Origin of the sequence: Neisseria sicca VK64, from assembly GCF_000260655.1 — a bacterium.
Taxonomy (GTDB): domain Bacteria; phylum Pseudomonadota; class Gammaproteobacteria; order Burkholderiales; family Neisseriaceae; genus Neisseria; species Neisseria sicca_B.
Genome location: NZ_AJMT01000008.1, coordinates 1 through 56,793 on the forward strand (window position 1 = coordinate 1; position 56,793 = coordinate 56,793).

Sequence of the window (56,793 nt, forward strand, 5' to 3'; positions counted from 1 at the left end):
CATTAGATCGGTTATTGCGGGTTCGATTCCCGCCGCCGGAAACGGCGTAAATCCTGCCAATCTAGCCGCCCACCTTTTTTACGGCAGCAGGCGGATGCCTGAAGGGATTACATTAACCTTCCACGTTAAAAAACCGTATCCCTTCAAATATTAGCCGCTGCGCTGCCATCCATTCGAGGTCGTCTGAACAGTTCAGACCACCCAAAACCAACAACACGAAAGGAAATGAAAATGGCTAACACCACCTTGTTCCAATCCATTAAAACCCGTTTGACCGCTGCCGACACCCGCAACGAAGCAGGCGGCATCGCCTACACACTGACACCCAAGCAACAGCTCGCCCAACTTGCCGCCACCGGCTGCCTGAACAGCACCTACTACACCGATGCGCAAGACCAGCTTGAGCAAGTATTGGAATTGGCAGAAAACCTGGATGCCGAGTTTATCGCCAAAACCGCCGTGTACGCCCGTCAAAAAGGTTTCATGAAAGATATGCCCGCGCTGTTACTTGCCGTGTTGGCGCAAAAAGACGTGAACATGCTTGCCCGCGTGTTCGACCAAGTGGCGGACAACGGTAAAATGTTGCGCAACTTCGCGCAAATCATCCGCAGCGGCGCAGTCGGCAGAAAATCCTTCGGCAACCGTCCGAAAAAACTGATGCAGACCTGGCTTTTGACCGCTACCGAAAAACAACTGTTGAACGCCGCTATCGGCAATGCTCCGTCGCTGGCGGATGTGGTCAAAATGGTGCATCCCAAACCGCGTGAAGCATGGCGTGCCGCCTGGTTTGCGTGGCTTATCGGCAAACCGTACGACCGCGAAGCATTGCCGCCCATCACCCGCGCCTTTGAAGACTACAAACAAAGCCGCCAAGGCGCATTGCCCGACGTTCCCTTCCAAATGCTCACTGCCTTGGAATTGAATAGCGGCGACTGGACGCAAATCGCCCGCAACGGCTCATGGCAGCAGGTTCGCCAAAACCTGAACACTTTCCTGCGCCACGATGTGTTTGTGAAAAGCAAAAACATCAAAATGGTGGCAGAAAAACTGCGCGACCAAACCGCCATCCGCCGCGCCCGCGTCCTGCCTTACCAATTGCTGACCGCGTATCAGGCAACATCCGAAAAGATGCCGTTTGAAATCCGCGAAGCCCTGCAAGATGCGATGGAAACCGCCGTACAAAACGTACCGGCCATCCGAGGCAAAGTCGTGGTTTGCCCGGACGTCTCCGGCTCCATGCACAGCTCGGCTACCGGCTATCGCGGCAGCGCAACCAGCAAAACCCGCTGCATCGACATCGCCGCACTCGTGTCCGCCGCCATGTTGCGCACCAACCCGAAAGCCCGCGTAATACCGTTTGAACGAATCACGGTAAACGTGCAGCTCAACCCGCGCGACAGCGTCATGACCAACGCCCAAAAACTCGCCAATATCGGCGGCGGCGGAACGGCATGTAGCGCACCGCTCGCCCTGTTGAACCGCGAAAAAGCCGATGTGGACTTGGTCGTCATCGTATCTGACAACGAAAGCTGGGCAGATTGCGGACCACATTGGAGCGGCAAAACCGGCCTGATGAAAGAATGGGACATCCTGAAACAACGCTGCCCCGAAGCCAAACTCGTCTGCTTGGACATCCAGCCCTACACCACCGCACAGGCGCAAAACCGCCATGACATCTTGAACATCGGGGGCTTCTCCGACCAAGTGTTCACGCTCATCGGCTCGTTCGCCGAGCAAGGTATGGGCGCGGATTTCTGGGTGGAAGAGATTGAGAAAACCGAGCTGGTGGCGGTAAATTAGCCAAGGGGTCGTCTGAAAATAAGGTGGACAACGTTTTCAGACGACCTTACCGGTAAAAGATTGAGTGGCAAACATGAATGCTGACGAACTTGCCCTGTGCGAAACCTTTCCCGCGATCTTGCGGCATGAAGCGGAATAACCGTATCCGCAGCTATTGGCATTGTTATCACAGCCGCCGTTATCCCGATTGGCAAAGTTATCCCGTCCGTTTGTTGGCGGAAAAAATCGATAAAGAAATCGCCCGTATTGTTTTCAGACGACCTCCTACGACAAACCTCGTCTGAAAATCCAAATAAGGAAACCAAACACCATGCAAAAATTCATCTTAATCCGTGGACACCAAGGTTCGGGAAAATCGACTTTCGCCGAACAAAAAGCCGCCGAATTTAAAGCGAAGTACCGTGATGCCGAAATCGTCCGTATTGAAAACGACTTGCTCATGACCGACGAAAACGGCGTGTACCGCTGGTCGGGCGAGGCGCTGGATAAGGCTCAGAAGCGCGGTAATGCTTTGATGACCGAGACCTTAAAAATCGGGCGTCAAAATCCGAACCGCAACATTTTAATCATCCATTCCAACACCAACCAAAAGGCTTCGCGTTGCCGCCATTTATTGGATCTGGCGAAAAAAAGCGGTTTTGAAACAGAAATCTACCGTATGCACAATTTCTATCCCAACCTGCACGGCGTGAAGGAGCATGATGTGTTGGCGGCGTATATCAAGCTGAACCAAAACCGTGTGGCAAACGAAATCCACGTCGAAGCCGTACAACCCGCCAGCGCGGAACAACTGGAAAAAATCAAGCAAATGCAGGCTTTCCAGCAGCAACCCCTACCGTTTGACGAAGCGCAGCAAACCTTTGTCACCGAAAATTATCTGCAACACGGCAGCCGCAACTTTACCGCCAAAGCGTCCAAACGTTACCCCGAATTGCGCGTGTTGAAATACGCCCGCAGCGTGTTCTACGACAACCGCTTCGACGATGCGCTGCTGGAAATGCGCGGTTTGATTATCGACGCGCACAACCGCATCATCGTGCGCCCGTTTAAAAAAGTGTTCAATTATTCGGAACGTATTGCCAAAGGCAGCCGTTATCCGATCCGAATCAGCGACGATAGATTGGTGGATGCGGTCGTAAAAGTAAACGGCTTCCTCGGCTGCTGCACTTTCGTCTCGCTTTCAGACGACCACCCGTCCCACGGCGCGGCGTTTGACGGAAAAGTGCTGTATTCGACCACCGGCTCGCTCGACAGCGCGTTTGCCGACATGACCGCCGTACACTGCGCGCAATACGAACCCCTGTTCCGCGCTTATCCGAACCACACTTTTTTGTTTGAAATCACAGACGCGAAAGACGTCCACATCATCCGCGAAGAATTGGGCGAAACCTTAATCGGCTGCATCGATGTAGCAACAGGCCGTCAGTTTAGCGAAGCCGAATTGGACGAAATCGGCAAACAATACGGCATCCGCCGCCCCGAAACGTTGAAAAACATCACGTTCGGCGAGCTGAAAGGTCGTCTGAAAAATGTGGAACACGAAGGCTTTATGGTATTTGATGCGCAAAACGGCGAAATGCTGTTCAAACTCAAATCGCCGTATTACTTGATTTCCAAGTTTCTGGGACGAAGCAACGAAGGCAATATCGGACGCAAGCTCGACAAACGCCATGTCGATGAAGAGTTTTACCCCTTAATCGACCATATCCACGACCATCGCGAAGCGTTCAACGCCATGCCGGAATTGGATAAGATCGCGTTTATCCAAGCATTCTTACGGCAACTGTAAGGTCGTCTGAAAAATGCCTAACGCTTGTGATAATATGACGGCGGCGGATACTTCGTCTCATCCGCCCCTCATTATTGCAAAAGGAAAAACGATGAAAAAAAAACATATTGTCAAAAAATTGATGCTTGCTGCCGTAATGTTCCCGTTGGCGGCACAGGCGGCGCAAGCTGCGGAGATGGCATCCTTCGGCGAACCGCCCAAAGACTTCAAAATCGACTATCAAACCGAACAAAACGGCATGATCATGGTCGAGCTCGTACCGCAAAAACAGACTGTCGACAACTGGACACAAATGATCACCCTGCAGTCCATGGCAGGCGCAAAACCGGGCGTAGAAAGATTTCGGGCAGATATGGCCTCCTTATGGCAGAATGCCTGTCCGAAAGGCAACTTTGACACTGTACGGGAAGGGGAAGAAAACGGTTATCCCTTCGTATTATGGCTGATGGCTTGCGAAAACAACCCACAAACCAACAAATCCGAATTTACTTGGGTAAAAGCAATACAAGGCAACGACGGCCTGTATGTGAAACAATACGCCTTCCGCTATGCACCCAACAAAGCCGAAGTCTTCGAGGCTATCAACCAGTTGCGTAATTTTACCGTCTGCGACAACAGCGCGAAGCATCCTTGCGGCAAAAGCGGAAAATAAGCGTTTAAACGTTTTCAGACGACCTTGATGGCAGGGTACGACAAGGTCGTCTGTTTATAGCGGATTAAAATTGCAATGATACAGCGTTGCCAACGCCCTTATGTACTATCCGTACACGGCACCCGTTGCCGCCTTGTCTCATTTTTATTTTAATCGGCTATAAAACCAAAACAATAATGCGCTTACGCCCCGCGTTCGAATGCCTCGATTTCGCCAACCTTAGGCGCATAACTACTGCTTGTGTCGTGGCGCAAATCCAGCCAAATATCCACCAACGCCCAAGCGGCAGGCGCGGCAATCACATTCTGCCCCATGCACAACACCTGCGCGTCGTAGTTTTCCACCGAGCCGCGGACGGTAAGCAAATCGTGTGCCGTCGCCGCCCGTATGCCGCGTACCTTATTGGCGGCAATCGCCGTACCCACGCCCGTACCGCAAATCAACAGTGCGCGGTCAGCACGTCCCGCCGCCACCTCCTGCGCTGCCGCAAACGAAAGCTGCGGATACGTTCCGTCCGGCGAGGATAAATCAACCAAGCTGCCGACACGCGGATCGTTTTGCAAATGCGCTTTGAGCGCGTCTTTTAATAGTGCGCCGTTGGCAGGCGCGGCAATAACCAAACGCATACATACTCCTTAACCACATAATAAACATAACCAGCATACGCCCGCTTGCAAGACGGTTCAAGCCGATAGCCGCACTACCGCACCATAAACCGCATCGAAAAATCACAGGAAACGCAACATGAGCAAAATCTTTTTCACATCCGACCTACATTTTTCGCACAAAAACATCGCCAAATTCTGCCCGCAGTTCCGCCCGTTCGACAACATCGCCGACATGGACGAATACCTGATCAGAACATGGAACGAAACCGTTTCCCCCGACGATGACGTATACAACTTGGGCGATTTGTCTTTCGCCCACGACATCAAAAAAATCGCAGCCGTCCTATCGCGCCTCAACGGCAAACACCACTTGATTTACGGCAACCACGACGACATCGTCCGCCGTCACAACAAATACCTGTTTGAAACCGTCAAACACGACGGACATCCGTTACTGTCATCCGCCCGAACCTACCGGAAACTGCAATTGGACGAAATAGACAATACGCTGATTTTGTTCCACTACCCGATTAACGAATGGGACGGCTGCCACAAAGGCTGGTATCACTTATACGGCCATTTGCACGACCGTCTGGCAGAAATCCCTGGCCGCGCCTTAAACGTCGGCTTCGACCTGCACGGCCGTTTCCTCACCCCGCAAGACATCGACAGCTTCCTCAGCCCGCTGCCGAAAATCTCATATTTTGGGGAAAACCCGACCGTTCCGTCCCAAGTGGAGGCTGCCAGGGATTTCGTAGCACACCAGTTGCGTTCACTCAACAATAAAGCCAATCAGAAGGCGCAAAAATAAAAATCAAACTGATGCGGGTGGTCATGTTCAAATACGGATAGCGTGACTCCATCCAATAACGAAAAGGTCGTCTGAAAAACATTTTCAGACGACCCCAAGCATCAAACAAACCATGCCGCCTTCTTTTCAATCTTGTATTGTCAAAAACAAATTTACAGTCAGAATGTTATACAGTATCATCTCAAAACTCATTTACTTTCTTTCAGACGACCTATCTCTTAGAGCAGGCCGATAATTCGGTAGCGCATTACTTTAGTTTCATAGCAAAATCAAAATTTGTTATATGCCGCCGATGTTCTTATCTGCTTGCGCCAATACATCACCTTAAGGTCGTCTGAATGCTTTACGACTTATGAATTCCATTCTCTTAACCGGCCTATTCCAACGGCTGCTGATTGCCCTTCTCGCAATTGCAGCATTATGGGCAATATATTTTTGGGCAGTCGCATCATGAGCATCAAGGTAGAAAATCTGACAGTCAGCTACCAACGCCGCCCTGCTATCCACCATATCGATATTACTTTTGAAGACCACAGCATGTGGGCAATTTTCGGTCCCAACGGTGCGGGAAAATCCACGCTGCTCAAAGCCATTATGGGACTTCAAAACATCGATACGGGCAAAGTTTCCCTTGAAGGATTGCAACGTAAAGATATCGCCTATCTGCCCCAGCAGTCGGACATTGACCGCAGCCAGCCCATGACTGTCTTTGAGCTTGCCGCGATGGGTTTATGGTACGAAATAGGCTTTTTTGGCCGCGTGAACGCCCAACAACACCAACGGGTGATGGCTGCATTGAAGCGCGTCGGCGTTCAGGATCTTGCCGACCGTCAAATCGCCCACCTTTCCAACGGGCAATTCCAACGTGTCCTATTTGCGCGGATGCTGGCTCAAAACGCCAACTTCTTGCTCTTGGACGAACCTTTTAACGCGGTAGATGCTCGGACAACTTACGCATTGCTAGACGTATTGAAACAATGTCATGAAGAAGGTCAAGCCATCATTGCCGTTTTGCATGATTACGAACAAGTCCGAACCTATTTCCCCCATACTGTATTGATTGCACGGGAAAAAGTTGCTGCAGGCGCAACCCATACAGTACTGACCGACGCCAATTTAAGCCAAGCCAACGCACTGATGCAAAGGCAAGAATCGGCAGATTGGTGCGAGGTATAGTGGATTAACTTTAAACCAGTACGGCGTTGCCTCGCCTTAGCTCAAAGAGAACGATTCTCTAAGGTGCTGAAGCACCAAGTGAATCGGTTCCGTACTATCTGTACTGTCTGCGGCTTCGTCGCCTTGTCCTGATTTAAAGTTAATCCACTATATAACAAAAAAGCATTGCAAATTTCCATTGCAATGCTTTTTTATTGAAGTCCTATCAAGCAATTAGCTTACGGCTACAAAATAAAAACTGCACTATTACTAGTGCAGTTTTTTCAAATCATCCTTGAAACGATGATTAGCGTTTTTTACCGGTAACGGTAGCAACTGCCAGATTTTCGTTACGTTTCAGAGAAACGCTTTCTACACCTTCAGGCAGTTGGATGTCAGACAGGTGAAGGATGTCGCCGGCAACGACTTTAGTACAGTCCAAATCCAAGTATGCAGGGATGTTGGCAGGCAAAGCGACCACTTCAACAGTAGTGTTCAACAGGGATACGCGACCGCCTTGCAGTTTAACGGCTTGAGAGTTTTCAGCGTTAACAATGTGCAGGGGAACGCGGATGCGTACAGGTTGATCGGCTTTAACAGCTTGGAAGTCGATATGTTGAACTTCGCGACGGAACGGGTGCATTTGGAAATCACGGACGATAACGTCTTTGGTTTCACCGTTCAGGGACAGTTTGATCAGTGCAGTGTGGAAAGATTCTTTTTCCAATGCGTAGAATACAGTTTTGTGATCCACAGCAATTGCAACGGGCTCTTGACCTTCACCGTACAAAATGCCGGGGATTTGGCCTTCGCGACGCAGGCGGCGGCTCGCACCAGTGCCTTGTGCTTCACGAACAGAGGCTTGAATTTCATAAGTCATGTTAAATACTCCAAATTAAATAAAACTACCGTCATCGGCCGCGACCAGCTTAAGACGGCTTCGGGGTTATGGCAGCAACATGCTGCCTGTCATCACTTCTTCATTGAAAAGATATGAGACGGATTCTTCATTGCTGATGCGGCGGACCGTTTCAGCCAAAAGGCCGGCAATCGTCACTTGACGGATACGGTCACATTGTTTGGCCGCTTCAGACAAAGGGATGGTGTCGGTAACGACAACTTGGTCGATTTCAGACGAGGCAATACGGCTGACTGCCTCTCCCGAGAATACGGCGTGGCTGGCATATGCCAAAACACGTTCTGCTCCGCGCTCTTTCAAAGCGACGGCAGCTTTACACAGCGTATTCGCGGTATCAATCATGTCATCCACAATCAGACAGGTACGGCCTTGAATGTCGCCGATAATATTCATGACTTCCGCCACATTGGCTTTCGGGCGGCGTTTGTCAATAATTGCCAAATCGGCATTTAATGATTTCGCCACAGCGCGGGCACGGACTACGCCGCCAATATCAGGGCTGACTACGGTCAGGTTTTCAATCCGTTGCTGTTTGATGTCATTCAACAGAATAGGAGTGGCATAGATGTTGTCGACAGGGATATCAAAGAAACCCTGAATCTGGTCGGCATGCAAATCGACAGTCAAAACACGGTCGATACCTGCGGAATACAACATATTGGCCACCAGTTTGGCGGAAATCGGAACGCGCACAGAACGCGGACGGCGATCTTGCCGTGCATAGCCGAAATAGGGAATTGCTGCGGTAATACGACCGGCTGAGGCGCGCTTCAGCGCATCAGCCATCGTCAGGATTTCCATCAGGTTATCATTGGTTGGGGCGCAGGTGGGCTGCAGGATAAATACATCACGACCACGGACGTTTTCCATCAATTCGATGGCAATTTCGCCGTCTGAGAATTTGGATACGGAGGCTTCGCCTAACGAAATATCCAAGTGTTTGACAACGCGTTGCGCCAACTCCGGATTTGCGTTGCCGGTAAATACCATCAAACTGTCGTATGCAGCCATATTTTCACCTGATTTTATGTTTAACTTCCGCTCAGAAAACGTCATGCTTCCCTCTGCCTATGTCCAAGACATTACGAGCGGTATTATACGCACAATGAACGGCATAGTGAATTAAATTTGCAGCGTTATATCACTGTCACGCCTCATTCCAATCCAAATTTATCACTATAAAACAAAGTTTTTCAGCGTTATCATTGATTTTCAACATAAAAGAGCGTGTAAGGAAACTTACACGCTCTTATTTGGCTGGGGAGGAAGGATTCGAACCTTCGCATGCTGGAATCAAAATCCAGTGTCTTAACCGCTTGACGACTCCCCAACTTTATCAAATCATTTGAAACAAAGGATGAACGTCTAAACCTTCAACACAATATGCTTCATATGATTGTGAAACTTGTTGGTATATATTGTTTGCTTCTTGCCGACTATCCGTAGAGAGAAATATACACGCTCCAGATCCTGTCATTAGCACAGAACCATATTCGGATAATTCACAATAAGCTTTCCAAACCTCAGGATATTCCTGAAAAACAACAGCCTGCATATCATTTCTAAACGGCTGCAAAGATTGGAAAGTCGGCATTATGCTTGGTTTGGAATTTCGTGTCAAGTTCTCATGCGAGAAAATTTTAGCAGTAGAAACATGTACCGACGGTTTGACTATCACATACCATTGTTTAGGAATTTCTATTTTGACTAATTGCTCACCGATTCCTCGCGCAAGAGCACCTTGCCCAAAAAGGAAAAACGGCACGTCCGCACCCAAACCAACCGCCAAATCAATAAGCTGTTGCCTTGTCAGCCGACATTGCCACCATTGATTCAACACGGTTAACACGGTTGCCGCATCGGAGCTGCCTCCGCCCAATCCTCCCCCTGTCGGAATCTTTTTCTCCAACCAGATTTCCACACCACGACAGGAACCGGTATGTTGCTGCAAAGAAAGTGCGGCACGATAAGCCAAATCTTGTTCGTAGGGAATACCTTCAGTAGGATTATGCAGAATAATCTTTTTATCGTCTCGTAGCTTCAGGCAGACGGTATCATACAGCCCGATAAGGCAGAAAATACTTTCTAAATTATGGTATCCGTCATCCCTTCTGCCCGTAATACGCAAATCGAGATTCAACTTAGCAGGCGCGGGAAAGGCTTGAGCGTCGGAAGGAATGTCCATATCAAGCTCTTTTTTTATTTTTTAAGGCGGGCTGCACATTGCGTCTGATCGCTGGCAGCAGGTTCGTGGTTGACTTCGTCAAATACCAGACGGACATTTAATTTGGCATTTTCCAATTGAAGGATTTTCGGCTTGCCTTCGCTATTGGTGCTGCGTGTAATAGTCCAATTAAATTGTTCCAAACGGCCATCGGGCAACAATCGATATGGCGCATTGGCAACGCGTTTGCCATCCGCCCAAATATGCAGATATTGAACAGGCAATTCATAGCCCAGAAGTTTGTTGCTGAGTTCTTCTGCTGTTTCTGCCTGATAGACTCGACCTTTACTGTCTACTGCCAATACACCTTGATTGTCTTTACATAACTGTCCGACCGTACTGCCCAAAGGCGTATTGACGCTAATCGTTTGGACTTGATTTTGATAGGACCAGTCAAAATTGGCGTAAGAGCCTTTTTCTTCGACTTTTACTGCCAATCTTCCGTCTGCAGTGAAATCATTGACATTCTCCGCCGGCTTCCAATCATTTTGCTGAGACAAATTAGGATGCACACAAGCGGCAAGCAATGTCAGTGTTGCAATAGATAATAAGGTTTGTAATTTCATAAATACTCCCAAAAGGTCGTCTGAAAACGGTCTATCATCCCGGCTTCTTCCAATGCCTTATTTTCAGACGACCCCTTTCATTATTTCGATTTTACGGAACGCCCCGATTGGGCTTTTTTCGTTGGTTTAGGAGCAGCCTCCACGCCGAAACGCTTCATGGTTTCCCGCAATATTTTCATATCGCCTTCACCCTTCAGGCTGTCCGTCCATATTTTTTTGGCTTTTTCCTGCTCTCCGGATGCCCACAATGCTTCGCCCAAGTGTGCGGCAACTTCTGCATCAGGATATTTTTCAAACGCATATTGCAAATAAGGCAATGCGGTTTGTACATCGTCTTTCAGGAAATACGCCCAACCCAAACTGTCATTGATGGCGGGGTTTTCCGGCTCGATTTGATAAGCAGCCTGAATCAGTTTAAAGGCCTCGTCTAAATTTTTCTTGGTTGGGGACAGCAAAATATAGCCCAACGCATTCAAACCGTTGGCGTTATCCGGTGCCAATTCGACTACGCGGCGCAAATCGGCAATTGCCTTGCCCTGATCGCCCATACGATCATAAATCATGGCTCGTTGGTACAAAACATCAGGCAACTGCTCCATGGCATCCGGCTGCCGGCTTATCTTGGGCAACATTTTATTCAGCTCGGACAATGCTTCTTTCAAATTATCGTGTTTGGACAAAGCAAACAGGGTAACCCGTTGCAATTCCTTACTGCCGAAATAACGCCCTTCCTGCTCGGGCAGGCTTTGCGCCCGACGTGCTTCTGCCAAAGCTGCCTTACCGTTTCCTTGCTCGGCCTCTAATGAAGCACCGAAAACTGCTTTATCAAAAACATAACTGGGGGAAACAACTTTGGCAAGCCATTGTTTGGCTTTGGGATAGTCTTTAACATCGGCATAAGCCATCGCACCGATCAGGGCGGCACGGCTTTGCTGTTCGCTTGTTCCGATGTTATACGCCTTATCCAAATAATTGATAATCGTCGAAATATCGTCTTTACGATTGCTTGCCAACAACGCTGCCTGAATATACAGGTCTGGATTCGGGTTATTCTCCAACAGCGTACGCAGGCGCGCATAGGCTTTGTCGTTTTGTTTATTGGAAATCAGGTTGACGATTTCCAACTCCTGCCATACGGGCGAAAGATTGCGCGTATCGGTTTGCTCGAAGAAGCCGTTTAATATCTCGGGACTGCGTTGCGCCATCAGCCGCAAAGTCAGTAAAGTCGGTGGCAGCATCTCTGCATCCAGCCCTGCCAAACGCTGCAATGCCGCAATGGCATGTTTCTTTTTGCCGCCTTGTGCACTGAAAATCACATCGGCAATCGCAGCTTCCGGCAAATCTTTATATTTCAAAGCTTCCTTATGGACTTGTGACGAAGCTTTCTCTGCCAACCCCGGCTGCTGGATTGCCGCTTGAGCCAACAGCAGGAAAATACGCTGATTCTGTTCTTCGCTGGCATTGGCCAAAATATCATCCAAACCATTCAAGGTCTTATCGCCCTGCCCCAGCAAGATATTGCGCAGCCAAGTCATACGTTTTTGCGCATTACCCGGAACAGGTTCGATTTCACGCCATTTTTGATAAATCATTTCCGCCTGTTGGAACGCATTGAGCGAAACCGCCATTTCTAAAGCGCGTTCCGCCACCTCCGGCGATTTGGTATTGTTCAACATCATCATGTATGTTGCCAACGCCGTACCGGCATCACCTTTCTGCAACAGTATTTCGCCGCTCAATAAGGTAAATATCTGATTTGCACGGTTTTGTATATTCACACGGCGAGCCTGCTCGACCTTGAATTCATCAGGCGTAAAGCGGTTTCTCTTTTGAATAATCTGTTTCACGTCTTTCGGTGTTTTCACCTCGACGGCATTATCCTGCCTGGCGGCAGAAACTTGCACCGCAAACAACATCATGACCGCAGCGGCAATCGTGCGGGCGCGGGTTGGGGACAGCAACATAACAATCCTTTGTGTACAAAAAAGCCGCATCAGAATTCATACGGCCATAATCAAACGTAACTTTATCACAAGCGGCCAACTTTGTAGATTTAAGCAACCGTAAACCTATTGTAATATTCCTCCTTTTCAGACGACCCTATACCCTGAATTTGAACAGGTTCCCGGCTATCTCTTCGCGCTTAACCACCGTAATCAAATATAAGCAGACTACGACCATCAACAATTCGACTCAAAATCAAAAAAGCTGAGTTCTGTCATTTACAGAACCCAGCTTACATCAACCGCCTGAACAAGCTTTATCAATACTGAAATATAAGGCAGTTTAAAGTTTTCAGACGACCTTACGCACCATTACAACAAATTACTGACGAAAATCAGCAAAATCACCAACGGCACGAGGTATTTCACATAGGCAAACCAAATATTGACCGTCGTATGGTTGCCTTTATAAAGTAATTCGTCCTTCGCTTCGTCCTTCATCACAAAACCGACAAACAACGCAGAACCGAGTGCAGTCAGCATAAACAAGATGTTGCCGCTGATGTAGTCAAAGGCATCGAAAATATTTTTGCCGAACACGGAAACGTCTTTCCACGGACCATAGCTCAGAATGGACGGAATATTGCCGAAGATGAAGATAGCAGCCAACACAATCGTAATCGCTGCGGTACGGCGGATTTTGGTTTTCTCCTGAATTGTTGTAATCAACACTTCATAAATGGTCAGCGAAGTCGTCAGCGCGGCAATCAGGAGCAACGAGAAGAAAATCACGGCGAACACAGGCCCTGCCCACATATTCGAGAACACAATCGGCAAACTTTGGAATACCAAAGTCGGACCGGAATTAGGGGCGACGCCGAAGCTGAAGAGCGACGGGAAAATCATAAAGCCCGCCAGTACGGCGATAATGGTATTGGTAATTGCCGTAATGACTGCGGTTTGCACCAAATTTTCGTTTTTATCCAGATAGCTGGACAAGGTAATCATCACGCCGAAACCCAAGCTCAGTGCGAAAAATACTTGCCCCAAAACGAAGACGAACAGTTCGGCGGTAATCTTGCTGAAATCAGGCTTCAGATAGAAAGTAATCCCTTCCATCGCGCCCGACAGGGTAACGTTGCGCACGACCATGGCAATCAAGAACAAAAACAGCAGCGGCATCAGGTATTTCGCCGCTTTTTCAATGCCGCCGATGACACCTTTGACCAAAATCCATTGGTTCACAACGACAAACAAGAAAGTGTAGAACGCAATTTCCCAAGGGCTGTTTTCGATGTGTTCGGTAAAGAAGCTTTTCGTTATTTCGCCGCTGACAGGGCTGGAAATATTCAGGTTTCCGCTAATAATATTAACGATATAGCTGATCACCCAGCCGCCGAGCACCATGTAATAAGCCATGATGCCGAACGCACCGAGCAAGCCCATCCAGCCGACCAGTTTCCAAATTTTGGCGACGGGTTTGCCGTTCATCGAGCCGCCGAACGCGTCCAGCGCGTTCACACCTTTGCGCCGTCCGATGACGTTTTCCACCAAAATCATCGGAATACCGATAACAAACATGGCGATACAGAATAAAAACACATATGCGCCGCCGCCGTTTTCACCGACCAAATACGGGAAACGCCACGTCGCGCCGAAACCGACAGTCGCGCCGGCAACGGTAAGGATATAAGTCAAACGGTTGGACCAAGTTTGACGGGGTTGGTTGGAAGACATAAAACACCATCTGCCTTGTTGGGAAAACTTGAAATTATACGCGAACGGATTAACGGTTCTTAACTGAATATCAAAAAGCAGTATAGTGAAAATATCTGGGAATTTTGCATTTTTCAGGGAAAAACTATAAAGACAAAGGTCGTCTTAAAACAAAACAGGGGATATAGCTGGATACACTAGGAAACCATTGTCATTTTCCACCCTATTAAAATGTCAGGATTCAGACTTGAAACCACGATATGAAAAAACCTGCTTTGATCATGCAATCAAAGCAGGTTTTTATATTTGGTCGGAATGAGAGGATTCGAACCTCCGACCCCTTCGTCCCGAACGAAGTGCGCTACCGGGCTGCGCTACATTCCGAATGAGTGGCTATTATAGAGGAATTTTCGGCAGGATGCACGGATTTTGTTCACAATCTAAAATAAAAATAGATGAATTGCCTTCAATCTGCCCCTGTTTTCAATTAACATAACCTATCTTTAAAATTTATTTTATAAATAATCCTCAGACTTGATTTGAATCAAAGCTCCAAATTGAGTTTCATTTATAATCGCCGACATTGGAGCTGAGACGACAATTTCTCAAAGTCCTCAAGATTTTCTGATCAGTAGATGACGCATCTGCTTTGATTTAATACTCTCTATCTCTTTCCTCTTGATGTGTGTGTGTTTGGGTGTGGCTGTTGCCACCCCTTTTTTTTGGCTTTTATGTGAAGTAAAATCCGTAACAGCAAATTCTTAATCTCAACCATTTATCCGGAAACAAAATCATGAGCAATAAATTGACTCCGCCTGCCGAACTGCCTGACGAGCAGGATTTACGGGCAGTCTTGGCGTACAACATGCGGCTTTTCCGCGTGAATAAAGGCTGGTCTCAGGAAGAGCTGGCGCGGCAATGCGGTTTGGACAGGACTTATGTATCGGCTGTGGAGCGCAAACGCTGGAACATTGCGTTGTCGAATATTGAAAAAATGGCGACGGCTTTGGGTGTGGCGGCATATCAGTTGCTGCTGCCGCCGCAGGAGCTGCTAAACCTGATGACCAATCCCTCTGATGCCCAACAGAGGTCGTCTGAAAACGATATTTGACCGCCAAATCATCCACCTCCCCTCTCCCCATAACTCGAAAGAATAAAAAATGTCTGCAAACCTGTCTTCAGCATTGGAAACCTTCAAACAGCAGCGCGCTGCCGCCGAAGCGCATTATTTGAAAGCCAACCGTGTGTCGGTATTTTTCAGGGAATACACGGCGGCAGTCGAAACCTTGCTGGCGGCATTGTGGGCAGAGCATTTTCAAAACAGCGCGTTATGCCTGATGGCGACCGGCGGCTTCGGGCGCGGCGAGCTGTATCCTTATTCTGATTTAGATTTGGCAGTCGTGTCGTCTGAAACCGTTTCAGACGACCTTCAGGAAAAAATTGCGGCTTTCGTGCAGGCTTTGTGGGATATGAAACTTTCACCGTCAGTCAAAAGCGGCAGCGTTGACGAACTGTACGAAAGCGTGCGCGATGATATTACGGGGGACACGGCGTTTTTAGAGGCCCGTTTTTTGTTCGGCAACCGCCAAACAGCGGACGAGTTGACGGAAAAAATGAATGCGCAACGCAATGTAGCCGCGTTTATCGAAGCAAAACTGGTGGAGATGGAACACCGCCATGCCAAATCGCAAGGTTCGGGAGCGGTATTGGAGCCGAACATCAAAAGCTGTCCCGGCGGTCTGCGCGACATCCACACCCTGCTTTGGATAGCGAAGGCGCAAGGCTTAGCGGCCAACCTGCCTGCGCTGGTCAAACAAGGCATTCTGACGCGCACCGAAGCCGGCATGCTTTCACACGGCTACCGCCGCCTCGCCCACATCCGCATCCATCTGCATTTAAACGCAAAGCGCGCCGAAGACCGCCTGTTGTTCGATTTGCAGCCGCAAGTCGCCGAAAGCATGGGCTATAAAGGCTTGAATCTCCGCCGTCAAAGCGAAGAACTGATGCGCGTGTTTTACCGCGCGATTAAAACCGTCAAACAATTAAGCGGCATCCTCACGCCCATGCTGCAAAGCCGCGTTTCCTCCACACCGATGCGCGTTACCCTGCGGATTGACGACGACTACATCCAAGTGAACAACCAAATCGCCGCGCGGCACACCGATATTTTTTTCAGACGACCCGAACACATTTTCAAAATCGTTGAAATCATGCAGCAGCGCAACGACATTACCGCGCTCGAACCGCAAACCCTGCGCGCTTGGTGGGGCGCGACGCGCAAAATCAACCGCAGCTTCTACCAAAATCCCGAAAACCGCCGCCGCTTCGCCGGCTTTTTCCGCCGCGGCAACGGACTGACCCAAACCCTGCGCTTTCTCAACCTCTACGGCGTGTTGGGCCGCTACCTGCCCGCGTGGGAAAAAATCGTCGGTCTGCTCCAACATGACCTGTTCCACATCTATCCTGTGGACGACCACATCCTCGCCGTCGTCCGCAACGTCCGCCGCCTTGCCCTAGACATGCACAGCCACGAGCTGCCCTACGCCTCCGCACTGATGCAGTCCTTTGAAAAACAAGACATCCTCTATCTCGCCGCCTTCTTCCACGACATCGCCAAAGGACGCGGCGGCGACCATGCCATACAAGGCATCGCAGACGCACGCCAATTTGCCGCCGACCACTTCCTCACCGAAGAAGAAAGCGACCTGCTTGCCTGGTTGGTCGAAAACCACCTGCTCATGTCCACCGTCGCCCAAAAAGAAGACATCCAAGACCCCGACGTACTCGATGCCTTCTGCAAACGCGTACAAACCCACGAACGCCTCAGCGCACTCTACCTCCTGACCATTTCCGACATACGCGGCACCAATCCCAAACTGTGGAACGCATGGCGCGCCAGCCTGCTGGAAAGCCTGTTCCACGCCGCCGGACGCTACCTCGCAGGCAACGGCGGCAATCCGCACGCCCTCTTCGGCCGCCGCCAACAAGAAGCCGCCGATTTGCTCACCCGCGCCGCCGTCCCCGAAAAACAGCAGAAAAAACTATGGAACGCGCTCGGTTCCGCCTACTTCGCCCGCCATCAGTCCCGCGAAATCCTGTGGCACGCCGCCAACCTCGTACACGACTTTGAAACCCCCATCGTCCGCAGCCGCATCCTGCCCAAAAGCGACAGCTTCCAAGTCATGGTCTTCATGCCCAACGGCCCGCGCCTGTTCGCCCGCCTCTGCCGCATCTTCAGCCGCCACGGCTTCGACATTCTGGCTGCCCGCGCCTTTATCACCGAACACGACTACATCCTCGACACCTTCATCGTGCAAATCCCCTCGCAGCACGCCCCCGAAGACTACCCCGACATCCAAAGCGCGCTCGAAGCCGAACTCAACAGCTTTATCCACGGACACACCGTTGCCGAAACCCAAAGCCGCAGCCGCCGCATCAGCCGCCGCAGCCGCTACATGCCGATTGCGCCGAGCATCACCATCACCCCCGAAGAAGACTACCCCGACTGGTACTCCGTCGAAATCACCGCCGTCAACCGCCCCTTCCTGCTCGCCGACATGGCGGAAGTCTTCTTCGCCCACAACGTCAGCCTACGCTACGCCAAAATCTCCACGCTGGACGAACGCGTCGAAGACAGCTTCATCGTCTTCAGCCCCGATTTGAAAAACCCAAAAACACAGTCGTCGTTGAAACAGGCTTTGTTGGAACAATTGTCGGTGTGACGGTTTGATTTAAAGGAAAAGCAAGAGGTCGTCTGAAAACTTGTTTTCGATTTTCAGACGACCTCTGTTTCTGATTTAAGATGGTTTTAAATAAAAAATTCTGCTTGTCGATGTGAATCCAGCTTAGACAACCGGCAAAGGTTGATACAGTTTCCACCTGTATTTTGAATCTAATATAAATGGTTTCCCTATATATTAAAGGTCGTCTGAAACCCTGTTCCCCGTTTTCAGACGACCTTCTGCTTACTTCATTTTCTTTAAGCCAACAATTTCCGCCAGCGTTTCACTTGGAAGCGTACTTGCTCCGGCGCGGTGCCGCCCAAGTGGTTACGCGCGTTCAGGCTGCCTTCGGGTGTCAGCACGCCGTACACGTCGTCTGAAATCAGGTTGCTGAAGCCTTGCAGGACTTCGAGCGGCAGTTCGCTCAAATCGACGCCCGCTTGGTCGGCATGGCGCACGGCTTGGGCGACGACTTCGTGGCTGTCGCGGAAAGGCATGCCTTTTTTCACCAAGTAATCCGCCAAATCGGTGGCAGTGGCGAAGCCCTGCATCACGGCGGCGCGCATATTGTCGGGTTTGACGGTCACGCCGCGCATCATGTCAGCATAAATCCGCAGCGTGTCGATGAGAGTATCGGCGGTGTCAAACAGCGGCTCTTTGTCTTCCTGATTGTCTTTGTTGTACGCCAAGGGCTGAGATTTCATCAGGGTAATCAAGCCGATAAGGTGTCCGATGACACGGCCGGATTTACCTCGCACGAGTTCGGGCACATCGGGATTTTTCTTCTGCGGCATGATGGACGAACCCGTACAGAAGCGGTCGGCGATGTCGATAAAGCCGAAACGCGGACTCATCCACAAAATCAATTCTTCGGATAAGCGGCTCAGGTGAACCATAATCAGCGAGGCGGCGGCGGTGAACTCGACGGCAAAATCGCGGTCGGATACGGCATCGAGCGAGTTTTGGCAGATTTGTTCAAAGCCCAGCAATTCGGCGGTGATTTCGCGCTGAATCGGATAGGTCGTACCGGCAAGGGCGGCGGCGCCGAGCGGCATACGGTTGACGCGTTTGCGACAGTCGGTCATGCGCTCGAAATCGCGTCCGAGCATTTCGACGTAGGCGAGCATGTGGTGTCCGAAACTGACGGGCTGGGCGACTTGCAGATGGGTGAAACCGGGCATGACGGTTTCAGCATTTTGTTCCGCCAAATCGACCAAAGCCGTTTGCAGGCTTCGAATCAGGTCTTGAATGACGGTAATCTGGTCGCGCAGCCACAGGCGGATGTCGGTGGCAACTTGGTCGTTGCGGCTGCGGCCGGTATGCAGGCGTTTGCCGGCATCGCCGATTTTTTCGGTCAGGCGGCGTTCGATGTTCATGTGGACGTCTTCCAAATCCAGCGACCAAGAAATAGTACCGTCCTTGATTTCTGCTATAATCTCCGCCATTCCCTGACGAATCGCCGCCAAATCTTCTTCACTCAAAACACCTGATTGAACAAGCATTTGCGCGTGAGCCAGCGAACCCTGAATGTCCCACTCGGCAAGCCGTTTGTCGAAATCGATCGAACCGGTGTATTTTTTCACCAGTTCGGAAACAGGCTCGTTAAAACGGCCCGACCAGGTTTTGTCCTTACTCATGGTTTCGTCCTTCAGATAAAATAACAGAGCCAATAAGGCTCGTATAAACGCATTAAAAGAAAACGGTTGGAAATTTTATGTCTATTATACGTCAAATCAACAATACATTCGCCGTCCCGGACCTGCGCAATTCGGCAACAGTCGTGCGCCTTTTGATTATTGTCTTGGGCAGTCTGTTCTTTCTACCCTTGATCAGCGATTCTTCGCTCTCCTATTCCGCAGAGATTTACCATCATTCCCAATGGGTGTTTCCCGTATTGCTGGGGATTTTGGTTAAAGCCTATTTCGTCAATATCTTCACCCCTGCCATCAAAACATCGCCCTACGGCGTCATTATTACCTATTTTTTGAATTTATCGATATTTGCAATCGTCGATTTCTTCATTCTGAAAACACACGGCAGAACACTCTCGCAACATTTCTTCCTGTTCAACCTTTTCCTGCTCGGGCTGATGTATTACGAAGCTTCGCGCCGGAACGGCCTTGCGCCTTCGATTTCCGAAGCCCGCCTCAGCGCGCTGACTGCCCGCATCCGCCCGCATTTCCTGTTCAACAGCCTCAACGCCGCCATCAGCCTCATCCGCCTGCGCCCGTATGATGCGGAAACCCTGCTGGAGAACCTCGCCAACCTCTTCCGCGCCCAACTGCGCGACGGCAGTCAAAGCAGCACTTTAGGACAGGAAATCGAATGGGCGCAGGAATACATCGCCATCGAACAAATCCGCATGGGCCATATGCGCGTGCAAGTGATGTGGCAGCACCAGGCGCCCGATGACGCAGAAACGCCGCACCTCCTGCTCCAACCCCTATTGGAAAACGCGGTCTTCCACGGCGTCGAATCGACCCACCGCCCCGGCATGATTACTGTGTTTACCAAGCTCAACAAATCATCCATCTACATCCGCATCGAAAACCCGTACACCCCGCCCGAAAGCAGCGAAAACGCCAAACCGCACAAAGGCAACTCAATGGCATTGCACAACCTCAAAGAACGCCTGACGCTGATGTACGACAACGATGCCAAAATCCAAAGCCGCCAACTCGACGGCATCTTCCGCGTCGATATCCGCCTGCCTTACCGCAAAAAAGCCTCTGATGTGAACAGACTGTTCGGTTAATACAACCATCCCCCAAAGGTCAAAGGTCGTCTGAAAAGTTTCAGACGACCTCAAACAAACCACCGTCAACCTTATGAAAACCAAAACAATCTTAAAATGGCTTCCCGTGGTTTTGTCCGTCTTGGGCGCATTGGGTTACAGCTCGCGCGATACCGAAATCATCCGCTCCGGCATGCAATTCGCTTCTGCGCTCACAGGCAGCAGCCATCTCGGTATGGAAGCCTTCGGCGCATTATTATCGGAAACCGTCAAATCAGGGTCGTCTGAAAATAATGCACACCAAAGCCGTCCGCACACTCAAAAACGCAATTCCACCACTCCCCATACCTATCGCGGCAAAATCTCCAAAATCCACGACGGCGACACCCTCCACGTTATCGACGAAGACGGCGCGAAACACAAAATCCGCATGGCGTATATCGATGCGCCCGAAATCAATCAGGCATACGGCACACGTTCGCGGGACAACTTGATTGATGCCGCCGACAGCAAAAAGGTGAAGGTACGCGTATTTGAAACAGACCGCTACCAACGCGAAGTCGCGCAAGTTTCCGTCGGGACGACCGATTTGAACCTCATGCAACTCCGCGACGGAGCGGCATGGCATTACGACAGCTACGCCAAAAAACAACAAAGCAAAACCGCCTACACCGACTACGCCGCTGCCCAAAAACAGGCGAAACAAAAACGCAAAGGTTTGTGGAGCGGTAAAAATCCCCAAGCCCCGTGGGACTTCCGTCGCGAAGAGCGCGAAATGCAAAACGGCGGGCACAACGAACGCCGTCAAGAATCAAGCGGACAATGGTTTGGCATTTGGTAACCGGTGGCTCTCAACATTTAATTTTCCAAGTGGAATTTGTTCATAAAGCGGAAGATTCAAGGCGGAAACCGCAACAAGGTTGGATACCTTGCGAGGATTTCCAACGCAACGGAAACTATTGAATCTCGACAGCTCCCAGTATAAAAAAGGTCGTCTGAAAAATATTTTCAGACGACCTTTTCATGTATTCGACAAATTAACGGCATTGCAGCCAAGTCCGTTTGAGATGATCGACATCCGTCACTTTGCAGACATTTCCGGAGCAGCTGACCGAATAATCTACTTTGGTCGGATGCCCCCATTGTTTGAAGCCGGCACGAATTTTGCCGTTGGGCAAGGCAGACACGTTGACCTTGACTTCGGTTTCGGGGTCCTGACTGTTCCATATCGGATCAGTCTCTATACACAAATCCGCCGACCGAGAAGCGGTACGGATGGCTTTTTTCAAAGAAGCATCGGCATATCGGTTCAAAATCTTCACGCCCGATTCATCATCGCGGCTTGCTTCTTGATAAATCTTCTTCACCAAACTGACCTTGGCGGCATTGTCTCCGCTTGCAAAAGAGACAGACGGCACCAGTAACGCAGCGAAAAGTATTGTCGCTATTTTGTTCATATTATGTTTTCCTAAAATCGAATTCTGCCCGACCTACCGTCCAATACCCTATTGAAACCATACTCAGTATTGACTTGGCAGGGTTCTGCCGTAAAAATACAAAAAGAATTATATCCATTGGATATGCTTTTTCAAACCGATTTAAACGTCATCGCCCCATTATCCATCCTATAAAGAGGTCGTCTGAAATGCCTGTCATGCTGATTGTCCGTCCGTCCGCGCGCGCGGGAGATGATGTGCGCACCTGTTCGCAGGCAGGCTGGCGCGCGCGGGTGTTGAGTCCGGTTGAAATCGAGCCGGACGAAGCAGCATTGCGCGGCTTGAAAGAACAGTTTTCCCGTTCGGACGCGGTGTTTTGGGTCAGTCCGACGGCGGTTGAAACCGCTGCGCCGTATGTGGATTTTTCAGACGACCTGAAGGTTCAGGTTGCGGTCGGGCAGGCAAGCGGTCGGGCGTTGGTACGCTGCGGCGCAAAAAATGTTTCTGTGCCGCAAGAAGGCAACGACAGCGAGGCGGTGTTGCGGCTGCCGGTTTGGGATACGCTGCCGCAAGGCGCACGCGTATTGATTGTGCGCGGACGCGGCGGGCGCGATTTTTTGGCGGAGTCGTTAAAGAAAAAAGGCTTTGCAGTGGAAATCGCGGAAGTGTATCTCAGACGACCTAATGAATTGAATTGGCAGGATTTTGATGCCGAATCCATTGATGCCGCCTTTATCGCTTCGGGCGAACTGGTGCGCGGGCTGTTTGCTCAGGTTCCGCCGCAATTTTCCCGATTCTTCGAATCCTTGTTATACTTCACCCATCATCCGCGCATAGCCGACGCGCTTCGCGAGGCGGGTGCGCGCCACATACGGGTCGTCGCTTCTCTGAAAGCGGCACTTTCATCATTTCCTAAGGAGCAAACCGATGAGCCGGTCTGAAGACAATCCATCCGAAGCAAACGAAGCCGGTCGGCCGATTATCGTCGACAGTCAGGGTAACGCGGGGTCGTCTGAAACAGTGGCTCCGAAAAAGGCCAAGCAGCCTAAAACCTCCGAATACGCAGGAACACACATGTCTGAATCTAAAAATCTTCCTCAAAACCAACCCGCCCCCGTCATCATCAAACAATCCGGCGGCAGAGGGCTGGCGGTAGGCGCGCTGGTGCTGGCGCTGCTGGGTTTGGGCGCAAGTGGCTTTTTGTTTGTGCAAGGACAAAACGTCTTGAAAAACCAAGAGCTTTCGTTTAACCAAAAGCTCGATAAAGCCGCCTTGGGCGAATCTGAAAACGCTTTACTCCTGAAAGACCATTTAAACCGCCAAACCGCCATCCAAGCCGAATTGGAGCGCTTGAGCAAAGCCCAAATGGCAAACAGCGAACAAATCCTGTTGACGCAAAAAGCGTATCAGGAGCTGACCAAAGGGCGCGTCAACTGGCTGGTTGACGAAGCGGAAACCATGTTGAACCTCGCCTCGCAGCAACTGCTGCTGTCGGGCAACGTACAAGGCGCGGCGGCGGTGTTGGAACATATCGACGGCCGCCTGAGCCGTTTCGACCAGCCCGAGCTGCTGCCCATCAAACAAGCCGTCAGCCATGATTTGGCGGCATTGAAAAACCGTCCGTATGTCGATATTTCCGGCACGGCGCTGCGCCTTGATCGTTTGGAAACCGCCGTTTCCGGCCTGCCGCTGGTGTTGGACGGCGTATTGCAGCCGGGCGAACAGGCGCAAAGCAACGGCGCATCTTCAGGCTCTTGGTGGCAAAATACTTGGGATAAATCTTTGGTTGCACTGAAAGGGCTGGTGGAAGTCCGCCGACTCGACAATAAAGACGCGATGCTGCTGTCGCCCGAACAGGCGTATTTCGTCCGCGAAAACCTGCGCCTGCGCCTTTTGGATGCGCGTACCGCGCTGATGCAGCACAACGGCGAGGTTTATCAAAGCGATTTGAACTACGTCGAAGCGGCAGTCAAGCAATACTTTGACGACAAATCGCCCGCAACACAGGCATGGCTGAAAGAGTTGTCCGAATTGAAAGCGCTGGATGTACGTATGATTTCAGACGACAGTTTGAAAGCCAGCCTCAGCGCAATCCGCGCCTATCAAGACGGTACGCGCACTCCGGTCGCGCTGCCCGAACCCGTAACAACCGCCGCGTCCGCGCCCCTGCCCTCCGCCGCGTCCGAAGCTGCCGCTCCTCAAACCGCCTCGCAGGTGAATGAAACTGCTTCCGCACCGAAAACCGCACCGGCTCCGAAGGCTGCCCATCCTGCCAAAGCAAGACCCGCTCCTGCGCAGAAACCCACCCCTTCCACCCAAACAGACGCGAAGCCTTTAGAAGCTCCGGCGCTGCCTTCCGAGGCCAAACCGCAAAACATTTCCGAGCCGGAAAAGAAAGCGGCTCCTGAGAAACAAAGCCGCCCTGCCGCCGATGCTGAGACCAAAGGAGGCCGTGCATGAAAGCCGTCGTCTGGATTGTCGTTTTATTCGCCGCAGCAGTCGGTATCGTCCTAACTTCCGGTATTTACACGGGTAATGTCTATATCGTCGTCGGACAAGTCATGATGCGGGTCAACCTGCACGCCTTTATCTTAGGGCTGGTTCTGTTTGTCGTTACCCTGTATTTCCTGATCAAATTCATCGTCGGCCTGATGAACATCCCCGCCCGTATGCAGCGTTTCGGTACGGCGCGCAAAGGCCGTCAGGCAGCCGTTGCTTTGAACAGCGCAGGTTTGGCGTTTTTTGAAGGCCGCTTTGAAAAAGCGGAGCAGGAAGCCGCCAAAGTATTGGAAAACAAAGAAGCCGGCGACAACCGCAATCTCGCGTTGATGCTGGGCGCGCACGCCGCCGACCAAATGGAAAACTTCGAACTGCGCGACCACTACCTGAAAGACATCGAAAAACTGCCGAACAAACAGCAGCTTTCCCGCTATCTGTTGTTGGCAGAGTCCGCACTCGGCCGCCGCGATTATCCGACCGCCCTGCAAAATCTCAACGCCGCCGCGCGCATCCATCCCAACCTGTCCCGCCTCGCCCGCCTGCAACTGCGTTATGCCTTTGACCACGGCGATGCGGAAGACGTGTTGGCGAAATCCGAAAAATTGATGAAAGTCGGCGCGATTAACGATTTTGAAGCGGAACAATACCAAAGCTGGGCATACCGCCGCCTGTTGGCGGAAGCATCAGACGCAGCCGGTCTGAAAACCTGTCTGAAGCGCATTCCCGAAGCACTCAAAGCGGACGAATTGTGTGTCGCCATTGCCGAAAAATACGAGCGTCTCGGACTCTATACCGAAGCCGTCAAATGGGTGCGCCAATACTACCCGCAAAACCGCCGCCCCGAACTTTTGGAAGCCTTCGTCGAAAGCGTCCGCTTCTTCAACGAACGCGGTCAGCAGAAAGCCATCGACCTTGCCGATTCTTGGCTGAAAGACAAACCCGACGACGCGCCGCTCTTGATGTACCTCGGACAGCTTGCCTACGGCCGCAGCCTGTGGGGCAAGGCGCAAAGTTACCTCGAAGCCAGCATCGCCCTGCAACCGAGCATCGCCGCCCGCCTCATGCTGGCACGCGTACTCGACGAAACCGGACAACCGCAAAAAGCTCAGGAACAGCGGAAATTGGTTTTGGAAGCCGTCTCCGATGACGAACGCCACGCGGCGTTGGAGCAGCATAGCTGAGTTTGGGAAACATCTTTATCTATCCCCCTTTTCAGACGACCTTTCATTGCGGAAACCGCCGCAAAGGTCGTCTGAAAACCGTTTTCCTTCCCCGTTTTACAAACAAACCGAAAGCCCCCCACATGACCTCTTTGAAAAACGACACCTTCCTCCGCGCCCTGCTCAAACAGCCCGTCGAATACACGCCGATTTGGATGATGCGTCAGGCGGGGCGTTATCTGCCCGAATACAAAGCCACGCGCGCGAAAGCGGGCAGCTTTCTCGATTTGTGTAAAAACACCGAATTGGCGACCGAAGTCACCATCCAACCTTTAGACCGCTTCGATTTGGACGCGGCGATTCTGTTCTCCGACATCCTGACCGTCCCCGACGCAATGGGCTTGGGACTGTATTTTGCAGAAGGCGAAGGTCCGAAATTCGAACGCGCCTTGCAACACGAAGCCGACATTGCCAAGCTGCAAGTTCCCGATATGGAAAAACTGCAATACGTCTTTGACGCCGTCGGCTCCATCCGCAAAGCATTGGACGGCCGCGTACCGCTTATCGGTTTCTCCGGCAGCCCGTTCACGCTCGCCTGCTATATGGTCGAAGGCGGCAGCAGCAAAGAATTCCGCACCATCAAAACCATGATGTACTCGCGCCCCGATTTGCTGCACAAAATCCTCGACACCAACGCCCAAGCCGTTACCGCCTACCTCAACGCCCAAATCGACGCAGGTGCGCAGGCCGTGCAGATTTTCGACACTTGGGGCGGCGTCCTGAGCGATGCGGCGTTTAAAGAGTTCAGCCTCAAATACATCCGCCAAATCATTGCCGGATTGAAACGCGAAAGCGAAGGCAGGCGCGTTCCCGTTATCGTGTTTGCCAAAGGCGGCGGGCTGTGGCTGGAGGGCATGGCGGAAATCGGTGCAGACGCATTGGGTTTGGACTGGACGTGCAACATCGGCGAAGCACGCCGCCGCGTCGGCAACCAAGTCGCCCTGCAAGGCAACTTCGACCCGTTTGCCCTCTTTGGCACGCCCCAATCCATCCGCTCCGAAGTCGCGCGCATCCTAGCCGACTACGGAAACGGCAGCGGCCATGTCTTCAACCTCGGACACGGCATCAACCAACACGCCGACCCCGAACACGCCAAAATCTTAGTCGATACCGTACACGAACTGTCGCGCCAATATCACGCCTGATTGGGCGTAACGTAAAAGGTCGTCTGAAAACCCAAACTGCCTACCGGTTTGGTTTTCAGACGACCTTTTATATTGGATGAAAAGTAAAAATCAGACATTTTCTATTTAACTGACTGCATATTTACCCAAATCAAATCAGATTGATTTCACATATTTCAAAAGACATGTATGATGATGTTCTTTAAAACAACCTTTCCAATTTCAATAAAATCCATCTTTTTAGGGGCTGTCAACATTTAATTTTCCCAGTGGATTTTTGTTCACAAAGCGGAAGATTCAAGGCGGAAACTGCAACAAGGTTGGACACCTTGAATCTTCCGCTTTGAGGATAAAAAGACACGGAAACTATTGAATGTTGACAACTCCTCTAGGAACACACATATGAACTTTCAAGACTATTTCGTCAATCTGATATTGAGCGGCGTGATGATTATCGGCGCTTATCAGTTTTACTTTTATACCCAGCGCCACCCTTTGCGCAAAGAGATCGTTTGGAATTCCCCGATAGACGAAAAAATCCCTTTCCGCCCGCGTTGGTCGTGGATATACAGCTTCCTTTACTACCCCGCCATCCTCTACCTCAACATCATCGCCACCGACCACCGCCATTTCAACATGATGGCGTTCAGCTTCCTGATGTTGCTGTTTATGCAAATGCTGTTCTTCTGGCTGTTTCCCGTTTCCACCCCGCCGCATTGGCGCAGCATCAATACCGGTAAAACACCGTCCGAATGGTTTTTACAGTTTGTTCAAAAATTCGACCAAGCCAGCAACTGCTTCCCCAGTATGCACGTTTCCGTCGCCATGCTGACCGCCCTGCACGCGCTGCCGACTTTGGGCGCCGCCGCGTTCCTCTTTCCCGTATTGATTGCCCTGTCCTGCATCTTTACCAAACAGCACTACCTGATTGACCTGCCCGCAGGCGCAGCATTGGGCGGCTTTGCCTACTGGCTGTATCTTTTAGTGCTTTGACGCACCCAATCCTAATAAAAAAACCTAAAAGGTCGTCTGAAAACGAGCGAAGCGAGTTTCGTTAAAACGAGCGCAGCGAGTTTCGCTAAAACAAAACTCAAAAGGTCGTCTGAAAACGAAAAACACCCGCTTATCAGTGTCAACTCGTTTTTCAGACGACCTTTGTATATACTCACCATCTGAACCTTACCGCCTCAAACCAGTCAGACTCAAAAATATAGTGGATTAACTTTAAACCAGTACGGCGTTGCCTCGCCTTAGCTCAAAGAGAACGATTCTCTAAGGTGCTGAAGCACCAAGTGAATCGGTTCCGTACTATCTGTACTGTCTGCGGCTTCGTCGCCTTGTCCTGATTTAGTTAATCTACTATACATCCGCTCCCGCCATTCCTCCACCGCCTATCGAACATGACTTTTCTAAAAGACATCACCTGGACAGAAATCTTCATTTTCGCCCACACCTGCGCCGCGCTCGGCTGCGTCTTGCGCGTGTTGTACAAACAAAAAAACATCGGCTCCACGTTTGCCTGGCTGATTATCCTCTTCCTTTTCCCCGTCTTCGGCACCATCGCCTACCTGCTTATCGGCGAGCCGCGGCTCGGCACGGCGCGGGCAAAGCGTACGGACGAGATGAACCGTTTTTATCAAGGTTTCGTCGAAACTTACCTGTCTAACCTTTACCTTGATATCGGCGACAAAGTCAAATCCCGTTATCACGGCATCAGCAAAGTCGCTGCGAGCGGAACGGGACTCGGCGCGACGCGTAACAACGCCATGACGCTGCTGTCCACCACCGATGAAATCATCGACACCATGCTTGCCGACATCCGCTCCGCCCGCCATTCCTGCATGCTCGCCTTCTACATCATCGAACCCGAAGGCAGGATAGAAGAACTGTTAAACGAACTCCTTGCCGCCGCCGACAGAGGTTTGGATTGCGCCATCCTCGCCGACGCCGTCGGCAGCAGCCGCTTTTTCGACAGCGGCTGGGTAGAAACCCTGCGCGAAGCCGGCATAGAAGTCCACGCCTCCTTGCCCGTCGGCGTCTGGCGCACCTTCTTCACCCGCACCGACCTGCGCAACCACCGCAAAATCCTCGTCATTGACAGCAAAATCGGCTACACCGGCAGCTTCAACCTCGCCGATCCCCGCTTCTTCAAAAAAGATTCAGGCGTCGGCGAATGGGTGGACGTCATGATGCGCTGCACCGGCCCGCTGGTACTCGAACTCTCCGCCGTCTTCTTTGCCGACCTCGCCGTCGAAACCGACGAAAACCTCGAAAGCGTGCAGCAATATCTGACGCAGGCGCAAGAGCGCATTCCCGAAATCCTTCCCGAAAAAATGCAGCAGGGCGACATCGTCGCCCAAGTCATCCCCTCCGCGCCAGAACAGGGCAGCCACGTCATTTACGAAACCATCATCAGCGCGATTTACGCCGCTACCAAACAAATTACCATCACCACCCCCTATTTCGTCCCCGACGAACCCCTCCTGATGGCATTGACCATCGCTGCCAAACGCGGCGTCAAAGTTACCCTGATCCTGCCTGCCAAAGTCGATTCCTTCATGGTTCGCTACGCCTCCCGCGCTTACTACCCCATGCTGCTCGACGCAGGCGTCAAAATCGCCATGTTCGAAGGCGGACTGCTGCACGCCAAAACCATGACCATAGACGAAGACTACGCCCTCTTCGGCACGGTCAACATGGACATGCGCAGCTTCTTCCTCAACCTCGAAATCAGCCTCGCCATCTACGACCGCGACATCACCAAACAAATCTGCAACCTCCAACGCGACTACCTCAAAAACAGCAGCTACATCACCGTCAAAGCATGGCAGCAACGCTCCAAATTCCGCGGGCTGATAGAAAACACCGTCCGCCTGATGAGTCCGCTGTTATAGACAGGCTTACCGTTCATACAAGACCAAAGGTCGTCTGAAAAGCTTGGAAACCTTTTCAGACGACCTTTTTTGTTTGGATAACAGTTGTCATCCCGAAGACAGATAGATAATATAAACCGAATATTTTTCATCTCGCCCGCGCCCCGTAAACCAATATTCCCGGACTTGGTGCTTGTAAAATTTGATTCAAAAGGCAAACAACAATGAAAAAGACTTGGAACCATATACTTGAATCGGCGCAACCTGTGGTTGATTTTTTGTCATCAGACAGTTTCTTTTCCCGTCCTTATGACGGCCATCGTGAAAAATTTATCGTTACCGCCTCTCCGGAGGAAGCCAAATATCTTTTAGGTCGCGAATGGGACGAGTGGGAGGAGATTATAGATACTCAGCAATTCTCGGGTCTGGAGGATTTCGATTGGCACTACATTATTGATCGTAAAGTAAGTAATACCAATTGCCTGGGGGCCCTAGATAAGAATTTTCATGGGGCAGATAAAAAGCTCACGATAGAGGGTGTAGTAAACTTTCTCGAAAAAACAATGCCTTATTATATGGAAATTTTATTGGATTGTTACGCCAATAATTATATGCCGGAAATTTGGAAAGATATTTTATATGTTTTCCAGCATAACGGTTTCCCTTGCGGCTGGAAAGGAGATTATCCGGAAGGGAAAATGATCGTTTTTTCCAACGAATAAAGGATGAGAAAACCGTAATCCGTTTGAAATCTTAATTCATGTGTATGGGTGGGTTTGAAAAGGTCGTCTGAAAAAAATTTGAAACCTGTTTCAGACGACCTTTATCATTCGTAACTAGATAAGAGATAAACAACAATGAAAAAGACTTGGAACCAAATACTTGAATCAGCGCAACCCGTGGTTGATTTTTTGTCATCAGACAGTTTCTTTTCCCGTCCTTATGACGGAGATCGTGAAAGATTTATCGTTACAGCCTCTCCGGAGGAAGCCAGATATCTGTTAGGCGACGAATGGGATGAGTGGGAGGAGATTATGGCTACTCAGCAATTCCCAGATTCGGATGATTTCGATTGGCACTACTTGGTTGGTCGTAAATTAATTAATACCAATTGCTTGGGGGCACTAGATAAGGATTTACATGGGGCAGATAAAAAGCTCACGATAGAGGGAGTAGTAAACTTCCTCGAGGAAACAATGCCTTATTATATGGACATTTTATTGAATTGTTACGCCAATAATTATATGCCGGAAATTTGGAAAGATATCTTATATGTTTTCCAGCATAACGGTTTCCCTTGCGGCTGGAAAGGAAATTATCCGGAAGGGAAAATGATCGTTTTTTCTAATGAATATCCAACGAATAAAGGATGAGAGAATTATTTAGAACTTGGGTGATTAAAGCTTAATTCGGGGGCAGTTCCTTCGGCATCATTTCGTTTAATTAATTAGAAATATCAAAATGAATTTTAATAATTTTGAAGAGTTTGAATCTAAGTTAGATAACCTATATGCTAATGAACAATACGACATAGCCGATAGAATCATGGAAAATCAAATAGATAATATTTGCAAACTATCTTCCTTGGAAGAAATTGATCAGTATCTATGGTTTTATGCTTCTGTCGCCGGAGATTGCGAATCTTTCGGTAGATTTCAGCAATTATGTAGACAATTAGTGTCTTTAAACAAGATAAAATCGAGTGATTTAGCCAAATATGAAGAAAAATGTCCTGCTAATAGATGGTTTTAGTTAAGGATAGATTGGCTCAAAACCCAACATTTAAAAAGGTCGTCTGAAAAGCTTGAAATCCGTTTCAGACGACCTCTTAAAACAAACCCTGCTTACAAAGGAAATAACCGCATGAACCCCATCCGCCCCTTCTTAGACCATACTCCGCAAGTCCACGAGTCCTGCCTTATCGATGAAACTTCGGTCATCATCGGCGAAGTGTCGCTTGCCGAAGACGTATCCGTCTGGCCCTATGCCGTTTTGCGCGGCGACGTGAACAGCATCAGCATCGGCGCGCGCAGCAATGTACAGGACGGCAGCGTCTTGCACGTTTCGCACAAAAATGCGGAAAAGCCTGAAGGCTCGCCCCTTGTCATCGGCGAAGACGTTACCGTCGGACACAAAGTCATGCTGCACGGCTGCCGTATCGGCGACCGCGTTTTAATCGGTATGGGAACAATTATTCTGGACGATACCGTCGTCGAAAGCGACGTGATGATAGGCGCAGGCAGCTTGGTGCCGCCGCGCAAACGTTTGGAAAGCGGCTATCTTTATGTCGGCTCGCCCGTCAAGCAAGTCCGCCCGCTGACGGACAAGGAAAAAGAGTTTTTGAAATATTCGGCCGCGCATTATGTGCGGCTGGCAGGACAACACAAGCAATCAAAATAAGCCCTCTGCGACGCCTTATCGCTATAATTGATAGGGCTTTGCTGCCTGCCCCTGATTTTCAGACGCCCCGTCCCGATACCGACCATGAACCCCGAAACCCTGCAAGATTTCCTACATACCCACATCCCTGCGACCGCCCTGCTCGACCTGAGCGTCTTGGAAACCACAGCGGATCAGACCGTACTTTTCTCACCCCACGCCCCCAACCGCAATCATAAAAATACCGCCTTCGGCGGCAGTATCGCATTGGCGGCAACCGTCGGCGGCTGGGCAACGGTCTATCTCCATTGCCCCGAATCGGATGGCAATATCGTCATTCAAGAAGGTACTACCCGCTACCTGCGCCCTGCACGAGGCGACCTGACCATCATCACGCGCAGTCCGCCGGCTGAAGAGTGGCAAAAACTCAAAACCATGTTCGAGCGCCATAAAAAAGGAAAAATCGCCCTGCAAACCGAAATCTATTCGGAAAACGAATTGGCTGCCGTCTTTGACGGACGGTTTGTCGTATTGGGATAAGGTATCGGCTGTTTCATAGACAAAGGTCGTCTGAAATTTTCAGACGACCTTTTTATATCCAGCGGATGCCTGTTCACACCCACAACCACGCCCAAACGCTGCGCCCTTCGCCTTGCAGCAACACCAGCGTGCGGCAGGCGGAGGCTGTGTTCATACATTCCAACCCGATGCCGTGTGCGGCAAGTTCGGCGGCGATTTTCGGATGGAGGAACTGCTGCTTCTCCCCCGTGCCAATAATGATGACTTCGGGCAAATCATCTAAATCTGAGGTCGTCTGAAACAGGTCGGCGGCAGTCAGTTCGGACGGCGTTTGCACGTTCATTGCTTCGATTTTGCCGTTGCGCCAGATGATGGGTGTGGTGTAGGTTTTGCCGCCCGCTTCGATTGCGCCCGCCCGATAAGCGGTCAGGCTTAGGGTTTCATCGGTTTTGTTTTCTTCAATCAGCATTTTCTTCCGTTTCCTTCTCGGCTTCATCCATCTATTGCAAACAGGCTTGCCGCCCTTTCGCCGCGTTCCGTAAAAAAGGTGCAAAATCAGGCAATTTCAGGTAGGATGGGCGACTTTAGCCTGCGTCTTCCGCCATTGCAAAATCAGCATTATAGTGGATTAACTTTAAACCAGTACGGCGTTGCCTCGCCTTGCCGTACTATCTGTACTGTCTGCGGCTTCGTCGCCTTGTCCTGATTTAAATTTAATCCACTATATCAATCCCCTGCGGCGGCGTCACGTTTCGGGCTTTCTGAATTTCTGTTTTTACTTTTTGATTTAAGAAAATCGGCTCACAAGGAGGCACAATGAAGCCAGTAAACATCGGTCTTTTAGGTTTAGGTACGGTCGGCGGCGGTACGGCTGCCGTGTTGCAGGACAATGCGGCGGAAATCAGCCGCCGTTTGGGACGCGAAGTGCGCATCAGTGCCGTATGCGACTTGAGCGAAGAAAAAGCCCGCCAAACCTGTCCGTCCGCAGCCTTTGTCAAAGACCCGTTCGAACTGGTCGCGCGCGAAGACGTCGATGTCGTCGTCGAATTGTTCGGCGGTACCGGCATCGCCAAAGATGCGGTATTGAAAGCCATTGAAAACGGCAAACACATCGTTACCGCCAACAAAAAACTGCTCGCCGAATACGGCAACGAAATCTTCCCGCTGGCGGAAGAAAAAAACGTCATGGTGCAATTTGAAGCAGCAGTAGCGGGCGGCATCCCGATTATCAAAGCCCTGCGCGAAGGCCTCGCCGCCAACCGCATCCGCAGCATCGCCGGCATCATCAACGGCACCAGCAACTTCATCCTCTCCGAAATGCGCGAAAAAGGCAGCGCGTTTGCCGACGTATTGAAAGAAGCGCAGGCATTGGGCTATGCCGAAGCCGATCCGACCTTCGACATCGAAGGCAACGACGCGGGCCACAAAATTACCATCATGAGCGCGCTGGCATTTGGCACGCCGATGAACTTCCCCGCCTGCTACCTCGAAGGCATCAGCAAACTCGACAGCCGCGACATCAAATACGCCGAAGAACTCGGCTACCGCATCAAACTTTTGGGCATTACCCGCAAAACCGACAAAGGCATCGAATTGCGCGTCCATCCGACCCTGATTCCCGAAAGCCGCCTCTTGGCAAACGTCAACGGCGTGATGAACGCCGTGCGCGTCAACGCCGATATGGTCGGCGAAACCTTATATTACGGCGCGGGCGCGGGCGCATTGCCGACCGCTTCCGCCGTGGTTGCCGACATCATCGACATCGCCCGCCTGATTGAAGCCGATACCGACCACCGCGTACCGCATCTGGCGTTCCAACCCGCCCAAGTCCAAGCGCAAACCATCCTGCCTATGGACGAAATCACCAGCAGCTACTACCTGCGCGTCCAAGCCAAAGACGAACCGGGTACGCTGGGGCAAATCGCCGCGCTTTTGGCAAAAGAAAACGTGTCCATCGAAGCCTTAATCCAAAAAGGCGTGATCGACCAAACCACCGCCGAAATCGTGATTCTGACCCACAGCACGGTCGAGAAAAACATCAAGCGCGCCATTGCCGCCATCGAAGCATTAAGCTGCGTGGAAAAACCGATCACCATGATCCGCATGGAAAGCCTGCATGACTGAGCCGAAAAACGAAATGTCCGCCGAAGAGCAAGCCGCGGCGCGTAAAAAAGCGAAAGCCAAAATCCGCACCATCCGCATTTGGGCGTGGGTCATTTTGGCGCTGCTCGCCGCCACCGCCCTGCTCTCCCAATGCGCCATGTCCAAACCGCAGGCTAAGCAGAACATCTTTGAATCTTGCGTGAAAAACATCCCCTTTGCCGAAAAATGGCAAAACGATTTGAAAGAAAGTGGCTTGGATTCAAACAACAGCAAACTCGCCGCCGATTACTGCACCTGTATGTGGGACAAGCCTTTGGACAAGCTCTCCGAAGAGCAAATCCGCTCCTTAGGAAAACTCAGCCCGCAAGAGCAGCTCGATCTGCTCGGCGGCGCGCAAGCATTTGAAGATCGCGACAAGCAGTGTGTGGCAGGTTTGAAGGCGGAATAATCCGGTTTTAACATAGCAAAAAGGTCGTTTGAAAAAACTCCGTTTGTTTTTTTCAGACGACCTTTTTATTGATAAGGGATTCACTGTACATCAGGATGGAACAACAAACTATGCTCGGGCGATCGGTTTCTTCCCTTCCAACCATGCCTTCAGTTTTTCCTCATCCAAAAACCAATGGCAGATTTCTTCGTCACCATCCAATAACACGGGGACAAGCTCGTTATACTTTTCTTCTAAAACAGGGTCTTCATCGACATCGAAGATTTCCAACTCAAAACCGAATGCCTCTTGATACGGCTTGAGCTGTTCACGCATTTTGTGACAGAGACTGCAATATTCTCGAAACATCAGGGTCAGCTTCATGGCGGATGCTTTGCGGTGTGGTAAACGAAAAACGGATTGTAAGATAAAGGCTGCCGTCAATGCAAAGGTCGTCTGAAACCTTGATTTCGGTTTCAGACGACCTTTGATAATGCTTTAGACAAGATTAGGATTGCACATTGATACCGGCGGTAACTGTCGTTTGCGCACTGTTGGCATTCAGGAAGGAAGCCGCCAACTCGCCGCAGCAGCCGCAGCAGGTCGCAACGCCCAATTGAGCCTGTAAATCGCTCATGGTACTCGCGCCTGCAGCGATGGTTTCTTTGATGTCGTGGTCGGTAATGGCGTTGCAAATGCAAACAAACATGATGTGCTCCGTGTTTTCTTTCGCTCAGTATTGATAGTGTGTTTTATTCTTAAACGTAAATATAAATAAAAACAGTTTGCATTGCAAGACCGGTTCGAACGGTTTTATTTGGTAATTTTCTATTGATTTCCTTGTTTCGATTGATTCAATAGATTGGAACCACATTCTAAAAACAACAAAGCCGCGCACGTCATAACATTTCACAACAAATAAAAAAATACAGGCTGCGCAACGGCAAGCCTGTATTTTTTATCTTTTCATTTTGCAATACCGCTATTTCCCCTTCACATCAATCACCCACACTTCCGACTGCGAACCCAAGCGCAACGGAATCCCCCAGAAACCGTAGCCGGACGTAACAAAAAAGTGTCTTCCGCCGATTTCCTCGTAGCCGTAGGCAAGACGGTAGAGGGTACGCACAATCAGGTTTGCCGGCGCGATTTGGCCGTTGTGGACATGGCCGGAAACTTGAACGTCAATAGGCAGCTTGGCGTGCACCTCGACTTCGGTCGGGCGGTGATCCATCAGCAAAACGGGCTGGTCGGTATTGTGGTTTTCCAGCAACTGCGCAACAGACGGACGGTCTTGGTCTACATCGTCGTTGCGGCCGACGAGCAGGAACGCATCGTGTTGCAACACTTGGTTGCCGAGCACGGTAATGCCTGCCGCTTCGAGGTCATGGCGGATGCGCGCGCTGTCGCCGAACATATCGTGATTGCCCAAAGTCGCGTAAACACCCAGCGGTGCTTTCAGGCGACCCAGATGCGGCTGCATATTTTCTTTGCGGTAGGCATCGACGTTGTCGTCCATCAAATCGCCCGGCAATAGGATTAAATCGACTTTTTCGCGGTTCATGATGTCCACCAGCTTATCCAGTTGCCACGCGCCGAACAAAATTCCCAAGTGCAGGTCGCTTGCCATGCCGATACGCAGCGGCTTATCCATTTTCTTATCGATCACGACGGTCTGATGACGGACAACGGGCGTATAGGCGTTGTACATCCCCAAGCCGACCAAACCTAATACGAACAGCGGCGCAAACAAGCGCAGGCTGCGCGACAGCGACCGACTGGCCACGAATTTGCGCAGCAGCAGGAACAGGACAAACGTCGCCAGTGCCGCATACATCACAAACAGCAGCAACACCATCCAAAACGCCATGATGCGGAACATAAAATGTCCCAATTCCAACAAAAGCCCCGCCAGCAGGCCGTTGGTCACGAAATACGACACCCCCATCAGCCAACGCCTGCCCGCCTTGCCGACCACCGGCGCGAACAGCCATTGCAACGAACGCCCCAGTCCGAACGTGAAAAGCTGGAGCAATACAATCATAATCAAAAACATCGTACCGAACATAAAGCGAACCTGTTGAAAATCAAAAAACAAACGGCGGATTCTATCATATCCGCCCTTTCAGACGAGGTTGTCTGAAAACCTTAAGTGCTATAATACCGCCTGAAAAATCCAATAAACTGAAAAGGAAACACAATGCCCCGCCCGCAAACCGCCATCATCCCCGATCACGCCCAAGCCGGCATATTTATCGAAGCCGACATCCGCGACGGTCGCTACGATGACATCAAAACCGCCTGCCGAAGCTCGCTTGAAGCTTTGGCGAAGCTGAAAACCCGCTTTCCCGAAGATATTTTAGGCATGACCATCGCCTTCGGCAGCGACGCATGGAAAGCATTCGGACACGCAGAAGAAGGCAGCGAAATCAAACCCTTCCCCGTCATGGGCAACGGTCTTGCCCCCTCAACCCAACACGATATTTACATCCACATCCAAGCCTGCCGCCAAAAAGCCGCCTTCGCACTCGCACAATCCGTCTTTGCCGCGTTCGGCGACAGCATCAGCATCGCCACCGAAGAACACGGTCTGCGCCTGTATGAAGACCGCGGACTGGACGGCTTCGTCGATGGTACTGAAAACCCGCAAGGCGATGAAAACGTCCGCAATGTCGCCATTATTCCCGAAGGCCGACCCGATGCCGGCGGCAGCTACGTCCTGCTGCAAAAATACCTGCACGACCTGAAAAAATGGGATGCCGTCCCCGTTGCCGAACAAGAAGCCAGCGTCGGCCGCAGCAAAGAAGCCAACGAAGAATTCAGCAAAGACGTGCGCCTGCCCGATTCGCATTTGGGCCGCGTCAACCTGAAAGAAAACGGCGTGGGTCTGAAAATCGTCCGCCGCAGCCTGCCCTTCGGCAAAATCAGCGGCGAACACGGTCTGATGTTCACCGCCTACTGCCACACCCTACACAACATCGAAGTACAGCTTTTACATATGTTCGGCGATGCCGACGGCAAAACCGACCTGCTGCTCAATTATCTTTCCACCGCAGTGTCCGGCGCATATTACTACGCCCCTTCGGTCGAGCGTTTGCAGGATTTGTAAAACCGCATTGCCGATGTGAAATATTGAAGCCCTAAGACGAAAGGTCGTCTGAAAACTTGAGATTCAGGTTTTCAGACGACCTTTTTCATGACGTTTGTAGGAAATTCAATTATTATCCCCACCTGATTTCAAAACTAATAATAAAAAGGGAAACAGTTTTGCTGAAATATTATGGATTGCCGTTTTGGGTAGTCGGCGTCATCGCCTCGTTCGCTTTGCCGTCCATACCGCATTGGGGTGTGTGGCTGGCGGCGGCATTGGTTTTGCTGGCGGCTTCTCGGCGGTTTGCGGTGGCGGGAATGATGCTGTGCGTCCTGCTCGGCGCGGCTTACGGCGTGTTTCGGACGGAAGCGGCTTTGTCGGCGCAATGGCCGCTGAACGGGGCTTCGGAGTCGGTGTTGACGGTTGAAGTCGCGGATATGCCGCGCGGCGACGGGCGGCGGGTGCAGTTTGCGGCGAAGGCGTGGACGGAGGACGGGCGGCAGTTTGATTTATTGCTGTCGGATTATCAGAAACGCGATTGGGCGGTAGGCAGCCGCTGGAAGGTGTCGGCACGGCTCAAGCCGGTTATCGGCGAAGTGAACCTGCGCGGGCTGAACCGCGAGGCTTGGGCGTTGGCAAACGGTTTGGATGGCGCGGGTACGCTGGGCAAGGGCAGGAGCTTGGTTCGCGAGGGCGGCGGTGTCGGCTTGGCGGTGTGGCGCGATGCAGTCAGCCGCCGTTGGCAGGCTGTCGGGGCGAGAAGTCCGGATTTTTCGGACGGTATCGGTCTGATGCGGGCTTTGAGCATAGGCGAACAATCGGCGTTGAGGCCCGAACTGTGGCAGACGTTCCGACCTTTGGGCTTGACGCACTTGGTCAGTATTTCGGGGCTGCACGTTACGATGGTGGCAGTTTTGGCGGGTTGGCTGGTCAAACTGATTTTCAGACGACTGCCTTGGATACCGGCAAAACCGCGCGTGTGGATTTTGGCGGGCGGCGCGGCAGGGGCTTTGTTTTATGCGCTGCTGGCAGGTTTTTCTGTGCCGACGCAGCGAAGCGTCTTGATGTTGGCAGCGTTTGCCTGGGCTTGGTGGCGCGGCAGTCTGTCTTCGGGCTGGACGGCGTGGTGGCAGGCTTTGGCGGTGGTGGTGTTGATTGATCCGTTGGCGGTTTTGGGCGTCGGCACTTGGCTGTCGTTCGGCTTGGTTGCCGCCTTGATTTGGGCTTCGGCAGGTCGTCTGAAAGAACGCGGCTGGCGTTTGGCTGTACGCGGACAATGGGCGGCGACGGTGTTGTCGGTGGTATTGTTGGGCTATATTTTTGCGTCGTTGCCCATCATCAGCCCTTTGGTCAATGCGGCGATGATTCCTTGGTTTTCTTGGGTACTGACGCCTTTGGCGCTACTGGGGTCGGTATTATCGTTTGCGCCTTTGCAATGGACGGCGGCAGGTTTGGCGGAATACACTTTGCGCGGCTTGGTTTGGCTGGCGGAGGTATCGCCTGAATTTGCCGTAGCCGCCGCGTCTGTGCCGCTGTTGGTTTTGGCTTTTACGGCGGCTTTGCTGTGGCTGTTGCCGTGCGGTCTGGGTTTGCGGCCTTGGGCGTGTTTGGTGTTGGCTGGATTTGTGTTTTACCGCCCCGACCGTTTGGACGACGGGTTGACACGGATTACGGTGATGGATGCGGGACAGGGTTTGTCGGTGTTGGTACAGACGCGCAACCGCAACCTGTTGTTTGACACGGGTACGGCGCAGGCGGCGCAAACGGGTATCGTGCCAAGCCTGAACGCCATAGGCGTGCGCCGTTTGGACAAGCTGATTCTGTCGCATCACGACAGCGACCACGACGGCGGGTTGGACGCCGTTTCCGATATTGAAATCGGCGAAACGCTGGCGGGACAGCCTGAGTTTTATCCGAACGCAAAATTTTGCGCCGAAGCGCAATGGCAATGGGACGGCGTGGATTTCGAGTTATTGAGGTCGTCTGAAAACCCGGTCGGCGAAGACAATGACCGAAGCTGCGTCCTGCGCGTCGTTTCCGACGGACAGGCATTGTTGGTTACGGGCGATTTGGGCGTCAAAGGCGAAGCAGGGCTGGTAGAGCGCTACGGCAGCTCGCTGTACAGCCAGGTTTTGATATTGGGACACCACGGCAGCAATACGGCTTCATCAGGCGGCTTCCTCAACACGGTCGCCCCCAAATACGCCGTCGCTTCCAGCGGCTACGCCAATGCCTACAAACACCCTACCCCCGCCGTCCAAACCCGCGTCCGCGCACACGGCGCGACTTTGTTGCGGACGGATTTGTCGGGTGCATTGGTATTTGAACTGGGTGGCGATGAAGTGTTTAAAGGTCGTCTGAAAAAGGATAAGTTTTATTGGCAGAAAAAGCCGTTTGAATAAATGCGTTCGCTGTATGGAAGAATTGGCTTTTCAGACGACCCTAAAGCCTCTATGCCGCAAAAATATAGTTATCCTTGCTTTATGTGAATCCAGTTGTGGATATATCGGATTAACAGTTGATACTAAAAGGAAAAATAAGACTGCCCAAAAAACAGGCAGGGGCGAAATAGAGATTTCAGACGACCTTCATCACGCGTTTGTGCATTATCCGTCTTCATTTACCGTCGCCCAAATGGCGGCGGTAAAACCGGTCGATATCCGCTATCGCCTTTTCATCATTCGGCCTCAAATCGATTTTTAAATCGGCAAGCCGTATCAGCATCAAGTCTTCTTGTTCCGCCACCGCGCAGCTGACTTCCCCGCTGCTGCGCAGATGCGCGATGAGTTCGTCCAACTGCCGCAGGGCGTTTTCGTAGGCGGCGTTTTGTTTGTCTTCTGCCATGTGGATTCCGTTTCTCATAGACAATAAAAAATGGCGGGGAATCAATCCCGCCATTATTCTACGGCATAAGCCGCACGTTTAATTAAGCAGCCTGAATGTTAGCAGCTTGTTTGCCTTTAGGGCCGGTGGTTACGTCGAAAGACACGCGTTGGCCTTCTTTCAGGGTTTTGAAACCTTCCATGTTGATCGCTGAGAAGTGAGCGAACAGATCTTCGCCGCCTTCGTCAGGAGTGATGAAACCAAAACCTTTAGCGTCGTTAAACCATTTTACGATACCGGTTGCCATTAGAAACTTCCTATACTTAAAAATTAACAAAATCAGCAAAATAAGGCATACAGCAAACTTAAACGTTCAGCGTTTCTCCCTAGCTTTATATACTTGGTCGAGTGCCAGCTTCTGCTTAACCGTCTTTTTACATTTGTTAAGCCAAAACGTCAAGCCATACAAGGGAAAAAGTGCGAAAATGGCGGAAACCGACCAAAATACAACAGAAATCGAAATAAACCTTATAATCACTATATTTATAGATTCATTTGGTATCAAACCTTCCACAAGGTCGTCTGAAAACAAACCCTCTTCCACAAAGCCAAAAAATTATGAACAACCCAAACACACATCACGAATCCGATACACTTTTAAGCGACCAAAAAACCGCCCCGCCGAAACGTTACGGCGTATTTTTGCTGAACGACGATTACACCACGATGGAATTTGTCGTAGAAATCCTGACCGAAATCTTCATGCTCGGACAGGAGCAGGCGGTGGCGGTAATGCTGTTGGTTCATCACGAAGGCAAAGGCTTGTGCGGCACTTACACACGGGACATCGCCCAAACCAAGCAGCAGCAGGTCATGCAGCGGGCAAAAGCCGAAGGGCATCCGCTGCAATGTATTGTCGAGGAGATTTAATATGCTTTCACCCGAATTGGAACAGATTTTGCAGCAGCTTTACCGCGAGGCGCGTAAGGCTCATTATGAATTCATCAGTCTCGAGCATCTGCTTTTGGTGTTAATCGAAGAAGATGCCTCCGTCCCCAACGTCCTCAAGCTCTGCGGCGCGGATTTGAAAGTATTGTCCGAACAGCTCGCCGCCAGCGTTGCCGAAAATACCCCGCAGATTCCCGACCACCTTTTGGACACGGTTGAAACCCAGCCCACGCTCGGCTTCCAACGCGTCATCCAGCGGGCGATGGTGCATACCCAATCCGCAGGCAAAGGCTTGGTCGAGCCTTTGGACGTTTTGGTGGCGCTGATGAGCGAAACCGACAGCCACGCCGTCTATTTCCTCAAGCTGCAATCGGTTACGCGTTTTGAAGTTTTGCGCTGTATTGCCCACGGCGCAACCGAAGACGACGAACACAAAGGCTTTTCAGACGACCCCGACAATGATTCAGACGACCCCGTCGAATCAAAAAGCGGCTCGTTGTCAGACTACACCGTCAACCTCAACGCCGAAGTCAAAGCCGGCCGCATCGACCCCTTAATCGGCAGAAAACACGAAATGGAACGGCTGGTGCAAATCCTGTGCCGCCGCCGCAAAAACAATCCGCTTTTGGTCGGCGAAGCAGGCGTGGGCAAAACCGCGCTGGCAGAAGGCTTGGCGCATCAAATCGTCAATGGCGACATCCCCGACGCGCTCAAAGATGCCGAAGTGTACGCACTGGATATGGGTTCGCTTTTGGCGGGTACGAAATACCGCGGCGACTTTGAAGCGCGGGTCAAATCCGTCTTGAAACAGCTCGAAAAAATCCCGCACGCCATTTTGTTCATCGACGAAATCCACACCATCATCGGCGCGGGCAGCACCAGCGGCGGCACGATGGACGCGTCCAACCTGCTCAAACCCGCGCTGGCGAAAGGTTCGCTGCGCTGCATCGGCGCGACCACTTACGACGAATACCGCACTATTTTCGACAAAGACCACGCCCTAAGCCGCCGCTTCCAAAAAATCGACGTGGTCGAACCCACCGTCGCCGAAACCGTGCAAATCCTGCGCGGCTTGAAACCGATGTTTGAAGGTTTCCACCAAGTCCGTTACACGCAAGGCGCACTCGAAGCCGCCGCCGAACTCTCCGCCCGCTACATCAACGAGCGTTTCCTGCCCGACAAAGCCATTGATGTAATGGACGAAGCAGGCGCGGCACAGCGGATTCTGCCCAAATCCAAACAGAAAAAAGTCATCGGCAAAGCGCAAATCGAAACCGTCATCGCCAAAGTCGCGCGGATTCCCGAAAAAACCGTGTCGCACGACGACAAACAAGTGCTGCAATTCCTCGGCCGTGATTTGAAAAACATGGTTTACGGTCAGGAAAACGCCATCGACGCGCTGGTTGCCGCCGTCAAAATGTCGCGCTCCGGCCTCGCCCTGCCCGACAAACCCATAGGCAGCTTCCTCTTCTCCGGCCCGACCGGCGTCGGCAAAACCGAAGTCGCCAAACAGCTTGCCTACTCGATGGGCGTACCGCTGCAACGCTTCGACATGTCCGAATACATGGAGCCCCACGCCGTATCGCGCCTTATCGGTGCGCCGCCGGGCTACGTCGGCTTCGACCAAGGCGGTCTTTTGACCGAAGCCGCCAACAAACACCCGCACTGCGTATTGCTCTTGGACGAAATCGAAAAAGCCCACCCCGACATTTTCAACGTCCTCCTGCAAGTCATGGACGCAGGCAAACTGACCGACAACAACGGCAAGAGTGCCGATTTCCGCAACGTCATCCTGATTATGACCACCAACGCAGGCGCGGAAAGCCTCAGCCGCCCCAGCCTCGGCTTTACCGCCAAGCGCGAACGCGGCGACGAAATGCAGGCGATCAACAAACTCTTCACGCCCGAGTTTCGCAACCGCTTGGACGCGATTATCCCGTTCACCCCCTTGTCCGAACCCGTCATCGCCAAAGTTGTGGACAAATTCCTGCTCCAGCTCGAACACCAGCTCCTCGACAAAAAAGTCGAAGCCGAATTCACGCCGGCATTGCGCAAATATCTGGCGGAAAAAGGTTTCGACCCGCAAATGGGCGCGCGCCCGATGCACCGCCTGATTCAGGAAAAAATCCGCAAACCGCTCGCCGACGAACTCCTGTTCGGCAAACTCGCCGACGGCGGCTTCGTTCGGATAGACTGGGATGCGGCAAAAGAAGAAGCCGTGTTGAAATTCAAGAAAAACAAAGCCAAACCTGAAGCAGCCGCGGTTTGACGGATAAAGGCAAAAGGTCGTCTGAAAACGAGATTTCCGTTTTCAGACGACCTTTTTCAATGGAATCGTTTAGTTTCGGGAATGATGTTCGTCAACGATGTTTTTCAGGCGGATGTTGGCGACGTGGGTGTAGATTTGGGTGGTGTTGATGTTGGCATGTCCGAGCATGAGCTGTACGGCACGCAAATCGACGCCATGGTTGACGAGGTGGGTGGCGAAGGCGTGGCGCAGGCCGTGCGGGCTGAGTGAGGTGATACCGGCGGTTTCGGCGTAATTTTTGACAATCATCCACGCGAGTTGGCGGGAGATGCCGCTGCGTTTTTGGCTGACAAAAACTTCGTCGCAGATTTTGTTTTTGAGCAACAGCGGCCGCGATTCGGCGCAATAGCGTTCGACCCAGTAAACGGCTTCTTCGCCCATAGGAACGATACGCAGTTTGTCGCCTTTGCCTATGGTGCGGATGCAGCCGCGGTTGAGGTCGAGGTCGCCCAGTTGGAGCTTGACGGCTTCAGTTACGCGCAAACCTGTGGCGTACATGACTTCGAGCAGGGCTTTGTCGCGCAGGCCGTGCTGCGTGTCGGTATCAGGCGCGGCGAGCAGGTTTTCGATTTGCGCTTCGGTAATCAGGGTGGGCAGCTTTTGCGTCTGTTTCGGGGCTTTGAGGAAACGGGTCGGGTTGTCCGTCCGCCGCTCGGTCTCTTCCAACCAGGCGTATAGGCGTTTGCAGGCGGACAGGGCGCGCGCCTGCGAGCTGTGTTTTTCGTCCGCCGCATAGACGGCGTCTGCCAAATCGGCGGCTTCGGCATCCAACCAAGTATGCCCGCCCGCTTCCAAACGCGCGGCGATTTTTTCCAAATCGCGGCGGTAGCCTTGCAAGGTGTTGTGGCTGAGACGGTCTTGCAGCCACAGGGATTCGAGCAGTTTGTCTATGAGTTCATCGGTCATGGGGTTTTACGGGCAGTCCGAAGATGGTGTGTATCGTGGATTGAATATGAATCAGGACAAGCCAACCCTGCCCTGATTGACGTCCATTATAAAAAGTCGTCTGAAAATGAAAACCTGCTTGGGCAGAGCCCGCCATGTTCGTTTTCAGACGACCTTTTGCTGCATTATCGGCTTATCGGGACAGCGTTTCCAACACTTCCTGCGCGTGTCCGGCGACTTTGACTTTGCGCCATTCGTGGATGATTTCGCCGTTTGCGTCCAATACGAATGTGCTGCGTTCAATACCCAAAGACTCTTTGCCGTAGAGCTTTTTCAGCTTGATCACGTCAAACATTTTACACACGGTTTCGTCTTTGTCGCTCAACAATTCAAAATTGAAGCCTTGCTTGGCGCAGAAATTCTGATGCGATTTCACGCCGTCACGCGAGATGCCGACGACGGTATAGCCGAGTTCTTTGAATTGCGGCAAACGGGCGTTGAAATCCAAGCCTTCGGTGGTGCAGCCGGGCGTGCTGTCTTTGGGGTAGAAATAAACAATCAGCGGCAGATGTTCGGCAGAATCGAAGTCGTTGCCGCTGCTTGAGGGCAAAGTGAATCGGTATTGGGTCATGATGTCTCCTTTCAGACGACCTAAGACGGAAACGTAGTAGCGGGCAAGGAAATAAAATGAATCCCCAACATAGCCGCTTCGGCGTTTCACCTTAATCTTGCAAAATGCGTCAGCGTTCGCTCAAATTCAGATAATTGCGCGTTCCCTGCAAATCGTTCAGCGCATTGAGCAACAGTTGGAAATGTTCGCCATTGCCTTGCAAGTCCAACTCGTCGGCATTGACAGTCAGCAGCGGGGCGTTTTGATAAAGGTGGAAAAACTGGCTGTATCCCTCGTGTATCCGCCCCAAATAGCCTTCGGGGAAAAGATTGATGATGCCGTCGCCGCGTTTTTGCAGGCGTTTGCGGTTGCCGTCCACGGCGGTTTGCAGGTAGATCACCAAATCGGGGGCGGGATACTGCGGCAGGATTTTTTGTTTCAAATCGGCGAAGAGCTGCTGTTCGTCTTCATTCAACACGACCGGCGTGAAAATCCGGTCTTTTTCCAACAGGAAATCGGCGACCACCATGCCGCCTTGTGCGTATTCGTTTTTGATGATGTCCACGCTTTCGGCGCGGCGCATCAGGAAAAAAAGCTCGGTTGCCAAGCCGTGATGGGAGGCGTTGGCGTAAAACTTCATGAGGAAGGGGTTGTGTTCGGGGTTTTCCGCCAGCGACAGCGCGCTGAAATGTTCTGCAAGGCGGCGGCTCAAGGCGTTTTTCCCGCTGCCGATAGAGCCTTCGACGACAATATAACGGTAGTTCATGGTTTGATGGATGATTTTGTTTTGATATTTTGGAAAGGTGGCATTTTATCAGACCGACGGAGTTTGCCCAAACCTGCCGCCGTCCTTCTTGAAAGGTCGTCTGAAAAAGGAAACTGCCAAGCCATTTCCCTTTTCAGACGACCTCTTGAACCTAGTTGCTTCAAATATAAACTTTGACACGCGATTGAAGCAAACAGATGTTTTTATTTCACCGCCTTGCTTCAAACGGCTTCTAACAGGCGTATTCCTTCTTCGCCCAAAGCAGCCGCCAAATCCGCCGCCCGTCCGTGTCCGCCCAAAACAAAATCGGGCAGGATTTCAGCCAGCGGCTTCATCACAAAACTGCGTTCGTGCGCGCGCGGATGCGGCAGGGTCAGATGCGGGTCGCTGCTGAAAATGCCGTCAAAGTCGATGATGTCCAAGTCTAACGTGCGCGGGGCGTTTCGGAACGTGCGTTCCCGCCCGAAATCCTCTTCGATACGGTTCAACACGGCAAGTAGCGAAACGCCGTCTAATGAAGTGCGGACGGAACAAACGGCGTTGACAAAATCAGGCTGATCGTCGTAGCCGACCGGCGCGGTTACGTACAGCGAGGAAGTTTTTTCGATTTGAATCTGCGGATGCGCCTCCAGCGCGGACAATGCGGCGCGGACTTGGCGGACGGGTTCGGCAAGGTTGCTGCCCAAGGCGATGACGGCAAAATGGGGGGGCGGCATTTTCAGACGACCTCTTTAAAACGGCAGCGTTTTGGTTTTGGCAAGATAGACGATACAACCGACGCAAGCCATCGACAAAACATAAATAGCGTAAAACTTCGGCGAACGCGGACGGGAACGCATCATGACCATACCCAGCCCGATGTAAACCAAGAGCAGCAGGATTTTGCTGCCGAGCCACGGCGAATTGAAGGGCGAAAAGTGGGTAATCTTCATCAGCCACAAGCCGGTAAAGAGCAGCATGGTGTCGTTGAGATGGGGAAGGGCTTTCCAGATACCTGCCAAAGGTTTATCGGGATGCCGCCAAAGCAGGAAGAAGCGGATATTGAACACCAAAATGGTGATGGTAACGAAAATCTGATGGCTGTATTTTACAAACAGATATTGCATAGCGGTCGCACGTTATTGTTTTTGAAAGAAGCGTCTATTCTACCGCAAACATTCATTCTTGACGTAACTTTTCAAACGCCAACAAATACGGCGGGCGGTTGCGGCGGTTGATAAAGCCATAACGCAAAACGGCAAATTCATCCTGTGGCAACTGCAGCGCCCAGTCTTCGATTGCCTGCGCTTCATACAGCCCCGCCTCATGCCCCGGATATAGGACGGCAACCGCCAAACCGCCCGTTTTCAGCAGCGATAAGGCGGATGACAACGCGCGGATACTGGTTGCCGCTTCTGTCGTACAGCTTTTATCGCCGCCAGGCAGCCAGCCGAAATTGAATACCGCCGCGTCTAGCGGTTCGCGGATATGGTTGGCAAGGTTTTCATGTCCGTCCCATATCAGTTCTACCCTATCCGCCATGCACGCTTCTTCCAAGCGCATTCGGGTGTTTGCCAATGCCTGCTCTTGCACGTCAAACGCCCACACTTTCCCGCCGCTGCTGACCGACAGCGCCAGCATCAGCGTATCGTTGCCGTTTCCCGCCGTGCCGTCCAAAGCGCGGGCATCGGGTTTTAAGGCTTGTTTGAGAAGCGTGTGTGCAAAAGGGAGGATGTTTTCGAGCTGCATAAGATGAAACCGTACAGAGGTCGTCTGAAAATAAAAATACCTTACCGGCCAAGCGGTAAGGTATCAGAATCGATTAATGCGTTACATACATTATTCGGCAGGTTGTTGCACGGTCTCAACTTGAACCGGGGCAGCCGCAGCGGCTTGGGGTTTGTTCTCGTGTTGCAGGCTCACGGCACGGGCAGGAACGATAGTTGAAATCGCGTGTTTATAAACCATTTGGGTAACGGAAGTATTACGCAGCAGAACGACGTATTGGTCAAACGACTCGACTTGGCCTTGCAGTTTGATACCGTTGACCAGATAAATCGAAACCGGAACGTGCTCTTTACGCAACGCATTCAAAAAAGGATCTTGTAACATTTGTCCTTTAGCTGTCATATTCATAAGCTCCATTATTATGATTTTGAAATCGTTTTGAAAACGAACATGAGTCGGATTGTAGACCCGAACGAGAAAAATTACCAACTATTTTTCCGTAAGAATATGCAAACCTCTATCAAACAACGGGCTTTTCAACGATTTTTTACCCAAATGTGCTATACAAATCATTTCAATACGAACGATTTTTGCAATTAGGCATAGGTTGGCAGATTTGGATTTTCAGACGACCTCGACATCAAATAAAATCCTGTTATTACAGAGCCTTAGCCAATCAATTTCAAGAAGGCTTCATCCCCAACCGCCCTACTCGCCCGGCTGCAATCTAAAAGAGGCACACCTCGCGCGCCCCTTGTTCCGTCAGATTTATTTGCTGTGCTGTTTTTTCACGCTGACTTTGGTTTTCTTTTTAAAACGGTTTTTCTCTTCCTTGCGACCCTCGCGTTTTTCGATGCGGTTGCTCAGGCTGACGCGGCGCAGCGGTTTTTTCTTCGGTTTGTCTTCCGCATTTTCATACGGGTTTTCGGAAACATTGTATTGAATCCGCAGCGGCGTACCTTGCAAATTGAAGGCTTTGCGGAACGTCTGGGTCAGGTAGCGCGTATAGCTGTCGGAAATCGCGTGCAGCGAATTGCCGTGTACCACAATCACGGGCGGGTTCATGCCGCCTTGGTGGGCATAACGCATTTTCGGGCGCACCAAACCTGCGCGCGGCGGCTGTTGGCGTTCGATGGCGCTTTGCAGGACGCGGGTAATTTTCGGCGTCGGCATCTTAATCATGGCGGCGTTGTAGGCTGCCTGAATGCTGTCGAACAATCCGTCGATGCCGCGTTCTTTCAATGCGGAAATGAAGTGGAACTTGGCAAAATCGAGGAAATACAGTTTGCGGGAAATGTCGCGTTTGATCTGCTCGCGGCGCTCTTCGCTGATGCCGTCCCATTTATTGACGGCAACCACCAGCGCGCGCCCTGCTTCCAAGGCAAAACCGGCAATCGTGGCATCTTGGTCGGCGATGTCCTGCTGCGCGTCCAATACCAAAACGGCAACGTTTGCCGCCTCAACCGCCTGCATGGCTTTGATGACGGAGAACTTTTCCACCGCCTCGTCAACTTTGCCGCGACGGCGCACGCCTGCGGTATCGATGATGGTAAACGGTTTGCCTTCGCGTTCGAAATCGATGTGGATGCTGTCGCGCGTCGTACCTGCCATATCGAAGGCAATCACACGCTCTTCGCCGAGAATGGCGTTAACCAGTGTGGATTTGCCGACATTCGGACGACCGATGACGGCAAAAACAGGATGTTTTACATCGGCTTCTTCGGCTTCAGGCTCAGGGAAGTTTTCTAAAATTTCTTCAATCAGGTAATACACGCCGTCTCCGTGCGCGCCGGAAATAACGTGCGGTTCGCCCAATGCCAATTCATAAAACTCGGCGGCAAGCACGGCTCTGTTGCCGCCCTCGCCTTTGTTTACCGCCAGATAAACGGGGCGCGGGCTTTGGCGCAGACGGTCGGCAATAATTTTGTCTTGCGGAGTCAGCCCGGTGCGGCCGTCCACCAAAAACACGACGGCGTCGGCCTCATCGACAGCCTGCAAAGTCTGCTTCGCCATTTCGTGCAAAATGCCGCTGTCCACAACCGGCTCAAAGCCGCCGGTATCAATGACGAGATAAGGTTTGCTGCCGATTTTGCCGTGTCCGTAGTGGCGGTCGCGGGTCAAGCCGGGCAGGTCGTGCACAAGCGCGTCTTTGGTGCGCGTCAGGCGGTTGAACAAAGTGGATTTGCCGACGTTCGGGCGGCCGACAAGGGCGATGGTGGGTTTCATGATGAGGTCTTTCTGTGTCAAGTGTCGGTTCGGAATCGAACCTGCAACACGAGCAGGTGTTTTTCAAAACACGGTAGGTTAAAAAGGATGAGGGGTCGTCTGAAAATAGATTCAACAGCAACAATGGCTTGAGCTGGAATTTCCGTCCCATACAGCCATCTTCGACTTGGGGAACTTGCCTGCGTTTATCAACTACAAATATGGTATGGCGAGTTTCATCCGGCCATAGTTAATGGATTTTACGCAATGAAAAAGATCATCTTAACATCACTATGCATTTTTCTCCCTATGAATTTCGGTATTGGCTTATTGTTCGGCGTTTATCAAACAGACCGACCACTCAAAATCATAGTCTCATTAATTATTAGCACGATCTTTTATATCGTACCTATGTATTTTCTACTCAAACGCAAAGCCAAATAATCTGCCTTTTCAGACGACCTGTTCGGCGAATCTTGTCCCCGCATAATACATATTCAAACAAAAGGTCGTCTGAAAATATAGTGGATGAAAATTGCAATGATACGGCGTTGCCAACGCCCTTATGTACTACCCGTACACGGCGGGCGTTGCCGCCTTGTCTCATTTTTATTTTAATCCACTATATAAAGTGGAACACAATTAAAACAGACAAGGCTTGCCGGAAAGATTCCGACAAGCCACATAGTCTTTCAATTTTTCAGACGACCTTATTTTTGCGAATCCAGCTTCATTTGCAGCAATTCGCGTTCAATAGCTTCTTTAGGCAGCTTTTCCAAAGCCTGCTGATAGCTTTGCGCGGCTTCTTTGGTTTTGTTTTGCGCGGCATAAACATCGCCTTTCGCTTCCAAAAGCAGCGGCTCGAAATCGGCTTCAACTTTCGTATTCAAGGCTGCAATCGCGGCATCGTATTTTTTCTGCTGCAACAGGACGATACCCAAACGCTGCGCCGCCAATGCTTGAACCAGCGGGGCTTTTTGGTTTTTCAACACCCAGTTCAGATGACCTTCCGCCACATCGTAACGGCGGGCATCATACTCGGTCGCAGCCGCCATCAGCGTCGCTTGCGCGGCGGCAATGGAGTCCGGATAATTTTGCTGGAGGTTGGTCAAATCGGCATTCACTTCGGCTTGCGAGGCTTTTGCCTGCATTTTATCGACGATTTTCGCCAATACTTCGGCAGCTTCCTGACTTTGCGAGGCTTTATGGCTCTTATACATGGTATAGCCCAAATAGCCCAACGCCGCCGCAATCAGCAGGGCAAACAGCCATCGGCCGGTACTTTTCCAAAAGTATTTAAAATTGTCTAATTCTTGTTGTTCTTCGAGATGGGCTGCCATTTATGCGTTCTTCCATTGTTGTAAAGTGTGGATTAAATTGTCGGCGGCGACGGTTTGCTGACCGTGTGCGCCGTTCATGTCTTTAAGCGTAACCATACCGTTTGCCAATTCGTCTTGCGCGACAATCAGGGCAAAACGCGCGCCGCTGTTGTCGGCTTTTTTCATTTGCGCTTTCAGGCTTTGATAGCCGGAATGCTGCATCACGTTGAAACCTTGTGCGCGTAAGGCTTGCGCGTATTTCATCACTTGCAAATCCGCACCCTCGCCCTGATGCATGGCGTACACGTCAGGCGCGGCATTGACTTCCAGCGAACCGTATTCGCTAACCAGCAGCAGCAGCCGCTCGATACCCATCGCAAAACCGATGGACGGCGCAGGCTTGCCGCCAAGCTCTTCAATCAAACCGTCGTAACGTCCGCCGCCGCACACCGTCGCCTGCGCGCCGAGTTTGTCGGTCGTCCATTCAAAAACGGTTTGGTTGTAATAATCCAAACCGCGCACCAATCGCGGGTTTTCGACGTATTGAATGCCCAAGCCTTCCAGCATGGCTTTGAAACGGCTGTAATGATTGCGCGATTCCTCGCCCAGATAATCGGTCAGATGCGGCGCGGCATTGCAGATTTCCTGTAAATCGGGATTTTTGGAATCCAAAACGCGCAACGGATTGGTTTTCAGACGACGTTTGCTGTCTTCGTCCAATTTGTCTTCATAACGGGTCAGATATTCGACCAAAGCCGCACGGTGCGCCGCACGTTCTTCGCGGTTGCCCAAGCTGTTGATTTCCAAAGTCAGGTAATCGCGGATACCCAGTTTGTCCCACAAATCCGCCGACATGGCGATGATTTCCGCGTCGATGTCCGGACCTTCAAAACCCAACGCCTCGATGCCGACTTGATGAAACTGGCGGTAACGTCCTTTTTGCGGACGCTCGCGGCGGAACATCGGACCCATGTACCACAGCTTTTGCGGGCTGTTGTACAACAAATTGTGTTCGACCACCGCACGCAGGCAGGACGCCGTACCCTCCGGGCGCAGGCTCAGGCTCAAAGAATCGTTGGAATCGGAAAACGTGTACATTTCCTTGCCGACCACATCGGTTTCTTCACCAATGGAGCGGACAAACAAACCCGTCTGCTCGACAATCGGCGTACGGATTTGCTGATAACCATAAGCACGCGTCCAGCGGCCGACCACATCTTCAAACGCCTGCCAAAACGCGGCGGTCAGTTTGAAATCTTTCTGTTCGACGGGCAAAAGGTCGTTCATGCCTTTGACGGATTGGATTTTTTGTGCCATTTCAAATTAGGGATACCGGAATCAAAATAGTCGGCAATTATAGCTGATTTTTAAGGAGTTGTGAGGTTTCGGCGATGAAGGATTTGGACAAAAAGGTCGTCTGAAAACCGGAGCGGCGATTTTTCAGACGACCCCATATATTCCAAGCAGCCGAAATGCGGCAAGGATGACATTGTAGCCTTTTTATTTTGTTTTATAGTGGATTCACTTTAAACCAGTACGACATTGCCTCGCCTTAGCTCAAAGAGAACGATTCTCTAAGGTGCTGAAGCACCAAGTGAATCGGTTCCGTACTATCTGTACTGTCTGCGGCTTCGTTGCCTTGTCCTGATTTAAATTTAATCCACTATACTATACAATCCCATCATCCTTACCCAACCACCCGCCCAAACCGTGAAAATCCTCATCCTCGGCAGCGGACAGGTCGGCTCGACCGTCGCGCAAAACCTCGCCTCCGTTTCCAGCAACGACGTTACCGTTATCGACATCGACGAAAAAGCCCTGCAACACATCGGCAGCCGCCTCGACGTCCAAACCATACTCGGCAACGGCGCATCCCCGTTTATCCTCGAACAGGCGGGCGCGGCAGATTCCGACCTCCTGCTCGCCCTGACCCGCAGCGACGAGACCAACATCGTCGCCTGCAAAATCGCCGCCGACCTCTTTAATATCCCCAGCCGCATCGCCCGCGTGCGTTCCAGCGAATATCTGGAATACCCCTACCCCGAAAACGACGATACGGAAAACGGCAGCCTTACCGTCTTCGACATCACCGAAACCATCAGCCCCGAACAGCTCGTTACCGAACAGCTCGTCGGGCTGCTCAGCTACACCAGCGCATTGCAGGTATTGAGGTTTGCCGGCGACAAAGTCCGCATGGTCATCGTACAGGCGCGTAAAGGCGGGCTGCTCGTCAACCGCGAAATCGCCGACATCAACCAACACCTCCCCGAAGGCGCGGACTGCCAAATCTGCGCCATATACCGCAACAACCGCCTCATCGTCCCCACGCCGCAAACCGTCATCATTGAAGGCGACGAGGTACTTTTTGCCGCCGACATCAGCAGCGTCAACATCATCATGCGCGAACTGCGCCCCAAAGAAGCGCGCACCCGCCGCATCATGATTGCCGGCGGCGGCAACATCGGCTACCGCCTTGCCAAGCAGCTCGAATCCAAATACGACATCAAAATCGTCGAACACAACCCCCGCCGCGCCGAGTGGCTCGCCGAAAACCTCGACAACACCCTCGTCCTGCAAGGCAGCGCCACCGACGAAACGCTGCTGGACGAAGAATACATCGACGAAATCGACGTATTCTGCGCCCTGACCAACGACGACGAAAACAACATCATGTCCAGCCTGTTGGCGAAAAACCTCGGCGCAAAACGCGTCGTCACCATTGTCAACCGCTCCAGCTACGTCGATTTGCTCGAAGGCAACAAAATCGACATCGTCGTGTCGCCGCACCTCATCACCATCGGCTCCATCCTCGCCCATATCCGCCGAGGCGACATCGTTGCCGTCCACCCCCTCAGACGCGGCACCGCCGAAGCCATCGAAGTTGTCGTCCACGGCGACAAAAACACCTCCGCCATCGTCGGCAGGCGCATCAGCGGCATCAAATGGCCGGGCGACTGCTACATCGCCGCCATCGTCCGTGCCGAAACGGGCGAAGTCATTATGGGGCACCACACCGACACCATTGTCCAAGACGGCGACCATATCATCTTCTTCGTCTCCCGCCGCCGCGTCCTGCCCGAACTCGAAAAACTCATCCAAGTCAAAATGGGCTTTTTCGGCTGAGACCGTCAGAGGTCGTCTGAAAACCTGTTGCAGCAAAGACAGAACTTGTTCAACTTCATTGAAGCCGCGCTTTCAGACGACCCAACACAAATTATCCAATATCATCCGTTTCCACATCCGATACCAAAAGGAAAATCCATGTTACGCCCCATCCTTGCCGCCCTCGTTCTCGCAACCGCCCTGCCCGCCGCAGCCGAAACCGACACCCTTCATTACAACATGGTCGAATTTGCCGAATCTGCCAATCTCGAAATAACCCGCGACACCATGACCGCCTACTTCAGCATTGCTTCCGAAGGCAAAGACCGCGCTACGGTGAACAAAGCGTTTCAGAAAAAATTCAATGACTTCAACAAAGCCGTACAAAACAACAAACTCCAAACCGAAATCCTCAACCGCAGCGCCAGCCCACGCTATGAATACAACAACAACGGCAAACGCATCCAAACAGGCTGGGAAGAAGAAGCCGTGTTCAAAGTCGAAAGCAAAGACTTTGATGCAATCAACCGCCTGATTGACGAAACGCTGCAAACTGCCACGCTCAACCGCATCGGCTTCAGCATATCCAAAGAAAAACGCGAAGCCGCCGTTGATCAAGTCAGCAAAGCCGCCATCCTGCGCTTCAAAGACCGCGCACAAGACTTGGCAAAAACGCTCGGTTTTTCCAACTACAAAATCGTCAAACTCAATTTAGGCCACATCGGCAACCGTTCCATAGACAACGGTTTCGCCCGCGCCAAAATGATGAATGCCGAAGCTGCCATGTTCAAGCGTTCGGCAAGCGACGAAAACAACGCTATCCAAGTCCCTTCTCCCGGCTCAGAAGAAATCAGCATCACAGTCAACGGCTTGGTGCAGATGTAAAACGCTCCCAAACAAAAAGGTCGTCTGAAACCCAAACCGGTTTTCAGACGACCTTTTTCCATTCCAACAATCAAGCCAAGCTGACTTCCAAGTTGTCAATCAGACGCGTCGTTCCCAAGCGGGCGGCGGCGAGAACGATGAGGGCTTTGTCGCCGGTGCGTGCGACGGCGAGGCTTTCGGCATGGCGGATTTCGACGTAATCAACCACCCAGCCCGCTTCGGTCAGGCGGCGGACGGTTTCTGTTTCCAGACCGACATAATCCAGATTGCCGTTTTTGAGCTCGGCGGCGACGCGTTGCAATTCGCGGTACAGACGCGGGGCTTCGGCGCGTTCGGCTTCACTGAGGTATTGGTTGCGGCTGGAAAGCGCAAGCCCGTCAGGAGCGCGGCCGGTATCGACGGGAACGATGTCGATATTGAAATTCAGGTCTTCGACAAAGCCTTTGATAATCGCCAACTGCTGATAGTCTTTTTTGCCGAAACAGGCAGTATCGGGTTGGACGATGTTGAACAGTTTGCTGACGACAGTAGCGACACCGCGGAAATGCCCGGGGCGGAATTTGCCACACAATTCGTTTTGAAGGTTGGGCGGTTCGACGTTGAACCGTTGCTCGACATGGGGATACAGCTCTTTTTCGTCGGGTGCGAACACGACGGCTACGCCTTCGTTGGCGAGTTTGTCGGCGTCTTGCTGCAAGGTGCGCGGGTATTTGTCGAAATCCTCGCCCTGTCCGAATTGTAGGCGGTTGACGAATATGCTGACGACGACGTTGTCGGCGCGTTTTTTGGCTTCGCGAACAAGGGCGAGATGGCCTTCGTGCAGATTGCCCATAGTCGGCACAAAGGCAACGCTGCCTGCGTTTTTGCGCCATTCGCGTAATTCTTTAATGGTATGAATGATTTGCATGGTGGAAAATGTCCTTTA

General features: G+C 51.6%; 55 protein-coding genes and 2 tRNA genes. 29 read left to right on the plus strand and 28 right to left on the minus strand.

Annotated features, from left to right (window positions below):
• Positions 1-225 precede the first annotated feature (225 nt).
• From HMPREF1051_RS00580 to HMPREF1051_RS00595, 4 genes are all read left to right on the plus strand, one after another.
• Complete coding sequence (locus HMPREF1051_RS00580) at positions 226-1,800, plus strand: TROVE domain-containing protein (protein ID WP_036490911.1); 1,575 nt, start codon at positions 226-228, stop codon at positions 1,798-1,800.
• 125 nt (positions 1,801-1,925) lie between these two features.
• Entirely contained in the window at positions 1,926-2,084 is a 159-nt protein-coding gene (locus tag HMPREF1051_RS00585; protein ID WP_003762949.1) for a hypothetical protein, read from the plus strand.
• 26 nt (positions 2,085-2,110) lie between these two features.
• Entirely contained in the window at positions 2,111-3,589 is a 1,479-nt protein-coding gene (locus HMPREF1051_RS00590; RefSeq protein ID WP_003762976.1) for an AAA family ATPase, read from the plus strand.
• A gap of 34 nt (positions 3,590-3,623) precedes the next feature.
• Positions 3,624-4,241 carry a hypothetical protein gene (locus tag HMPREF1051_RS00595; RefSeq protein WP_003762965.1) on the plus strand — a complete coding sequence of 206 codons (618 nt, stop codon included), beginning with the start codon at positions 3,624-3,626 and terminating at the stop codon, positions 4,239-4,241.
• A gap of 182 nt (positions 4,242-4,423) precedes the next feature.
• Here HMPREF1051_RS00595 and HMPREF1051_RS00600 read toward each other — a convergent pair whose 3' ends face one another.
• Positions 4,424-4,867, minus strand: coding sequence for an RpiB/LacA/LacB family sugar-phosphate isomerase (locus HMPREF1051_RS00600; RefSeq protein ID WP_003762931.1), 444 nt, complete (start codon positions 4,865-4,867; stop codon positions 4,424-4,426).
• Positions 4,868-4,985: 118 nt separating this feature from the next.
• On the opposite strand from HMPREF1051_RS00600, the gene HMPREF1051_RS00605 reads away from it, so the two are divergent.
• Complete coding sequence (locus tag HMPREF1051_RS00605; protein ID WP_003762992.1) at positions 4,986-5,660, plus strand: hypothetical protein; 675 nt, start codon at positions 4,986-4,988, stop codon at positions 5,658-5,660.
• A 450-nt stretch (positions 5,661-6,110) separates the two neighbouring features.
• A complete protein-coding gene (locus tag HMPREF1051_RS00610) occupies positions 6,111-6,836 on the plus strand; it encodes a metal ABC transporter ATP-binding protein (protein ID WP_196794301.1) in 726 nt (241 codons plus the stop codon).
• Between the two features lie 286 nt (positions 6,837-7,122).
• On the opposite strand, the gene HMPREF1051_RS00615 is transcribed toward HMPREF1051_RS00610, so the two are convergent.
• The 8 genes from HMPREF1051_RS00615 to HMPREF1051_RS00650 all read right to left on the minus strand — a co-directional run bounded on the left by HMPREF1051_RS00615 (position 7,123) and on the right by HMPREF1051_RS00650 (position 14,567).
• Positions 7,123-7,695, minus strand: coding sequence for a 50S ribosomal protein L25/general stress protein Ctc (locus HMPREF1051_RS00615; protein ID WP_003755233.1), 573 nt, complete (start codon positions 7,693-7,695; stop codon positions 7,123-7,125).
• A gap of 66 nt (positions 7,696-7,761) precedes the next feature.
• Positions 7,762-8,745 carry a ribose-phosphate pyrophosphokinase gene (locus tag HMPREF1051_RS00620; RefSeq protein ID WP_045072760.1) on the minus strand — a complete coding sequence of 328 codons (984 nt, stop codon included), beginning with the start codon at positions 8,743-8,745 and terminating at the stop codon, positions 7,762-7,764.
• A 243-nt stretch (positions 8,746-8,988) separates the two neighbouring features.
• Positions 8,989-9,064, minus strand: a tRNA-Gln gene (locus HMPREF1051_RS00625).
• A 6-nt stretch (positions 9,065-9,070) separates the two neighbouring features.
• Positions 9,071-9,919, minus strand: coding sequence for a 4-(cytidine 5'-diphospho)-2-C-methyl-D-erythritol kinase (gene ispE / locus HMPREF1051_RS00630; protein ID WP_003763008.1), 849 nt, complete (start codon positions 9,917-9,919; stop codon positions 9,071-9,073).
• 14 nt (positions 9,920-9,933) lie between these two features.
• Positions 9,934-10,524, minus strand: a complete 591-nt coding sequence (gene lolB / locus HMPREF1051_RS00635; protein ID WP_003762935.1) for a lipoprotein insertase outer membrane protein LolB — start codon at positions 10,522-10,524, stop codon at positions 9,934-9,936.
• A gap of 80 nt (positions 10,525-10,604) precedes the next feature.
• The gene (locus HMPREF1051_RS00640) at positions 10,605-12,488 is read right to left on the minus strand and encodes a tetratricopeptide repeat protein (protein WP_003762955.1); all 1,884 of its coding nucleotides are present in this window, start codon (positions 12,486-12,488) and stop codon (positions 10,605-10,607) included.
• 351 nt (positions 12,489-12,839) lie between these two features.
• Entirely contained in the window at positions 12,840-14,204 is a 1,365-nt protein-coding gene (locus HMPREF1051_RS00645) for a sodium-dependent transporter (protein WP_003762872.1), read from the minus strand.
• A 286-nt stretch (positions 14,205-14,490) separates the two neighbouring features.
• A tRNA-Pro gene (locus HMPREF1051_RS00650) sits at positions 14,491-14,567 on the minus strand.
• A gap of 409 nt (positions 14,568-14,976) precedes the next feature.
• Between HMPREF1051_RS00650 and HMPREF1051_RS00655 the strand changes: the two genes are divergently transcribed.
• Entirely contained in the window at positions 14,977-15,294 is a 318-nt protein-coding gene (locus HMPREF1051_RS00655; RefSeq protein ID WP_003755250.1) for a helix-turn-helix domain-containing protein, read from the plus strand.
• Between the two features lie 49 nt (positions 15,295-15,343).
• A complete protein-coding gene (gene glnD / locus HMPREF1051_RS00660) occupies positions 15,344-17,905 on the plus strand; it encodes a [protein-PII] uridylyltransferase (RefSeq protein ID WP_003762906.1) in 2,562 nt (853 codons plus the stop codon).
• Between the two features lie 257 nt (positions 17,906-18,162).
• Here the strand turns inward: glnD and argH are convergent, their stop codons facing one another.
• The gene (gene argH / locus HMPREF1051_RS00665) at positions 18,163-19,542 is read right to left on the minus strand and encodes an argininosuccinate lyase (RefSeq protein WP_036490922.1); all 1,380 of its coding nucleotides are present in this window, start codon (positions 19,540-19,542) and stop codon (positions 18,163-18,165) included.
• A 77-nt stretch (positions 19,543-19,619) separates the two neighbouring features.
• Between argH and HMPREF1051_RS00670 the strand changes: the two genes are divergently transcribed.
• A complete protein-coding gene (locus tag HMPREF1051_RS00670) occupies positions 19,620-20,660 on the plus strand; it encodes a sensor histidine kinase (protein WP_003755259.1) in 1,041 nt (346 codons plus the stop codon).
• 73 nt (positions 20,661-20,733) lie between these two features.
• The gene (locus HMPREF1051_RS00675; RefSeq protein WP_003762945.1) at positions 20,734-21,480 is read left to right on the plus strand and encodes a thermonuclease family protein; all 747 of its coding nucleotides are present in this window, start codon (positions 20,734-20,736) and stop codon (positions 21,478-21,480) included.
• Between the two features lie 196 nt (positions 21,481-21,676).
• Here HMPREF1051_RS00675 and HMPREF1051_RS00680 read toward each other — a convergent pair whose 3' ends face one another.
• Positions 21,677-22,096 (minus strand): hypothetical protein, encoded by a 420-nt coding sequence (locus tag HMPREF1051_RS00680; RefSeq protein ID WP_003762967.1) that lies wholly within the window; start codon positions 22,094-22,096, stop codon positions 21,677-21,679.
• 188 nt (positions 22,097-22,284) lie between these two features.
• Here HMPREF1051_RS00680 and HMPREF1051_RS00685 point away from each other — a divergent pair, with 188 nt between their 5' ends.
• From HMPREF1051_RS00685 to HMPREF1051_RS00735, 11 genes are all read left to right on the plus strand, one after another.
• On the plus strand, positions 22,285-23,016 hold the full coding sequence (locus HMPREF1051_RS00685; protein ID WP_036490925.1) for a uroporphyrinogen-III synthase: 732 nt from the start codon (positions 22,285-22,287) through the stop codon (positions 23,014-23,016).
• Positions 23,003-24,535 carry a uroporphyrinogen-III C-methyltransferase gene (locus HMPREF1051_RS00690; RefSeq protein ID WP_003762899.1) on the plus strand — a complete coding sequence of 511 codons (1,533 nt, stop codon included), beginning with the start codon at positions 23,003-23,005 and terminating at the stop codon, positions 24,533-24,535. The genes HMPREF1051_RS00685 and HMPREF1051_RS00690 overlap by 14 nt, the downstream gene beginning before the upstream one ends.
• Positions 24,532-25,755: a heme biosynthesis protein HemY gene (locus HMPREF1051_RS00695; RefSeq protein WP_003763001.1), complete on the plus strand. Its 1,224-nt coding sequence runs from the start codon at positions 24,532-24,534 to the stop codon at positions 25,753-25,755. Before HMPREF1051_RS00690 ends, HMPREF1051_RS00695 begins: the two co-directional genes overlap by 4 nt.
• A 122-nt stretch (positions 25,756-25,877) precedes the next feature.
• The gene (hemE, locus tag HMPREF1051_RS00700; protein WP_036490964.1) at positions 25,878-26,939 is read left to right on the plus strand and encodes a uroporphyrinogen decarboxylase; all 1,062 of its coding nucleotides are present in this window, start codon (positions 25,878-25,880) and stop codon (positions 26,937-26,939) included.
• A gap of 381 nt (positions 26,940-27,320) precedes the next feature.
• Positions 27,321-27,911: a phosphatase PAP2 family protein gene (locus tag HMPREF1051_RS00705; RefSeq protein ID WP_003762923.1), complete on the plus strand. Its 591-nt coding sequence runs from the start codon at positions 27,321-27,323 to the stop codon at positions 27,909-27,911.
• Between the two features lie 407 nt (positions 27,912-28,318).
• Positions 28,319-29,812, plus strand: a complete 1,494-nt coding sequence (gene cls, locus HMPREF1051_RS00710; protein ID WP_003762911.1) for a cardiolipin synthase — start codon at positions 28,319-28,321, stop codon at positions 29,810-29,812.
• A 203-nt stretch (positions 29,813-30,015) separates the two neighbouring features.
• Positions 30,016-30,513, plus strand: coding sequence for a hypothetical protein (locus HMPREF1051_RS00715; protein ID WP_003762953.1), 498 nt, complete (start codon positions 30,016-30,018; stop codon positions 30,511-30,513).
• Between the two features lie 135 nt (positions 30,514-30,648).
• Positions 30,649-31,164, plus strand: a complete 516-nt coding sequence (locus tag HMPREF1051_RS00720) for a hypothetical protein (protein WP_036490928.1) — start codon at positions 30,649-30,651, stop codon at positions 31,162-31,164.
• A gap of 88 nt (positions 31,165-31,252) precedes the next feature.
• On the plus strand, positions 31,253-31,543 hold the full coding sequence (locus tag HMPREF1051_RS00725) for a hypothetical protein (RefSeq protein WP_036490931.1): 291 nt from the start codon (positions 31,253-31,255) through the stop codon (positions 31,541-31,543).
• 111 nt (positions 31,544-31,654) lie between these two features.
• Complete coding sequence (locus HMPREF1051_RS00730) at positions 31,655-32,191, plus strand: gamma carbonic anhydrase family protein (RefSeq protein WP_003762874.1); 537 nt, start codon at positions 31,655-31,657, stop codon at positions 32,189-32,191.
• Between the two features lie 84 nt (positions 32,192-32,275).
• The gene (locus tag HMPREF1051_RS00735) at positions 32,276-32,710 is read left to right on the plus strand and encodes a YiiD C-terminal domain-containing protein (protein ID WP_036490934.1); all 435 of its coding nucleotides are present in this window, start codon (positions 32,276-32,278) and stop codon (positions 32,708-32,710) included.
• Positions 32,711-32,783: 73 nt separating this feature from the next.
• Here HMPREF1051_RS00735 and HMPREF1051_RS00740 read toward each other — a convergent pair whose 3' ends face one another.
• Positions 32,784-33,158, minus strand: coding sequence for an Mth938-like domain-containing protein (locus HMPREF1051_RS00740; RefSeq protein WP_003762898.1), 375 nt, complete (start codon positions 33,156-33,158; stop codon positions 32,784-32,786).
• Between the two features lie 347 nt (positions 33,159-33,505).
• Here HMPREF1051_RS00740 and HMPREF1051_RS00745 point away from each other — a divergent pair, with 347 nt between their 5' ends.
• Both HMPREF1051_RS00745 and HMPREF1051_RS00750 read left to right on the plus strand, forming a co-directional pair.
• The gene (locus HMPREF1051_RS00745) at positions 33,506-34,813 is read left to right on the plus strand and encodes a homoserine dehydrogenase (protein ID WP_003755300.1); all 1,308 of its coding nucleotides are present in this window, start codon (positions 33,506-33,508) and stop codon (positions 34,811-34,813) included.
• On the plus strand, positions 34,806-35,240 hold the full coding sequence (locus HMPREF1051_RS00750) for a hypothetical protein (protein WP_003762982.1): 435 nt from the start codon (positions 34,806-34,808) through the stop codon (positions 35,238-35,240). Before HMPREF1051_RS00745 ends, HMPREF1051_RS00750 begins: the two co-directional genes overlap by 8 nt.
• 108 nt (positions 35,241-35,348) lie before the next feature.
• Here the strand turns inward: HMPREF1051_RS00750 and HMPREF1051_RS00755 are convergent, their stop codons facing one another.
• From HMPREF1051_RS00755 to HMPREF1051_RS00765, 3 genes are all read right to left on the minus strand, one after another.
• Positions 35,349-35,603 (minus strand): glutaredoxin family protein, encoded by a 255-nt coding sequence (locus HMPREF1051_RS00755; protein WP_036490939.1) that lies wholly within the window; start codon positions 35,601-35,603, stop codon positions 35,349-35,351.
• Positions 35,604-35,727: 124 nt separating this feature from the next.
• Positions 35,728-35,928 carry a (2Fe-2S)-binding protein gene (locus tag HMPREF1051_RS00760; protein WP_003755307.1) on the minus strand — a complete coding sequence of 67 codons (201 nt, stop codon included), beginning with the start codon at positions 35,926-35,928 and terminating at the stop codon, positions 35,728-35,730.
• 273 nt (positions 35,929-36,201) lie between these two features.
• The gene (locus HMPREF1051_RS00765; protein ID WP_036490942.1) at positions 36,202-37,287 is read right to left on the minus strand and encodes a metallophosphoesterase; all 1,086 of its coding nucleotides are present in this window, start codon (positions 37,285-37,287) and stop codon (positions 36,202-36,204) included.
• 132 nt (positions 37,288-37,419) lie between these two features.
• Here HMPREF1051_RS00765 and HMPREF1051_RS00770 point away from each other — a divergent pair, with 132 nt between their 5' ends.
• Complete coding sequence (locus tag HMPREF1051_RS00770) at positions 37,420-38,328, plus strand: Dyp-type peroxidase (RefSeq protein WP_003762888.1); 909 nt, start codon at positions 37,420-37,422, stop codon at positions 38,326-38,328.
• A gap of 158 nt (positions 38,329-38,486) precedes the next feature.
• Positions 38,487-40,712, plus strand: a complete 2,226-nt coding sequence (locus HMPREF1051_RS00775) for a DNA internalization-related competence protein ComEC/Rec2 (RefSeq protein WP_036490945.1) — start codon at positions 38,487-38,489, stop codon at positions 40,710-40,712.
• Between the two features lie 214 nt (positions 40,713-40,926).
• Here the strand turns inward: HMPREF1051_RS00775 and HMPREF1051_RS00780 are convergent, their stop codons facing one another.
• On the minus strand, positions 40,927-41,154 hold the full coding sequence (locus tag HMPREF1051_RS00780) for a hypothetical protein (RefSeq protein ID WP_003763006.1): 228 nt from the start codon (positions 41,152-41,154) through the stop codon (positions 40,927-40,929).
• Positions 41,155-41,236: 82 nt separating this feature from the next.
• Positions 41,237-41,440 carry a cold-shock protein gene (locus tag HMPREF1051_RS00785; RefSeq protein WP_002217533.1) on the minus strand — a complete coding sequence of 68 codons (204 nt, stop codon included), beginning with the start codon at positions 41,438-41,440 and terminating at the stop codon, positions 41,237-41,239.
• Between the two features lie 311 nt (positions 41,441-41,751).
• Here HMPREF1051_RS00785 and clpS point away from each other — a divergent pair, with 311 nt between their 5' ends.
• Both clpS and clpA read left to right on the plus strand, forming a co-directional pair.
• Positions 41,752-42,063, plus strand: coding sequence for an ATP-dependent Clp protease adapter ClpS (gene clpS / locus HMPREF1051_RS00790; protein ID WP_003755322.1), 312 nt, complete (start codon positions 41,752-41,754; stop codon positions 42,061-42,063).
• Position 42,064: 1 nt separating this feature from the next.
• Entirely contained in the window at positions 42,065-44,350 is a 2,286-nt protein-coding gene (gene clpA / locus HMPREF1051_RS00795) for an ATP-dependent Clp protease ATP-binding subunit ClpA (protein WP_003762865.1), read from the plus strand.
• Positions 44,351-44,419: 69 nt separating this feature from the next.
• Here the strand turns inward: clpA and xerD are convergent, their stop codons facing one another.
• The 10 genes from xerD to hisS form a co-directional block, all read right to left on the minus strand.
• Positions 44,420-45,295, minus strand: coding sequence for a site-specific tyrosine recombinase XerD (xerD, locus tag HMPREF1051_RS00800; protein WP_003762933.1), 876 nt, complete (start codon positions 45,293-45,295; stop codon positions 44,420-44,422).
• Positions 45,296-45,467: 172 nt separating this feature from the next.
• Entirely contained in the window at positions 45,468-45,905 is a 438-nt protein-coding gene (locus HMPREF1051_RS00805) for a peroxiredoxin (protein WP_003742666.1), read from the minus strand.
• A 109-nt stretch (positions 45,906-46,014) separates the two neighbouring features.
• A complete protein-coding gene (locus HMPREF1051_RS00810) occupies positions 46,015-46,650 on the minus strand; it encodes a deoxynucleoside kinase (RefSeq protein WP_003762894.1) in 636 nt (211 codons plus the stop codon).
• 221 nt (positions 46,651-46,871) lie between these two features.
• Positions 46,872-47,366, minus strand: coding sequence for a 2-amino-4-hydroxy-6-hydroxymethyldihydropteridine diphosphokinase (folK, locus tag HMPREF1051_RS00815; RefSeq protein ID WP_003762904.1), 495 nt, complete (start codon positions 47,364-47,366; stop codon positions 46,872-46,874).
• A 15-nt stretch (positions 47,367-47,381) separates the two neighbouring features.
• Positions 47,382-47,756 carry a SirB2 family protein gene (locus tag HMPREF1051_RS00820; RefSeq protein WP_003762962.1) on the minus strand — a complete coding sequence of 125 codons (375 nt, stop codon included), beginning with the start codon at positions 47,754-47,756 and terminating at the stop codon, positions 47,382-47,384.
• Positions 47,757-47,808: 52 nt separating this feature from the next.
• Positions 47,809-48,378 (minus strand): class I SAM-dependent methyltransferase, encoded by a 570-nt coding sequence (locus HMPREF1051_RS00825; protein WP_003762869.1) that lies wholly within the window; start codon positions 48,376-48,378, stop codon positions 47,809-47,811.
• Between the two features lie 90 nt (positions 48,379-48,468).
• Positions 48,469-48,759, minus strand: coding sequence for an RNA chaperone Hfq (hfq, locus tag HMPREF1051_RS00830; RefSeq protein WP_003755341.1), 291 nt, complete (start codon positions 48,757-48,759; stop codon positions 48,469-48,471).
• A gap of 366 nt (positions 48,760-49,125) precedes the next feature.
• Positions 49,126-50,583 carry a ribosome biogenesis GTPase Der gene (der, locus tag HMPREF1051_RS00835; protein WP_003762980.1) on the minus strand — a complete coding sequence of 486 codons (1,458 nt, stop codon included), beginning with the start codon at positions 50,581-50,583 and terminating at the stop codon, positions 49,126-49,128.
• 689 nt (positions 50,584-51,272) lie between these two features.
• Positions 51,273-51,902: a YfgM family protein gene (locus tag HMPREF1051_RS00840; protein WP_003762996.1), complete on the minus strand. Its 630-nt coding sequence runs from the start codon at positions 51,900-51,902 to the stop codon at positions 51,273-51,275.
• A complete protein-coding gene (gene hisS / locus HMPREF1051_RS00845) occupies positions 51,903-53,198 on the minus strand; it encodes a histidine--tRNA ligase (protein WP_003762968.1) in 1,296 nt (431 codons plus the stop codon). It abuts the gene before it with no gap.
• Positions 53,199-53,591: 393 nt separating this feature from the next.
• Here hisS and trkA point away from each other — a divergent pair, with 393 nt between their 5' ends.
• Both trkA and HMPREF1051_RS00855 read left to right on the plus strand, forming a co-directional pair.
• Entirely contained in the window at positions 53,592-55,004 is a 1,413-nt protein-coding gene (trkA, locus tag HMPREF1051_RS00850; protein WP_003762926.1) for a Trk system potassium transporter TrkA, read from the plus strand.
• A 138-nt stretch (positions 55,005-55,142) separates the two neighbouring features.
• The gene (locus HMPREF1051_RS00855) at positions 55,143-55,868 is read left to right on the plus strand and encodes an SIMPL domain-containing protein (RefSeq protein ID WP_036490955.1); all 726 of its coding nucleotides are present in this window, start codon (positions 55,143-55,145) and stop codon (positions 55,866-55,868) included.
• Between the two features lie 70 nt (positions 55,869-55,938).
• Here the strand turns inward: HMPREF1051_RS00855 and panC are convergent, their stop codons facing one another.
• On the minus strand, positions 55,939-56,775 hold the full coding sequence (gene panC / locus HMPREF1051_RS00860) for a pantoate--beta-alanine ligase (protein ID WP_003762974.1): 837 nt from the start codon (positions 56,773-56,775) through the stop codon (positions 55,939-55,941).
• Positions 56,776-56,793 lie beyond the last annotated feature (18 nt).

Bases quoted from the DNA above. Each gene is read 5' to 3' on its own strand.
- HMPREF1051_RS00580 (WP_036490911.1), top strand. From the start codon at position 226: ATGAAAATGGCTAACACCACCTTGTTCCAATCCATTAAAACCCGTTTG.
- HMPREF1051_RS00585 (WP_003762949.1), top strand. From the start codon at position 1,926: ATGAAGCGGAATAACCGTATCCGCAGCTATTGGCATTGTTATCACAGC.
- HMPREF1051_RS00590 (WP_003762976.1), top strand. From the start codon at position 2,111: ATGCAAAAATTCATCTTAATCCGTGGACACCAAGGTTCGGGAAAATCG.
- HMPREF1051_RS00595 (WP_003762965.1), top strand. From the start codon at position 3,624: ATGACGGCGGCGGATACTTCGTCTCATCCGCCCCTCATTATTGCAAAA.
- HMPREF1051_RS00600 (WP_003762931.1), bottom strand. From the start codon at position 4,867: ATGCGTTTGGTTATTGCCGCGCCTGCCAACGGCGCACTATTAAAAGAC.
- HMPREF1051_RS00605 (WP_003762992.1), top strand. From the start codon at position 4,986: ATGAGCAAAATCTTTTTCACATCCGACCTACATTTTTCGCACAAAAAC.
- HMPREF1051_RS00610 (WP_196794301.1), top strand. From the start codon at position 6,111: ATGAGCATCAAGGTAGAAAATCTGACAGTCAGCTACCAACGCCGCCCT.
- HMPREF1051_RS00615 (WP_003755233.1), bottom strand. From the start codon at position 7,695: ATGACTTATGAAATTCAAGCCTCTGTTCGTGAAGCACAAGGCACTGGT.
- HMPREF1051_RS00620 (WP_045072760.1), bottom strand. From the start codon at position 8,745: ATGGCTGCATACGACAGTTTGATGGTATTTACCGGCAACGCAAATCCG.
- ispE (WP_003763008.1), bottom strand. From the start codon at position 9,919: ATGGACATTCCTTCCGACGCTCAAGCCTTTCCCGCGCCTGCTAAGTTG.
- lolB (WP_003762935.1), bottom strand. From the start codon at position 10,524: ATGAAATTACAAACCTTATTATCTATTGCAACACTGACATTGCTTGCC.
- HMPREF1051_RS00640 (WP_003762955.1), bottom strand. From the start codon at position 12,488: ATGTTGCTGTCCCCAACCCGCGCCCGCACGATTGCCGCTGCGGTCATG.
- HMPREF1051_RS00645 (WP_003762872.1), bottom strand. From the start codon at position 14,204: ATGTCTTCCAACCAACCCCGTCAAACTTGGTCCAACCGTTTGACTTAT.
- HMPREF1051_RS00655 (WP_003755250.1), top strand. From the start codon at position 14,977: ATGAGCAATAAATTGACTCCGCCTGCCGAACTGCCTGACGAGCAGGAT.
- glnD (WP_003762906.1), top strand. From the start codon at position 15,344: ATGTCTGCAAACCTGTCTTCAGCATTGGAAACCTTCAAACAGCAGCGC.
- argH (WP_036490922.1), bottom strand. From the start codon at position 19,542: ATGAGTAAGGACAAAACCTGGTCGGGCCGTTTTAACGAGCCTGTTTCC.
- HMPREF1051_RS00670 (WP_003755259.1), top strand. From the start codon at position 19,620: ATGTCTATTATACGTCAAATCAACAATACATTCGCCGTCCCGGACCTG.
- HMPREF1051_RS00675 (WP_003762945.1), top strand. From the start codon at position 20,734: ATGAAAACCAAAACAATCTTAAAATGGCTTCCCGTGGTTTTGTCCGTC.
- HMPREF1051_RS00680 (WP_003762967.1), bottom strand. From the start codon at position 22,096: ATGAACAAAATAGCGACAATACTTTTCGCTGCGTTACTGGTGCCGTCT.
- HMPREF1051_RS00685 (WP_036490925.1), top strand. From the start codon at position 22,285: ATGCCTGTCATGCTGATTGTCCGTCCGTCCGCGCGCGCGGGAGATGAT.
- HMPREF1051_RS00690 (WP_003762899.1), top strand. From the start codon at position 23,003: ATGAGCCGGTCTGAAGACAATCCATCCGAAGCAAACGAAGCCGGTCGG.
- HMPREF1051_RS00695 (WP_003763001.1), top strand. From the start codon at position 24,532: ATGAAAGCCGTCGTCTGGATTGTCGTTTTATTCGCCGCAGCAGTCGGT.
- hemE (WP_036490964.1), top strand. From the start codon at position 25,878: ATGACCTCTTTGAAAAACGACACCTTCCTCCGCGCCCTGCTCAAACAG.
- HMPREF1051_RS00705 (WP_003762923.1), top strand. From the start codon at position 27,321: ATGAACTTTCAAGACTATTTCGTCAATCTGATATTGAGCGGCGTGATG.
- cls (WP_003762911.1), top strand. From the start codon at position 28,319: ATGACTTTTCTAAAAGACATCACCTGGACAGAAATCTTCATTTTCGCC.
- HMPREF1051_RS00715 (WP_003762953.1), top strand. From the start codon at position 30,016: ATGAAAAAGACTTGGAACCATATACTTGAATCGGCGCAACCTGTGGTT.
- HMPREF1051_RS00720 (WP_036490928.1), top strand. From the start codon at position 30,649: ATGAAAAAGACTTGGAACCAAATACTTGAATCAGCGCAACCCGTGGTT.
- HMPREF1051_RS00725 (WP_036490931.1), top strand. From the start codon at position 31,253: ATGAATTTTAATAATTTTGAAGAGTTTGAATCTAAGTTAGATAACCTA.
- HMPREF1051_RS00730 (WP_003762874.1), top strand. From the start codon at position 31,655: ATGAACCCCATCCGCCCCTTCTTAGACCATACTCCGCAAGTCCACGAG.
- HMPREF1051_RS00735 (WP_036490934.1), top strand. From the start codon at position 32,276: ATGAACCCCGAAACCCTGCAAGATTTCCTACATACCCACATCCCTGCG.
- HMPREF1051_RS00740 (WP_003762898.1), bottom strand. From the start codon at position 33,158: ATGCTGATTGAAGAAAACAAAACCGATGAAACCCTAAGCCTGACCGCT.
- HMPREF1051_RS00745 (WP_003755300.1), top strand. From the start codon at position 33,506: ATGAAGCCAGTAAACATCGGTCTTTTAGGTTTAGGTACGGTCGGCGGC.
- HMPREF1051_RS00750 (WP_003762982.1), top strand. From the start codon at position 34,806: ATGACTGAGCCGAAAAACGAAATGTCCGCCGAAGAGCAAGCCGCGGCG.
- HMPREF1051_RS00755 (WP_036490939.1), bottom strand. From the start codon at position 35,603: ATGAAGCTGACCCTGATGTTTCGAGAATATTGCAGTCTCTGTCACAAA.
- HMPREF1051_RS00760 (WP_003755307.1), bottom strand. From the start codon at position 35,928: ATGTTTGTTTGCATTTGCAACGCCATTACCGACCACGACATCAAAGAA.
- HMPREF1051_RS00765 (WP_036490942.1), bottom strand. From the start codon at position 37,287: ATGTTCGGTACGATGTTTTTGATTATGATTGTATTGCTCCAGCTTTTC.
- HMPREF1051_RS00770 (WP_003762888.1), top strand. From the start codon at position 37,420: ATGCCCCGCCCGCAAACCGCCATCATCCCCGATCACGCCCAAGCCGGC.
- HMPREF1051_RS00780 (WP_003763006.1), bottom strand. From the start codon at position 41,154: ATGGCAGAAGACAAACAAAACGCCGCCTACGAAAACGCCCTGCGGCAG.
- HMPREF1051_RS00785 (WP_002217533.1), bottom strand. From the start codon at position 41,440: ATGGCAACCGGTATCGTAAAATGGTTTAACGACGCTAAAGGTTTTGGT.
- clpS (WP_003755322.1), top strand. From the start codon at position 41,752: ATGAACAACCCAAACACACATCACGAATCCGATACACTTTTAAGCGAC.
- clpA (WP_003762865.1), top strand. From the start codon at position 42,065: ATGCTTTCACCCGAATTGGAACAGATTTTGCAGCAGCTTTACCGCGAG.
- xerD (WP_003762933.1), bottom strand. From the start codon at position 45,295: ATGACCGATGAACTCATAGACAAACTGCTCGAATCCCTGTGGCTGCAA.
- HMPREF1051_RS00805 (WP_003742666.1), bottom strand. From the start codon at position 45,905: ATGACCCAATACCGATTCACTTTGCCCTCAAGCAGCGGCAACGACTTC.
- HMPREF1051_RS00810 (WP_003762894.1), bottom strand. From the start codon at position 46,650: ATGAACTACCGTTATATTGTCGTCGAAGGCTCTATCGGCAGCGGGAAA.
- folK (WP_003762904.1), bottom strand. From the start codon at position 47,366: ATGCCGCCCCCCCATTTTGCCGTCATCGCCTTGGGCAGCAACCTTGCC.
- HMPREF1051_RS00820 (WP_003762962.1), bottom strand. From the start codon at position 47,756: ATGCAATATCTGTTTGTAAAATACAGCCATCAGATTTTCGTTACCATC.
- HMPREF1051_RS00825 (WP_003762869.1), bottom strand. From the start codon at position 48,378: ATGCAGCTCGAAAACATCCTCCCTTTTGCACACACGCTTCTCAAACAA.
- hfq (WP_003755341.1), bottom strand. From the start codon at position 48,759: ATGACAGCTAAAGGACAAATGTTACAAGATCCTTTTTTGAATGCGTTG.
- der (WP_003762980.1), bottom strand. From the start codon at position 50,583: ATGAAACCCACCATCGCCCTTGTCGGCCGCCCGAACGTCGGCAAATCC.
- HMPREF1051_RS00840 (WP_003762996.1), bottom strand. From the start codon at position 51,902: ATGGCAGCCCATCTCGAAGAACAACAAGAATTAGACAATTTTAAATAC.
- hisS (WP_003762968.1), bottom strand. From the start codon at position 53,198: ATGGCACAAAAAATCCAATCCGTCAAAGGCATGAACGACCTTTTGCCC.
- HMPREF1051_RS00855 (WP_036490955.1), top strand. From the start codon at position 55,143: ATGTTACGCCCCATCCTTGCCGCCCTCGTTCTCGCAACCGCCCTGCCC.
- panC (WP_003762974.1), bottom strand. From the start codon at position 56,775: ATGCAAATCATTCATACCATTAAAGAATTACGCGAATGGCGCAAAAAC.